The sequence below is a fragment of the Pseudoalteromonas sp. HM-SA03 genome (genome assembly GCF_002289345.1).
GTDB lineage: Bacteria > Pseudomonadota > Gammaproteobacteria > Enterobacterales > Alteromonadaceae > Pseudoalteromonas.
Genome location: NZ_NSDG01000025.1, coordinates 1 through 57,671 on the forward strand (window position 1 = coordinate 1; position 57,671 = coordinate 57,671).

General features: G+C 42.1%; 53 protein-coding genes and 4 tRNA genes (1 of these 57 running past the window's edge). 24 read left to right on the forward strand and 33 right to left on the reverse strand.

The features are described 5' to 3' along the window. Nucleotides 1-95 precede the first annotated feature (95 nt). Both CKO50_RS04750 and CKO50_RS04755 read right to left on the reverse strand, forming a co-directional pair. A tRNA-Ser gene (locus tag CKO50_RS04750) sits at nucleotides 96-186 on the reverse strand. A gap of 42 nt (nucleotides 187-228) precedes the next feature. After that, a tRNA-Ser gene (locus CKO50_RS04755) sits at nucleotides 229-319 on the reverse strand. Between the two features lie 297 nt (nucleotides 320-616). Between CKO50_RS04755 and CKO50_RS04760 the strand changes: the two genes are divergently transcribed. From CKO50_RS04760 to CKO50_RS04780, 5 genes are read left to right on the forward strand one after another with little or no spacing between them, the layout of a single operon-like run. After that, a complete protein-coding gene (locus tag CKO50_RS04760) occupies nucleotides 617-1,282 on the forward strand; it encodes a Bax inhibitor-1/YccA family protein (protein ID WP_010604622.1) in 666 nt (221 codons plus the stop codon). A gap of 55 nt (nucleotides 1,283-1,337) precedes the next feature. Further along, entirely contained in the window at nucleotides 1,338-1,691 is a 354-nt protein-coding gene (tusD, locus tag CKO50_RS04765; protein ID WP_095727230.1) for a sulfurtransferase complex subunit TusD, read from the forward strand. Further along, nucleotides 1,688-2,047 carry a DsrE family protein gene (locus CKO50_RS04770; protein ID WP_095727231.1) on the forward strand — a complete coding sequence of 120 codons (360 nt, stop codon included), beginning with the start codon at nucleotides 1,688-1,690 and terminating at the stop codon, nucleotides 2,045-2,047. Before tusD ends, CKO50_RS04770 begins: the two co-directional genes overlap by 4 nt. Next, complete coding sequence (locus tag CKO50_RS04775; RefSeq protein WP_095727232.1) at nucleotides 2,044-2,298, forward strand: DsrH/TusB family sulfur metabolism protein; 255 nt, start codon at nucleotides 2,044-2,046, stop codon at nucleotides 2,296-2,298. The genes CKO50_RS04770 and CKO50_RS04775 overlap by 4 nt, the downstream gene beginning before the upstream one ends. A 5-nt stretch (nucleotides 2,299-2,303) precedes the next feature. After that, a complete protein-coding gene (locus CKO50_RS04780) occupies nucleotides 2,304-2,633 on the forward strand; it encodes a TusE/DsrC/DsvC family sulfur relay protein (protein WP_045989037.1) in 330 nt (109 codons plus the stop codon). A 52-nt stretch (nucleotides 2,634-2,685) separates the two neighbouring features. Here the strand turns inward: CKO50_RS04780 and CKO50_RS04785 are convergent, their stop codons facing one another. Together CKO50_RS04785 and CKO50_RS04790 are read right to left on the reverse strand one after the other, a co-directional pair. After that, nucleotides 2,686-3,915 (reverse strand): amidohydrolase family protein, encoded by a 1,230-nt coding sequence (locus CKO50_RS04785; RefSeq protein ID WP_095727233.1) that lies wholly within the window; start codon nucleotides 3,913-3,915, stop codon nucleotides 2,686-2,688. A 12-nt stretch (nucleotides 3,916-3,927) separates the two neighbouring features. After that, nucleotides 3,928-5,310 carry an amidohydrolase gene (locus tag CKO50_RS04790; protein ID WP_010604616.1) on the reverse strand — a complete coding sequence of 461 codons (1,383 nt, stop codon included), beginning with the start codon at nucleotides 5,308-5,310 and terminating at the stop codon, nucleotides 3,928-3,930. 452 nt (nucleotides 5,311-5,762) lie between these two features. Here CKO50_RS04790 and CKO50_RS04795 point away from each other — a divergent pair, with 452 nt between their 5' ends. Then, nucleotides 5,763-6,107 (forward strand): DUF3718 domain-containing protein, encoded by a 345-nt coding sequence (locus CKO50_RS04795; protein ID WP_095727234.1) that lies wholly within the window; start codon nucleotides 5,763-5,765, stop codon nucleotides 6,105-6,107. Between the two features lie 71 nt (nucleotides 6,108-6,178). On the opposite strand, the gene CKO50_RS04800 is transcribed toward CKO50_RS04795, so the two are convergent. After that, nucleotides 6,179-6,871: a DUF445 domain-containing protein gene (locus tag CKO50_RS04800; RefSeq protein WP_095727235.1), complete on the reverse strand. Its 693-nt coding sequence runs from the start codon at nucleotides 6,869-6,871 to the stop codon at nucleotides 6,179-6,181. Between the two features lie 125 nt (nucleotides 6,872-6,996). On the opposite strand from CKO50_RS04800, the gene CKO50_RS04805 reads away from it, so the two are divergent. Next, the gene (locus CKO50_RS04805) at nucleotides 6,997-7,851 is read left to right on the forward strand and encodes a fructosamine kinase family protein (protein WP_095727236.1); all 855 of its coding nucleotides are present in this window, start codon (nucleotides 6,997-6,999) and stop codon (nucleotides 7,849-7,851) included. A 70-nt stretch (nucleotides 7,852-7,921) separates the two neighbouring features. After that, nucleotides 7,922-8,125, forward strand: coding sequence for a CPXCG motif-containing cysteine-rich protein (locus CKO50_RS04810; RefSeq protein WP_010604612.1), 204 nt, complete (start codon nucleotides 7,922-7,924; stop codon nucleotides 8,123-8,125). Between the two features lie 125 nt (nucleotides 8,126-8,250). Here CKO50_RS04810 and CKO50_RS04815 read toward each other — a convergent pair whose 3' ends face one another. Beyond that, complete coding sequence (locus tag CKO50_RS04815; protein ID WP_095727237.1) at nucleotides 8,251-8,892, reverse strand: riboflavin synthase subunit alpha; 642 nt, start codon at nucleotides 8,890-8,892, stop codon at nucleotides 8,251-8,253. A 175-nt stretch (nucleotides 8,893-9,067) separates the two neighbouring features. Between CKO50_RS04815 and CKO50_RS04820 the strand changes: the two genes are divergently transcribed. From CKO50_RS04820 to opgC (CKO50_RS04845), 6 genes are all read left to right on the forward strand, one after another. Then, nucleotides 9,068-10,426, forward strand: a complete 1,359-nt coding sequence (locus CKO50_RS04820; RefSeq protein ID WP_095727238.1) for an MATE family efflux transporter — start codon at nucleotides 9,068-9,070, stop codon at nucleotides 10,424-10,426. Next, nucleotides 10,401-11,396: a DUF3080 family protein gene (locus tag CKO50_RS04825; protein WP_095727239.1), complete on the forward strand. Its 996-nt coding sequence runs from the start codon at nucleotides 10,401-10,403 to the stop codon at nucleotides 11,394-11,396. Before CKO50_RS04820 ends, CKO50_RS04825 begins: the two co-directional genes overlap by 26 nt. A 124-nt stretch (nucleotides 11,397-11,520) precedes the next feature. Beyond that, nucleotides 11,521-11,597, forward strand: a tRNA-Val gene (locus CKO50_RS04830). A gap of 11 nt (nucleotides 11,598-11,608) precedes the next feature. Continuing rightward, nucleotides 11,609-11,685 (forward strand) — tRNA-Val (locus tag CKO50_RS04835). 181 nt (nucleotides 11,686-11,866) lie between these two features. Beyond that, the gene (gene opgC, locus CKO50_RS25050) at nucleotides 11,867-12,178 is read left to right on the forward strand and encodes an OpgC domain-containing protein (RefSeq protein WP_095727240.1); all 312 of its coding nucleotides are present in this window, start codon (nucleotides 11,867-11,869) and stop codon (nucleotides 12,176-12,178) included. After that, complete coding sequence (gene opgC / locus CKO50_RS04845) at nucleotides 12,102-12,956, forward strand: OpgC domain-containing protein (RefSeq protein WP_095727241.1); 855 nt, start codon at nucleotides 12,102-12,104, stop codon at nucleotides 12,954-12,956. Before opgC (CKO50_RS25050) ends, opgC (CKO50_RS04845) begins: the two co-directional genes overlap by 77 nt. A gap of 21 nt (nucleotides 12,957-12,977) precedes the next feature. Here opgC (CKO50_RS04845) and CKO50_RS24460 read toward each other — a convergent pair whose 3' ends face one another. Beyond that, the gene (locus CKO50_RS24460) at nucleotides 12,978-13,232 is read right to left on the reverse strand and encodes a GNAT family N-acetyltransferase (protein ID WP_255229432.1); all 255 of its coding nucleotides are present in this window, start codon (nucleotides 13,230-13,232) and stop codon (nucleotides 12,978-12,980) included. Nucleotides 13,233-13,250: 18 nt separating this feature from the next. On the opposite strand from CKO50_RS24460, the gene CKO50_RS24465 reads away from it, so the two are divergent. Next, a complete protein-coding gene (locus tag CKO50_RS24465) occupies nucleotides 13,251-13,421 on the forward strand; it encodes a hypothetical protein (protein WP_255229429.1) in 171 nt (56 codons plus the stop codon). 27 nt (nucleotides 13,422-13,448) lie between these two features. Here CKO50_RS24465 and CKO50_RS04855 read toward each other — a convergent pair whose 3' ends face one another. Both CKO50_RS04855 and CKO50_RS04860 read right to left on the reverse strand, forming a co-directional pair. Continuing rightward, nucleotides 13,449-14,441, reverse strand: coding sequence for an NAD(P)H-quinone oxidoreductase (locus tag CKO50_RS04855; protein WP_095727242.1), 993 nt, complete (start codon nucleotides 14,439-14,441; stop codon nucleotides 13,449-13,451). Beyond that, the gene (locus CKO50_RS04860; protein ID WP_095727243.1) at nucleotides 14,423-14,812 is read right to left on the reverse strand and encodes a hypothetical protein; all 390 of its coding nucleotides are present in this window, start codon (nucleotides 14,810-14,812) and stop codon (nucleotides 14,423-14,425) included. Before CKO50_RS04860 ends, CKO50_RS04855 begins: the two co-directional genes overlap by 19 nt. A 134-nt stretch (nucleotides 14,813-14,946) precedes the next feature. Here CKO50_RS04860 and CKO50_RS04865 point away from each other — a divergent pair, with 134 nt between their 5' ends. Further along, nucleotides 14,947-15,243: a hypothetical protein gene (locus CKO50_RS04865; protein WP_255229430.1), complete on the forward strand. Its 297-nt coding sequence runs from the start codon at nucleotides 14,947-14,949 to the stop codon at nucleotides 15,241-15,243. Between the two features lie 844 nt (nucleotides 15,244-16,087). On the opposite strand, the gene CKO50_RS04875 is transcribed toward CKO50_RS04865, so the two are convergent. The 5 genes from CKO50_RS04875 to CKO50_RS04895 all read right to left on the reverse strand — a co-directional run bounded on the left by CKO50_RS04875 (nucleotide 16,088) and on the right by CKO50_RS04895 (nucleotide 25,354). Further along, nucleotides 16,088-18,769: an ATP-binding protein gene (locus CKO50_RS04875; protein ID WP_095727244.1), complete on the reverse strand. Its 2,682-nt coding sequence runs from the start codon at nucleotides 18,767-18,769 to the stop codon at nucleotides 16,088-16,090. Nucleotides 18,770-18,873: 104 nt separating this feature from the next. Further along, on the reverse strand, nucleotides 18,874-21,114 hold the full coding sequence (locus tag CKO50_RS04880; RefSeq protein ID WP_095727245.1) for a TonB-dependent receptor: 2,241 nt from the start codon (nucleotides 21,112-21,114) through the stop codon (nucleotides 18,874-18,876). Nucleotides 21,115-21,364: 250 nt separating this feature from the next. Then, entirely contained in the window at nucleotides 21,365-23,605 is a 2,241-nt protein-coding gene (locus tag CKO50_RS04885; protein WP_095727246.1) for an NAD(P)-binding protein, read from the reverse strand. Nucleotides 23,606-23,719: 114 nt separating this feature from the next. Beyond that, nucleotides 23,720-24,697, reverse strand: coding sequence for an acetoacetate decarboxylase (locus CKO50_RS04890; RefSeq protein WP_095727247.1), 978 nt, complete (start codon nucleotides 24,695-24,697; stop codon nucleotides 23,720-23,722). A 69-nt stretch (nucleotides 24,698-24,766) separates the two neighbouring features. After that, nucleotides 24,767-25,354: a dienelactone hydrolase family protein gene (locus CKO50_RS04895; RefSeq protein ID WP_095727248.1), complete on the reverse strand. Its 588-nt coding sequence runs from the start codon at nucleotides 25,352-25,354 to the stop codon at nucleotides 24,767-24,769. A 284-nt stretch (nucleotides 25,355-25,638) separates the two neighbouring features. Here CKO50_RS04895 and CKO50_RS04900 point away from each other — a divergent pair, with 284 nt between their 5' ends. Next, nucleotides 25,639-26,469 (forward strand): transporter substrate-binding domain-containing protein, encoded by an 831-nt coding sequence (locus CKO50_RS04900; protein ID WP_095727249.1) that lies wholly within the window; start codon nucleotides 25,639-25,641, stop codon nucleotides 26,467-26,469. A 606-nt stretch (nucleotides 26,470-27,075) separates the two neighbouring features. Here CKO50_RS04900 and CKO50_RS04910 read toward each other — a convergent pair. The 4 genes from CKO50_RS04910 to CKO50_RS04925 form a co-directional block, all read right to left on the reverse strand. Continuing rightward, nucleotides 27,076-27,648 carry a YceI family protein gene (locus CKO50_RS04910; RefSeq protein WP_095727251.1) on the reverse strand — a complete coding sequence of 191 codons (573 nt, stop codon included), beginning with the start codon at nucleotides 27,646-27,648 and terminating at the stop codon, nucleotides 27,076-27,078. 3 nt (nucleotides 27,649-27,651) lie between these two features. Beyond that, entirely contained in the window at nucleotides 27,652-28,227 is a 576-nt protein-coding gene (locus CKO50_RS04915) for a cytochrome b (protein ID WP_095727252.1), read from the reverse strand. Nucleotides 28,228-28,380: 153 nt separating this feature from the next. Continuing rightward, a complete protein-coding gene (ccoG, locus tag CKO50_RS04920) occupies nucleotides 28,381-29,763 on the reverse strand; it encodes a cytochrome c oxidase accessory protein CcoG (protein WP_095727253.1) in 1,383 nt (460 codons plus the stop codon). Nucleotides 29,764-29,904: 141 nt separating this feature from the next. Further along, a complete protein-coding gene (locus tag CKO50_RS04925; protein ID WP_095727254.1) occupies nucleotides 29,905-31,332 on the reverse strand; it encodes a sigma-54-dependent Fis family transcriptional regulator in 1,428 nt (475 codons plus the stop codon). Between the two features lie 155 nt (nucleotides 31,333-31,487). Between CKO50_RS04925 and rsmF the strand changes: the two genes are divergently transcribed. Continuing rightward, nucleotides 31,488-32,927, forward strand: coding sequence for a 16S rRNA (cytosine(1407)-C(5))-methyltransferase RsmF (rsmF, locus tag CKO50_RS04930; protein ID WP_095727255.1), 1,440 nt, complete (start codon nucleotides 31,488-31,490; stop codon nucleotides 32,925-32,927). A 261-nt stretch (nucleotides 32,928-33,188) separates the two neighbouring features. On the opposite strand, the gene CKO50_RS04935 is transcribed toward rsmF, so the two are convergent. Next, on the reverse strand, nucleotides 33,189-33,437 hold the full coding sequence (locus tag CKO50_RS04935) for a YkgJ family cysteine cluster protein (protein ID WP_010371625.1): 249 nt from the start codon (nucleotides 33,435-33,437) through the stop codon (nucleotides 33,189-33,191). A 236-nt stretch (nucleotides 33,438-33,673) separates the two neighbouring features. Between CKO50_RS04935 and CKO50_RS04940 the strand changes: the two genes are divergently transcribed. Together CKO50_RS04940 and CKO50_RS04945 are read left to right on the forward strand one after the other, a co-directional pair. After that, nucleotides 33,674-34,849 (forward strand): efflux RND transporter periplasmic adaptor subunit, encoded by a 1,176-nt coding sequence (locus CKO50_RS04940; RefSeq protein ID WP_095727256.1) that lies wholly within the window; start codon nucleotides 33,674-33,676, stop codon nucleotides 34,847-34,849. A 5-nt stretch (nucleotides 34,850-34,854) separates the two neighbouring features. Then, on the forward strand, nucleotides 34,855-38,025 hold the full coding sequence (locus tag CKO50_RS04945; RefSeq protein WP_095727257.1) for an efflux RND transporter permease subunit: 3,171 nt from the start codon (nucleotides 34,855-34,857) through the stop codon (nucleotides 38,023-38,025). A gap of 67 nt (nucleotides 38,026-38,092) precedes the next feature. Here CKO50_RS04945 and CKO50_RS04950 read toward each other — a convergent pair whose 3' ends face one another. Continuing rightward, the gene (locus tag CKO50_RS04950) at nucleotides 38,093-39,307 is read right to left on the reverse strand and encodes a pyridoxal phosphate-dependent aminotransferase (protein ID WP_095727258.1); all 1,215 of its coding nucleotides are present in this window, start codon (nucleotides 39,305-39,307) and stop codon (nucleotides 38,093-38,095) included. 187 nt (nucleotides 39,308-39,494) lie between these two features. Continuing rightward, complete coding sequence (locus CKO50_RS04955) at nucleotides 39,495-39,839, reverse strand: Hpt domain-containing protein (protein WP_039495682.1); 345 nt, start codon at nucleotides 39,837-39,839, stop codon at nucleotides 39,495-39,497. Nucleotides 39,840-39,958: 119 nt separating this feature from the next. On the opposite strand from CKO50_RS04955, the gene CKO50_RS04960 reads away from it, so the two are divergent. Continuing rightward, entirely contained in the window at nucleotides 39,959-40,549 is a 591-nt protein-coding gene (locus tag CKO50_RS04960; protein ID WP_095727259.1) for a tRNA-uridine aminocarboxypropyltransferase, read from the forward strand. Between the two features lie 9 nt (nucleotides 40,550-40,558). Continuing rightward, a complete protein-coding gene (locus tag CKO50_RS04965; protein WP_095727260.1) occupies nucleotides 40,559-41,347 on the forward strand; it encodes a CLCA_X family protein in 789 nt (262 codons plus the stop codon). Here CKO50_RS04965 and CKO50_RS04970 read toward each other — a convergent pair. The 3 genes from CKO50_RS04970 to apbC form a co-directional block, all read right to left on the reverse strand. Further along, nucleotides 41,307-43,772: an EAL domain-containing protein gene (locus CKO50_RS04970; protein ID WP_095727261.1), complete on the reverse strand. Its 2,466-nt coding sequence runs from the start codon at nucleotides 43,770-43,772 to the stop codon at nucleotides 41,307-41,309. The two genes, CKO50_RS04965 and CKO50_RS04970, sit on opposite strands and share 41 nt — an antisense overlap. 459 nt (nucleotides 43,773-44,231) lie before the next feature. After that, complete coding sequence (dcd, locus tag CKO50_RS04975) at nucleotides 44,232-44,816, reverse strand: dCTP deaminase (RefSeq protein ID WP_010371648.1); 585 nt, start codon at nucleotides 44,814-44,816, stop codon at nucleotides 44,232-44,234. A gap of 2 nt (nucleotides 44,817-44,818) precedes the next feature. Continuing rightward, entirely contained in the window at nucleotides 44,819-45,925 is a 1,107-nt protein-coding gene (gene apbC, locus CKO50_RS04980; protein WP_095727262.1) for an iron-sulfur cluster carrier protein ApbC, read from the reverse strand. Between the two features lie 202 nt (nucleotides 45,926-46,127). Here apbC and metG point away from each other — a divergent pair, with 202 nt between their 5' ends. Beyond that, nucleotides 46,128-48,164, forward strand: coding sequence for a methionine--tRNA ligase (gene metG, locus CKO50_RS04985; protein WP_095727263.1), 2,037 nt, complete (start codon nucleotides 46,128-46,130; stop codon nucleotides 48,162-48,164). 56 nt (nucleotides 48,165-48,220) lie between these two features. On the opposite strand, the gene CKO50_RS04990 is transcribed toward metG, so the two are convergent. The 8 genes from CKO50_RS04990 to CKO50_RS05025 all read right to left on the reverse strand — a co-directional run bounded on the left by CKO50_RS04990 (nucleotide 48,221) and on the right by CKO50_RS05025 (nucleotide 55,882). Beyond that, nucleotides 48,221-48,844 carry a LysE family translocator gene (locus CKO50_RS04990; RefSeq protein WP_095727264.1) on the reverse strand — a complete coding sequence of 208 codons (624 nt, stop codon included), beginning with the start codon at nucleotides 48,842-48,844 and terminating at the stop codon, nucleotides 48,221-48,223. Nucleotides 48,845-48,936: 92 nt separating this feature from the next. After that, nucleotides 48,937-49,737: an AraC family transcriptional regulator gene (locus CKO50_RS04995; RefSeq protein ID WP_095727265.1), complete on the reverse strand. Its 801-nt coding sequence runs from the start codon at nucleotides 49,735-49,737 to the stop codon at nucleotides 48,937-48,939. Nucleotides 49,738-49,786: 49 nt separating this feature from the next. Next, nucleotides 49,787-50,413: a LysE family translocator gene (locus tag CKO50_RS05000; protein ID WP_095727266.1), complete on the reverse strand. Its 627-nt coding sequence runs from the start codon at nucleotides 50,411-50,413 to the stop codon at nucleotides 49,787-49,789. Between the two features lie 62 nt (nucleotides 50,414-50,475). Continuing rightward, nucleotides 50,476-51,618, reverse strand: a complete 1,143-nt coding sequence (locus CKO50_RS05005) for an ABC transporter permease (protein ID WP_095727267.1) — start codon at nucleotides 51,616-51,618, stop codon at nucleotides 50,476-50,478. Beyond that, nucleotides 51,602-52,534 (reverse strand): ABC transporter ATP-binding protein, encoded by a 933-nt coding sequence (locus CKO50_RS05010; RefSeq protein WP_095727268.1) that lies wholly within the window; start codon nucleotides 52,532-52,534, stop codon nucleotides 51,602-51,604. The genes CKO50_RS05005 and CKO50_RS05010 overlap by 17 nt, the downstream gene beginning before the upstream one ends. Then, nucleotides 52,527-53,477, reverse strand: a complete 951-nt coding sequence (locus tag CKO50_RS05015) for an HlyD family secretion protein (protein ID WP_095727269.1) — start codon at nucleotides 53,475-53,477, stop codon at nucleotides 52,527-52,529. The genes CKO50_RS05010 and CKO50_RS05015 overlap by 8 nt, the downstream gene beginning before the upstream one ends. Further along, on the reverse strand, nucleotides 53,474-54,121 hold the full coding sequence (locus CKO50_RS05020; RefSeq protein ID WP_095727270.1) for a TetR/AcrR family transcriptional regulator: 648 nt from the start codon (nucleotides 54,119-54,121) through the stop codon (nucleotides 53,474-53,476). Before CKO50_RS05020 ends, CKO50_RS05015 begins: the two co-directional genes overlap by 4 nt. Nucleotides 54,122-54,577: 456 nt before the next feature. Beyond that, complete coding sequence (locus CKO50_RS05025) at nucleotides 54,578-55,882, reverse strand: NAD(P)/FAD-dependent oxidoreductase (RefSeq protein ID WP_095727271.1); 1,305 nt, start codon at nucleotides 55,880-55,882, stop codon at nucleotides 54,578-54,580. Between the two features lie 398 nt (nucleotides 55,883-56,280). Between CKO50_RS05025 and CKO50_RS05030 the strand changes: the two genes are divergently transcribed. Beyond that, nucleotides 56,281-56,544 carry a RebB family R body protein gene (locus CKO50_RS05030; protein ID WP_095727272.1) on the forward strand — a complete coding sequence of 88 codons (264 nt, stop codon included), beginning with the start codon at nucleotides 56,281-56,283 and terminating at the stop codon, nucleotides 56,542-56,544. A gap of 192 nt (nucleotides 56,545-56,736) precedes the next feature. On the opposite strand, the gene CKO50_RS05035 is transcribed toward CKO50_RS05030, so the two are convergent. Beyond that, nucleotides 56,737-57,671, reverse strand: partial view of an amidohydrolase family protein gene (locus CKO50_RS05035; protein WP_095727273.1) — the 3' portion only. 331 nt of this gene lie beyond the right edge of the window; 935 of the gene's 1,266 nt are visible here — the last part of the coding sequence; its start codon lies beyond the right edge, outside the window — the gene reads right to left on this strand; it ends in the stop codon at nucleotides 56,737-56,739.

The following is a 57,671-nucleotide window of genomic DNA, read 5'->3' on the forward strand; positions in this document are numbered from 1 at the left end:
TCTCTAAACTCACTACGCTTATTAGATCAAAGGGCTAGATCTGTGTCCAGCCCTTTTTCAACAGTCTGAGCCCTCAAATATGAGGGCTTTAAATGTGGCGGAGAGATAGGGATTTGAACCCTAGATACGCTATTAACGTATGCCGGTTTTCAAGACCGGTGCTTTCAACCACTCAGCCATCTCTCCAAAACCTATGATCCACGCTTAATAGCACGAATCTAAAATAAGTGGCGGAGAGATAGGGATTTGAACCCTAGATACGCTATTAACGTATGCCGGTTTTCAAGACCGGTGCTTTCAACCACTCAGCCATCTCTCCGCAGCGGGGCGAATAATAGAGAATCCCTATGCGCTTGTGAAGCTTTTTTTTCAATTATTTGATCGTTTGCGTAAAATTTGGCTCAATCGTCTAAGAACCAGTCAAAATTATGCGTATTTTAGATATTTCAGCGAACTTTTGAAAATATTCAAAGTCTTACGTATTGAGTAACTATTACCGTAGAGACCCAATTAACGACAGATATTGATCCAGAAATCATTGCCCCAACATATAACAATTGATACTCTTATCTTAGTTATTTTTGGGATCAGCATGTTTTATTAAGGAGCTTGAATCATGGCATTCAATCATTCATACAACACTGCAAAACCTGTCATGTCGACAATGGAAACAAACAAAGTGTTGAAAAACACTTACTTCCTGTTGGCAATGACATTAGCGTTTAGTGCAGTAACAGCCGCAATTTCAATGACAATGGCATTACCAGCATTTACCGGTATTGTTTGTTCATTAGTTGCATTTGGTTTGCTTTTTGTTATCGGTAAAAAAGCAAACTCATCTTCTGCTATCGGTCTTGTATTCCTATTTACTGGTATTTTAGGCTTCGGCCTTGGGCCTATGCTTAATCACTATGCTGCACTACCAAATGGTGGCATGTTGATAGCACAAGCACTTGGCACAACAGCGTTAATTTTCTTCGGTTTATCAGCTTATGCACTAACTACGAAAAAAGACTTCTCATTTATGGGTGGCTTTTTAACGGTTGGTTTAATCGTGGTTATTATCTCAAGCCTAGTAAACTTGTTCATTGGATCTAGCATCGCGTTTATGGCAATTAACGCGGCAGTCGTGTTATTAATGTCTGGCTTTATCCTTTATGATACAAGCCGAATTATCAACGGCGGCGAGACAAACTACGTGCTTGCAACTGTGAGCTTGTATTTAAGTATTTATAACTTATTTACCAGTATCCTTGCCCTTTTAGGCGCATCGGATGACTAACTCAGAATTTCTGATAAAATAAGCCCCATTACGGGGCTTTTTTTATGAGTAAAATTTGAGTCAAATAGCCATATCAGTTCACTTTGGCGTAGCTGCACAGTCAAAGTTAACTTTACTAGAACGGTATGTCGATGCCGCTATTAAAAGTGACCATCAAATCGCGTGTATCTTTCTATACCAAGATGGTGTTTATCACGCCAGTCAAAATATCGTACACGCTTCCGACGAATTGCAGGTCAACGCACTTTGGCAACGCATCAAAGATAAAGGGATCCCCCTGTTGTTGTGTGTCACCGCTGCGGAAAAACGCGGCGTTAGCATCGAAGACGTTAGCCCTTTCACCGTTGCTGGCCTTGCGGAGTTTGCCATGATCTCGAGTAAGTCTGATAAGTGGGTGCAGTTTAAATGAGTAAAAACGTGTTAATTATTTCTCAAACCAGTCCTTTTGACCAAAATAGTCTGAAAGAAGCACTCGATGTCGCACTAATCTATGCAGCGATTGATCAACAAGTAAGTTGGCTTTTTACCGGTTCTGCTGTGCTATCGCTCCAGAAAACCCTCAATGCGCCCACACTGGGTTTAAAAGACATGTTTAAGCAATTAAAAACTCTGGAAATTTATGATGTCGAGCGGGTTTATGCCTGCCAGTCAGCGATGGATGAGTTTAACGTATCGCCACACTCCCTTGCTGTTGATACTGAAGTCAAAAATCAGCATGAAATCCTTGCGTTAATCAAACAACATGACTTTGTGGTGACACTATGAGCACGCTACATATTATTTCTAGTATCGAAGCATGCGATCAGCTGCAGTTTGTATCCCATCAAGACACTATTTTATTATGTAATGATGGCTGCTTTGGGCAAACGCGTATCTCAGCCGGGGATGCAAATGTGGTGATGCTGCAAACTTGCGCCAGTGCCAGAGGCATTGTCCCAGAGGCCGGAGTAGAGCTTATCTCTGACAAAGATTGGGTTGAGCTGACCATTACGATGAACAATTCAATTACTTGGTAATCATCATGCTAGAATTTAACAACCAAACTATCGAGACAGATAAACAAGGCTATTTGCTAGACCATACTCAATGGACTAAAGATTTAGCACCACTTCTAGCCGCAGAAGAAAATATTGAGCTTTCAGATGCACATTGGGAAGTCATTGAGTTTGTGAGAAATTTTTATCTCGAATACAACACCAGCCCCGCGATCCGCATGCTGGTAAAGGCAATGGCTAAAGCACTAGGCGAGGATAAAGGCAATAGCATCTATTTGTATAAGTTATTTCCAAAAGGTCCAGCCAAACAAGCAACAAAAATAGCGGGGTTGCCAAAACCCGCCAAGTGTATTTAGGACGGGACAACCGAACTAAAAAAGGCCTCAAATGAGGCCCTGTATAAAAACATTACTTCGTATACGCTCTTGGCATATCAGAATCTGTCGTATATCTGTCTCTTAGTTTATCGTGACGTGATTCAGTAGACACTTCCTCACCATTGATCCAGATTTTATCGATTGTGGTGCTAAATTCGAAAGGATCCGCACTCCACATTACGATGTCTGCACGTTTACCAGCTTCAATCACACCGCCATCAATGCCCAGTGCTTTCGCAGGGTTAGCGGTAACTGCCTTGAGTGCGCCTTCATGACTCATGCCATTTGCTACAGCAATACCCGCATCAAAGCGTAGCTGGTAGACGTTATGACTACCGTCACCACCAATTGACAGGATGACATTGACACCCGCTTTTTCAAGCTTACCTGCGTTATCTAGACTTGCATGCATTGAGTCAAAGCTAGCTGGTAGGTTTGATACCGCACTCAAAATAACAGGTACTTTCGCCTCGGCTAATTGCTCAGCGACCACTACCGCATCATCTGCGCCCTGAATCATCAGATCTAAACCAAACTTTTCTTTTAGCTTAATCGCTTCAAGAATATCAGACGCTCTTGAAAGCGTTGCAATCACAGGCATATCACCCGCAAGCACTTGAGTTAACACTTGTTCTTCTGAACTCGGTTTTCCCTCATCTTTTTTGTCTTTCTTAGCAAGCTTTTCTTGCTGTGCGTCAAGCTTTTTAACAACGTTATCTAACGCTTTTGCACGAGACCCTTTGCTTTTGGCCCCCAGATGAATAATTAACGCTGTTTGCTTGTCAGTCACACTGTTAAACTCGCCAGATAAGTCAACAACAAAACCAAGCCCTGCAAACTCACTTTTACCGCCCCAAGGTGCGACAAAGTTTTGCGTTATACCGCCTTTTCTTGCATAGGCAATTAAGCTACTACGTGGATTAAATGCGGTGCTTGCGTCAAAATCTACTCCGGCATCGTCATCACCAGCATCACGAGAAGCAGCAACCGCACCAACTTCAACTAAGCCAAGTTGGTTCATTGAGCCGATAAAACCTGGAGTGACAACCTTACCGCTGGCGTCAATCGTTACATCAGCAGTCACATTATCTGGGTTAATCGCTTTTATTTTACCGTTTTCGATAACTAGGGTCGCACCTTCAAGTACGCCAGCATCTGTCGCGGTATGGATCGTTGCATTAGTAATTGCGGTAACATTGGCAAAAGCAACTGAGTGAGCTAGCAATGCGCTAGTGATCATGGTTAGTTTCATGGTTTTCATCTCATCAACTCCTTACTTTTGACCTAACATAAAATCACTAACCGCTTGATATTTTTCATCGTGACGATCATAGACTTTACCACCATCTACAAAGACCTGCTCTGCACGAGAGTACACGCTAAACGGATTGGTGTTCCAAATTACTACATCGGCTTGTTTGCCTTGCTCAAGCGATCCAGTTTTATCCTGAATGCCTAACGATTTAGCTGCGTTCGAGGTGATCCACTTAATTGCATGCTGCTCGTTGATGTTAAAGCCAGACTGGTTAGCCGTGTTCATCACTTTTGCGGCTTCATGATTTAAGCGTTGGATTGTGGTATCTGAATCAGAATGGACAATTGCACATGAGTTTTTCACTGCATCAACAATTGCAACGTTTTCCTGAACCATATCATACGCCTCCATCTTAAAGCCCCACCAATCTGGCCAAAGCGCTGCACAGTTACCGTTTTCACCTAATAGATCTGCAATCTTATATGCTTCAATGCCGTGGTGGAACGTCCCTGCGTGATAACCAAACTCTTTAGACAAGTCGATCATCATTGCCATTTCTTCTGCTTTGTAACAATGGTTATGGATCAAGATTTCACCATCTAGCACACCACGAAGCGTATCGAACTTGATATCACGTTTCGGTGCATCCGGATTCAATCCAGCAGCATATTCGGCTTCGTACTGTTCCCAAGCGCGCTTATATTCACCAGCTTCAATCCAAGCTTCACGGTATCCTGCCATGTTACCCATACGAGTATAAGGGGCTACACCTTTAGAGCCGTATACACGCTTTGGATTCTCACCACATGCCATCTTTAACCCATATGGCGCATCTGGGAATTTCATTGCCTGCATTGTTGGTGCCGGCACATTCTTTAAGGTAACACCACGACCACCAAATAGGTTTGCAGAGCCAGGTAAGATTTGTAGCGTGGTGATCCCCCCTTCTCTAGCTCGGTTAAAGCCTGGATCTTGCGGCCATACAGAATGCTCAACCCATACTTGAGAAGTATTAGGGTTAATCATTTCATTGCCATCACTGTGCGATTCTACACTTGGGCTGGGGTAAGCTCCTAAGTGAGAGTGCACATCGATAATGCCAGGTGTTACCCATTTGCCTTCAGCATCAATGGTAATATCTGCCGTGACAGATAGGTCTTTACCAACTTGCTTGATTTTACCATCAACAATAAATACATCACCTTGTTCTATTTTTTCACCCGTTCCGGTTAAAACGGTAGCATTAGTGATTAGGGTGGACTGAGAAGGTACAGGCTTGTAGGTACTTGGGTATGGGTTTTTCTCTATGGTAACTTTTTCTTTTTGTGGGCCGTTATCCTGACAGCCCATCAAAGCTGCGGCAATGCCAGCTACGACTATGGAGGGAGCAAATTTATACATTTTTTGTCATCTCTATTGTTTTTTTTGACTTTAACTCATACCATCGCACTTTACGCAATTATGAGTTTTAGTCACAAGTAATTACGACGAACGTCCAGATATTATAACGCATGTTGTCAGCAGTGAGTAATTTAGAAAAGCCTTAGTTGCCACAACGGAATGTAAATTAGCGTCAATATTGACACGTTTTGACACATCACGAAGCATAAGTAACAAAGAGGAAGTAAATCTAAAAACGAAGTGTTAAATTATCGATAATAGTATTTTATAGTGAAAAAAGTTTTTGCTATTTGTATCTTTAGAAAAAGAATAACTTAATACTTTACAGATAGATAGAAATCTGGCACACATTTGACATACTCTATTACATTCGGAATTACTTGATTTACAGCATTCTGCGGCAACTTTAGTAATACTAAGAACGTGTCCTAGAGATAGCCAAGGAGCTAACCATGAAATTGTTCAATTTAGTATGTGCAACCTCGCTTCTAATCGCAGGTACCGCATCTGCGGCAGATTTTGTTGCTGCAGATAATAGTAGAGCGACCAAAGTTTGTATGTCGGTAGTCAAAGACAATAAGATTCACTTGTTCCACACCATTAAAGAGCACCACCTAAAAAAACGTGTTGTAGAAGAAAAACTCCACTGCAATGATATGCCTGTCGGCAAATTTGCAGCAACCTACGGATTTAATAAAGCTGCGGATTTCCTCGGTGTAGACAGTAATGTAGAAACCAGTATTAAAGACATCGCTAAACTAGATAAAAAGACCATTTTTGTCTCAGGATCTAAGTAGTGATGTCAACATGTTTGTAAACAAAAAAGCAAGGCGTAGCAATCCCTAGCTGCGCCTTTTTCTCAGTTCAGCTACACAACTGTAGTCAATAACCCAAATAGACCCCCAAAGACGCCTCCCCACACAACTAACCAACCTAAGTGAGTCTTAATCATGTTTTGTACGATCTCCTTAACCATTTTCGGCGTTAGCTCATTGAGTCGCTCATCCACCGCTTTTTCAATAGTTTGATGTAAATCATCGCCAAGTAGACCGTTACTGAGCGATTCACTAATTGCAACATCAAACTCAGGCTGTTCACCGAGCTCAACTATTGCTAATCGCATTTTTTCAATAAATGGTTCTCGCAGCGGTTGTACAGCTTCAGTTCCACCAAACATCTGCAGCATCGCGCCAAATTGAGACGCTTCAATGACACTTAACAAACGGTCGAACGCAGGATTTAAATCGACTTTATTAGCGATCGGTGCCAAGTCAAACTTTGGATGCTCCTTGTCGAGAAACTTTTCTAGTTTTTCTTTACTAAAGAACTCGCTCAAGATGAGCTCTCTAATCGACGCTTTAAACGATTCGAACTTAAGCGTAATAATTCCTGAACCATAGAGGAAAGGCACTTTCTCAAATAACATATGTACCGCTAACCAATTCGTCAGTGCGCCAGATAATGCAAACAATCCAACCGAAAACAAAACGTCGTTTTCTAGTACGAAGCCAGTACCTGTTAGCAGTATTGCGAATGAATTGGTGATGATATTTTTATTCAATGTACTTCCCTTGGATAAAATGACAGACACGATATTTTATTTTTTTTAGAAAAAGGCCTCAAGTATTTGTGATCTTGAGAATTTCAACCATATTTTAGAGTAAGTGAATATGTTGGATCTAACTTATGTGGAACAAAGTCAACCAACAAATCTCTGAATCTCTCCATGGCGCTTTTGAGTTTTCGTCGAAGCAAACCTTAAAGAGTTATGGGTCTAAAAAGCTTTATAAGATTGCAGACGATACCCATCAGTTTTTGGTCAAAGTAGCTCCAATTCAGGCTTTAGAGCGATTTGAATGCGAAGCATCTAATCGTGAAAAGCTTATTCGCGACTCTGATTTTCTTGTGGCTGATACAATAGCCCTAGGTACGAGTGTTGAGTTCTGTTTTATTGTGCTGGAATGGTTAGAACTTGATCATCGCAATGAAAACTGGTTTGAGTGCGGTCAAAGTCTTGCTAAAATGCACCAACGTCATGAACAGGAAATGTACGGCCTAGAAGAAGACAATTACATTCACGAGCTGCCGCAACCAAATCAATGGCACAAAAAATGGGAAGTTTTTTTTGCTGAGGAAAGAATTGGTTGGCAACTGCAGCTGCTTGCTGAAAAAGGGATTATCCTCACTGATATTGACACATTTGTGGAACAACTTAAGCCACTCCTTCCTCACCAAGTTCAACCGTCTCTGGTTCATGGTAATTTTTGGCATGGTAACATTGGTTTTAGCCATCAAAAACCCGTGCTATTTTCCCCTGCTTGCTATTATGGTGATAGAGAAGTTGATATTGCGATGGCTTCGTTATTCGCTCCGCTACCAGATGACTTCTATCATGGTTACGAGTCTATCTATCCTCTCGCAGAAAATGCGGCTGAGCGTTTAGACATTTATCGCTTATATCCTCTTTTGGTGCAAGCAAACTTGTTTGCTGGCAAGTACATACGGGACGCGGCAGAACAAGTGCAAGCCCTGCTCAAATAACTGCCATATTTTCGTCACAATGCGCTATAGTTAAAAGGTATTTAGTTTGGCCAATTCAGGTGGAGGGCCAATGAAAAACCTATATCAACAACGTATTGAATGTCCGCATTGTGGACATCATATTTTTGTCAATCTTGATACGAGTGAAGGCGATCAGGACTACTACGAAGACTGTGCGGCTTGTTGCAATCCAATACACCTAAATATGCACTTAGACCAACTGCACAATAAGCTTGAACTTAGGGTTGATAGCGACGACGAACAAGTATTTTAGTCGAAGCTGAAATACTACAGATGATGGGCAGCTCATTTGCGAGCTGCTTATCAAGTTGACACAACCTTAGTCAGCAATTTTTGTAGCCTAATAGTGTGCGAAAAGGGTTGTTCTCGGGCAAGGCACTAGCTATGCTTCAATAAAGTTTGCTTCTTCATGTAGTTTTCAACGGTATTAATAATCGTGTAGGTTTGTTGGTCAACTTCAATATTCACGCTATCTCCCGCTTGCATCGTACCCAAGTTTGTAAGCGCTAGCGTTTCAGGTATTAGGTGTAACCAAAAGCCGGTATGGTCAAGCTCTCCCACTGTCAGACTCGCACCGTTTACCGCGATAAAGCCTTTGTACATCACATACTTATGCCACGCTTCTGGCAAGGCCACATGCATCCTACAGTTACCCTCGTTGCGACGTATTTCACTGATCTTCGCGCTTGTTTGAATATGGCCTGAAATTATATGTCCGCCGAGTTCCGTCCCAAACGTCATCGAGCGCTCAAAGTTTACCTGCGACCCTCTTTGTACTTCACCTAGATTAGTGAGTCTCAATGTTTCATCAATCACATCAAAACAAACTTGCCCTACCACATCATTTTCTGGTTGTTCGAAATGTACCACCGTTAGGCAACATCCGTTAATTGCTATGCTCGCCCCCAAGGTCAGCTTATCGAGGTATTCAGCACCAACAGAAATAACTAATTTTAAAGTATTGTCGACCTGCTTTGCTGACACCACCGTTGCTTTTGTTTGAACTATTCCTGTAAACATATCTACCCTCTTAACTTATCCTTGAGATTGTAGCGAAATTGCACTAAGAGATGTACTTAATTTGTATTGAATATTCAACTCGATAAAAATAGTTGCGACTGCTAGCCGCAAAATTTTGCTAAAAACAAAGCACTAAAATAAACTAACGTTTTTACGCCTTAAGTAGTATCTCACCATGAATTTTTCAACTTGGGAAGCCAGACGCTTGCTTCAGCTTGCGATCCCCGTTTTTCTCGCTCAAGTTACTTTAGTTTTAATGACCGTCGTTGATACGATGATGGCAGGTCAAGTCAGTGCTGAGGACTTGGCTGCTCTTTCTATTGCTACAGGTGTTTGGAACCCTTTGATTTTTAGTTTGCAAGGGATCTTACTTGCACTTACGAGTATTGTTGCCCATTGCCATGGTGCTAATGACACCGCAGGGATCAAACGATTTTTCCAGCAAAGCTTGTATCTGGCCTTAGCGCTTTTTACCGTGGGTTTGGTTTTAGCGAACTTTACTTCTATGGTTTTTTCAAATATTGGGGCAAGTGAGAATGTCCAGACCCTTGCTCAAGGCTATATTGATTTTGTGAAATGGGGTCTATTAGGCTTTTTGGCCTTTACGGTATACCGCAATGTTACCGAAGGGGTCGGGCAAACAAAGCCTGCTTTTTACATCAGTATTGTTGGTCTTAGTATCAATATCGTTGCTAATTATATTTTCATCTATGGTAAATTTGGCGCGCCAGCACTTGGTAGTGCGGGCTGTGGCCTCGCTACATCCATCGTACTTTGGTCAATGGCAATTGCACAGTGGGTGTATAGCTTAAAGAGTAAACACATAGATGGAAAGGCATTGATTAGTGGTTTTACCAAACCAAGTCTATCTATGATGAAATACGTTGCGGCACTTGGCTTCCCAATTGCTCTGGCAACTTTCTTTGAAGTTACACTATTTGCTTGTATTCCATTATTTATTGCTGATTTGGGGCCTATCTCCGTATCCGGTCACCAAATTGCAGCCAGCGTCACTACAATGCTGTTTATGATGCCATTAAGTTTGTCAATGGCTATTGCAATACGGATCGGCAATCTAACTGGACAAGGAGCCTTAGACCAACTCAAACTTTCAGTGAATACCGCGTTTCTTTTGGCCACCTTAATTGCACTATTTGTCGCACTCATTACGTATATAGGAAGAGATCAGATTGTTTGGCTCTATACAAACAATACCGAAGTAGCCGCTCTTGCAACCAGCATTATGGTGCTGGCTTGTTTGTATCAATTACCCGATGCATTACAAGTCTCGGCAAATGGTGTGTTAAGGGGACTCAAATATACTAAACCAATATCTTGGGTTACCTTTGTATCATATTGGCTAATTGGCTTTTCGTTAGGCTATGTATTAGCAAAGACCGATTTAATCACGCCTGCGATGGGTCCTCAAGGCTTCTGGATTGGTATTATTATTGGCTTGAGTACGGCGGCAGTATTATTGGTTACATGCGTAAACAAACGGGTGAAATTTGAGATTAGTCAAGCGAATAGCTAGCACGCTATTACTTTTTACATTGGCCGGCTGCAGCAAGCAGCCGAGCGATATTGCTGTTGAATATCAACAACGTTTGGCGAGCGCAACTGACATAGAGGTGGTACACACAGCGCCACTTTACAATCCGGAGGTACAAAAAGTACCATTGCCTACAAGTGAGCTAACTATCTCTATGTTAGACATCACGACCGCTGGACACTGCAAAGTAACAAACCTCATCGCTGCGCACAATAATCAATTAGGGAAAGTAAGTTACCCAAGCGAGCGCTTGAAATACAACATCTTATTTATTCAGCAAGCGCCTCACTGCATTCATCACCCAAACACAAGCGACGAGTTGAAACAAACATTCACCCAAGCAATACAGGAAAAGAAACAACAGCTTCCACGTTACTTTCTTCACATGATGACATTTGAAAGAGAGTTGGCAAGTTTGAGCTTGTTAATCGCTGAAGAAGTGCCACTAGAGTTGCCAGCAGCCCACAGCAACATGCTAGAGGCAGTTAACGAGCTCGCAGAGCTGGCAATACACTTAGACACGCCAGAAAATCTCAACCCAGTCACACTCACACCCGCTTTAAAAGTGCTTTCTCAGCGATTTATCTCATCTTTGGTGACGAGCGTCCGTAAGCAGACTCAACTGAATAATGCCACTACACGCCAATTACAACAACTTAGGCTGAGAGATGATATTTGCAAAAGTGGCGGAAACAAAAAGCAGGCTAAGATCATAAGCAATATCTTCAACAAGTATTATTTATCCGTTCTTCAGCCTTATCAGGCGGTGCTCTCTCTTTCTATGGAAGAGTTGATCTCAGCCTGGCAACCCATCCACCTACTGTATCAAAATAACAACGTTGTCGATCCGCTCATGCTTCAACAGCACTTGGATAATCTTAAAGATTCTGCGAAAGCACACGTAAAATGGTGGCAAAAATTTTACCAGCTGTGTGAAATCCCTCCAGTATGAACAAAAAAAAGGCAAACAATCAAAAAATTACTGAAAGCCGCTTGATCCGTTAGCTGAGTCACTATATATTACAACGCGTTGACAGGCACAGACCTGATAAAATTTAATAAGAAAATGTTATTGTACGACCGTAGCTCAGTTGGTTAGAGCACTACCTTGACATGGTAGGGGTCGGTGGTTCGAATCCACTCGGTCGTACCAAATCTTATAATACAACCGTAGCTCAGTTGGTTAGAGCACTACCTTGACATGGTAGGGGTCGGTGGTTCGAATCCACTCGGTTGTACCACTACTAGTTTTAATTCAAATTAAAAAAGCACTACCTACTCTCTATAACCCGCGCCAAGGGTCAATAATAAAGATAGTACTTTCTCCACTATAATCAGCTCTATATTAAATTATTTCATTAGCATGATAAGTAAAAAAGGTACAGAGTAATGGATTAACTTTCAGGCTTTGGGGTAGGAACAGTGAAAAGGAATTTAGCATACGATGGCCTACGTGGTTGGCTGCTAATTATTATTGCCTGTAACCATTTATATGGTCACTTCGTCCCTCAACTCACTAGAGCACCTTTAGGTTTTGTAACAGCAGCCGAAGGTTTCGTATTCTTGTCTGGATTTGTCGCATATATTGTCTACGGAAGGTTGAGCAATAATAAAACACAGCTTCAACGCAAAGTACGGCGGCGCTGTTTAACCATATATGGATTTCATATTACAGCCATTACCATCAGTTTCATANTTTCCGTTTTATATCCAACAATGGACTGGTTTTTTTAATGCAGCAAATTGGTTCAACAATCCCTTTCAAAGTTATATTTCGGCTATTTTATTGCTTGAACACCCTGGTTATCATGACATACTTATCTTATATCTTGTGCCAATGATATTTCTGCCTTTTGCAATACTTGCTATAAATCGTGGCCAACTTTGGTTAGTCGCAACTTCTTCTGTCCTTATATGGCTTTTATCGCAACACGTCACAATTCAGCCTTTAGCTGGTCCATTTAACGTTATATTTTCCGATATCACAATCAATGTGAGCTACTTTGACCCTTTAGCGTGGCAAATATACTTTTATATGGGTTTTATTCTAAGCTACCTAAAACACCATAAAGGCTATTCTTTTGATTTTCCCATTGCCGTACGGATATGCTTGCTCACATGTATCACCGCTCTGTTTATTACTAAACATTGGTTTCCAGCACTGATGGAGCCGTATCTATTGGGAAGTAGTAACGCCTCGGTAGTTTATCAATTGAGTTTATTATTAGCCGTTTACCTGTTTATGTTACTAAACCGACATATACCGGGGCTCTTTACGCTGAAGTACCCCGTATTTTTAGGGCAACATGCGTTACCCGTATTTGCTTTCCATACCGTAGTCATTTATTTTCTGCAGCCTTGGAGCCAGGCTTACACAACGCAAACTTGGTATTGGGATTTACTCATCTGCATATTTTTCATTGGGTTACTTGCGATACCTGCAAAACTTGACCAACTATGGCGTTCCAGCAACCGAAGAAACCAACTTGGAGCACAGAGCAAGGCAGCGTAAATGCGTAGTGTTTGGGAAGATTCAGTCTTTATCCACTGTAAACATCTTTGTCATTCCTTGACTCCCAGGGGATACTAAGCGGTAACCCAGTTTTTCATAAAAAGCGGGCTCACCTGCAATCATTGAAACATAAGAGCCCGGCAAAACATTTTCTGCTATGTAACCATCAATATATTCCATTACTGTACGCCCTAATCCCTGCCCTTGATAAAGTGGATTGACAGCAACATCGACGACCTCAAAATTACAACCTCCGTCTCCAACCACACGGCCCATTGCCACAAGTTGTTCATCATGTCTAATAACAACTCCAATGATGAATTAGACAACCCACGTGCCGCTGCTTCTAAAGATTTTGCAGATGATCCCGCGACTATTCGCAAATCACAATATTCCCCTGGGCAAGGTACTTTCTCTTCAATTTTGAAAGTCAAAATGTTCACTCCTCAAATCACTAAGAAGTGATAGAACAACAACTGTATAAATACACAGTCAACTAACTCTAACTATCACCTTCCCGAGGTTCTGGTTGTGTTCGAGAATATCGTGGGCTTGCTCAATTTCCTCCCAATATAACTCCTTATATATTGGTATCTTCATCGCCGGATCCGATAAGTGTGGACCAAATTCATTCAGAAAATCTTTCACTAATTCCGTTTTATATTCCAAAGAGCGATTTCTTAACGTGCTCCCATGCAAGTTGAACCTTTTTGCGAGTAACTTGGCAAAGTCTAGCTCTGTATATCTTCCGCCTAGCACTGCGAGCATCACACAGTGACAATCCATTGCTGCAGCTCTTAGGTTCGCTCTGAGGTATTCACCGCCTACTGGATCAAGAATGACATTTGCTTTCAAACCAAGCTTTTTCATTTCTTCAGCAAAATCACAGTCTAAATAATTAATAGTATGATCTGCACCCAGAGATTTAGCATACTCGGCCTTTTCCTTGCTACTTTGGGTGGTAATGACCGTTGCACCTAGCCTTTTTGCAATCCTTATGGCAGCACTGCCAACACCCGAAGCACCGCCATGGCAAAGTAAAACCCCATTAGAATTTAGCTGCCCAGTTCGCACAATCGCATCATAGGCCGTAAGATATATTTCTGCTACGCCTGCCGCATAGCTCAATGACAAACCTTCGGTTAACGGCATGAGTAATTCACTTTGTGCAACCACATACTCAGCATAGCCGCCGCCAGAGGTTAAACAGAACACTTGGTCACCAAGTAAATGTTCAAGCTCAGAAGACGCCACTTGAACTATCGTTCCAGACACTTCCAAACCTAATATCCCGCTATCGCCTTCAGGCGCAGGATACTTCCCTTGTTTTTGCAAAATGTCTGCTCTATTAACCCCAAACGCATGTACTTTGATTAGCACTTGCTTTGCACTCAATGTTGGTGTTTCGGTGTACTGGATTTGAAGCTGAGAAGACGCGTGACTGATATAACGCATCTTCTTTGGGATCACTGAACTTTTTTCCATACTTCCTTCTCGACGAACTTACCATCTTCATACAGTTCATGATGCCATAAATTACCATCAACCTTGTAGCTGAATGACATCGTTCGACCAAGTAAGGAAGTAACATTTCCATATTCATAGGTTTCGATAAATCTATTTCCCTCTATTTTGTAGCTCCCCCCACCAGCGTATTTAAACTTTCCTTCGCTTTGCGTAATGTAACTGTGGTGAGCCTCAGTAATTAACTTTATCGACGTCAAGCTCGGCGCTTGCGCTGATACAATGCCATCTGCGGTGGCATATTTTCCCTCAACAAATTCCCAAGTACCTAAAAGTGGGTTTGCCAAAGCAATTGGACTCAATAACAATAAACTAAGTACGGTGACTTTCATCTTATTTCCCTTTAACGTTGTTTTATTCAGTTTTACACAATCACCCAATCAGGTCAGTTGAGATAATCTCAACATCAAGAATGAAATGATGCGTTCTCAGGTCTATTTATGAAGTAACCATTGTAGAGAAAATAGTGAAATTATTAATGTTCATACTGTTGTTCGACTTAACTGCATCCACTCAGGCAACCGAAATTGAAATCGACTATAAGAGCTGGATAAGTAGCAGTGATAGACAACATGTGGAAACTTGGCTAGAACACGGTAAAGCAACAGAGCGTTCCTTGGGAGTATTACAACAATTTACACTTCCATTTATCATTGAACCGAGCTATTCGCATCTGAGCCTGTGCCGTGGGCCACGGTTCAACGTGGCAAACCCGATGCTGTTCTACTCCAAATCAAACGATTTACCTCAAGCCGAGTGTTGATTAAAGATTGGACCTTGTACCATGAAATAGCTCACCTTTATCACCCGTTGCTTGACCACTCAGATTTTTGGCTTGCAGAGGGGCTTGCTACCTATTTAACCTGATCTGCGGATAATTAATGCCTTTCTAGCAGCCAGTTTTAGCGCTAACTGCGTTGAATTCACTTCCAATAGCCAGCTATTGGAAGTGAATTCGCCTTGCCTACAGGATGTAGGTACCTTAGCGAGAGCAGGACGCGGAAGCGGTGTTTTCCCTAAAACTCACTGGCTAAACAAGGAAAAAAGTTAAGTTGTGCTTTAGCAACAATGAGTTGGAACATTCCTTATCCAAACCTCAGGTTATTTACAAAATGTCATTATGCTAGAGAACGGTATTTTTAATGTTGGGTGTTTCGTACAAGATTAATCTCAGGGCTCAGCCGAGGCGCAAGAAATACCCTAATGAATAAAGGGACGCTTAAAAGAGTGAGCGAACAAATATGGTCATTAAATACGCAGAAAATAGTCTATTGGAGTGGGGTTGCATTCTTTATAGAAGCAGAAATTGCACTACAGGATATGGGCAATAAGAATACTATCAGAACGCTTATTTCCTCGTTTCAGCAGTGCTGTAAAAGCAGTGTAATATCGGGAGACCGTAACAGTGGACGTTTATTTATTGCGAGCCTAGATAAACTATCCAAAACGACCATATTTTCCAATCGATATGCTAACTATACAGTAGAGGGATTTCCCTGGTCTAAGTAAAGCTCATATCTGTAGCTTGCAGCCATTAAGATAAAATGTTTAATAGAATCCTTGAACGACCACCCTATCTGTTATAAATATTAATATGTCATAGAAAACTAAGCTTGCTTGGTTTGCTGCTTTTCTGACTCAATAGCGGTTGTCATTGCGCCAAGTAACTCAGTTAACTGTACTTCAGCACACTCTAGTTGTTTATTCTTCAACTTAACGTCCAACTCGTTTGCAATTTTATGAATATCAATGCAATCAAACATCGCAGCAGTGCCTTTTATCGCGTGAACTGTTTTTGCTAACGCATCGTAATCCTGATACTTAGCTTGATTCTTGATCTGAATCATTTGCTCATGCAGCCCAGAAATATACTGTTGTTTTAACTGATAAAACTCAGCTTCCGGCAGATAAACTTCCTCATCTACTTGGATATCCAAATAATAGGCTATTTTTTGACTGAATACGACTCTATCAATAGGTTTTGCAAGATGATCACTAAATCCAAGCTTTAAATAACGCTCAATTTCATGCTGCATGGTGTTGGCAGTTAATGCAATCACAGGCGTGCTACATCCCGTTGCCTGAATAAAGCTAAATGCCTGCTCACCATCCATTACCGGCATTTGGATATCCATTAATATCAAATCGAAATCATCATCTAGTACCGCCTGTACTGCTAGCTGACCATTTTCAACCGCCGTCACTGATAAGCCCATCCGCTCTAAAATACGCTTAATAAGCTTACTATTGTCTGTGTTATCTTCAGCTAATAACACCTCACCTTTAAGCTCTTGATTTATTTCATCAGGTATTGTGCCTTGTTCACGAATATCGCCAATCTGAGCGAGACTTTGCACCCACTGTGTTTTCTCGGTGGTATATAAGCCAACAGTAAGAGTAAAGGCGGTACCCGAGCCTACTTCACTTTCTACCGAAATATCACCATCTAATTTTCTTGCTAAGCTTTTGGAAATATTTAGCCCAAGTCCTGTCCCACCATATTTTCTTGATGTGGAAGAGTCAGCTTGATAAAACGCGCTAAATAATTCTTTTTGCTCATCCGCTGTCATTCCTATCCCTGTATCTCGTACCGTGATCATAAGGCGCTCGTTTTGACACGCCACATCAATCGAGATCTTACCAACCGTCGTGAACTTCATTGCGTTAGATGTGAGATTTAGTAATATCTGCCGCAATCGAGTGGGATCAGTAACCACAGAATCAGGCAGTGGAAAGTGATAATTCAATGCAAACTCAAGCCCTTTATCTCTAATTTGCTTACCCAATAGCGAATCGACATGCGCAATCGCTTGAAAAAGGTTTGACTCCACCAACTCGACTTCTAGTTTATTAGCCTCAATTTTAGACATATCCAAAATGTCATTAATTAGTCCAAGTACATGACGCGAGTTTTGTAAAATAACGGAGATGGCGTGATTACGCTCATGTGGCTTAATATCTCCGAGCATAATACCATCGGCATAACCAATAATTGACGTCATTGGTGTTCTTATTTCATGGCTCATGTTCGCCAAAAATCGACTTTTTGCCTCACTAGCATCTCTAAGCTCTGAGGCCACCTGCTCTAACTCATAAGTACGTTTTAACACCTTTGCCTCAAGGTTTTTATTGAGTTCGATATTTTCTTCACTGGTAATTCTAAATTTGTCCGCAACCGCGAAAGCCAACAGTAACGCATCAAGCGCAGTACCTATTAAACCGTAAAGATATAAGTTACTCGAAGATTCAGGTAGCAAACTCAGGTTAGTTAGATTGCCCACCATATTGGGGATCGCCATTGCAATATATGCCATCACAAAATAGCGAGCTGGCTTAAAGCCCTCAACCCAGCGCTTAATACCGACAAATAGTCCGAAACAGAGCGCTAACCCAGTTACTAATGTTGCCCAAATAAAGCCAAAACCTGGGAAAAGAATACAAAACGGTAGTCCAAGCGCCGCTATCACTCCGAGCCAGATAGAAATCGACACATAGTTTGGATGAACATCCTTGAGTTTTAAAAGGTGGATATAAAATAACGCGTTGGTTAACGGCGCAAGCGCAAAACCTAACCAATGTAAGTTTGCAGAGTAAAATCCAAATAACTCGTCGGGAATATGAAAGAAATGGCTCCACGCAAATACCCACACACAAGTGAATAATGCGTAATAAAAATGAGTGATATCTTTAGAGCCGATGTAGATCAATAAGTTATATAGCCCAAGAACAATGCCGACACCAAAACAAAGCGTCATGATAAGGTTTTCATAAACCACTTCCTGCTGAAAGTCTCTCAGAGGCTCAATAGTCAATTTTACCGGGGTGTAAAAGAAATCACTCTCGAAAAGCGTAACGATATAATAATCTTGGTTCGGTTCTAACGTGACTTGATTACCATAATGAAATGCAAATTCATTTTCGACTTTCCCCCCGGAAAATACTCGCTGGACCGCTTTTGGTGTATATATCCTGGACTCGACTTTACTTAAAACCGTATTGTATGGATAAAGCACAAATTCATTTAACGGTGTTTCGTTTCTGATTTTAGTCACCAAGAAATAACGACCAGAAAACAGCGATCTCTTTTTCAGTGGCTCACGTATTGACTCCCACGCTATCAAGTCATTCCAATTCTGGGGAAACCTTGTATTGGAATTAGCCTCATAAGCCTTTCCGACATGATGTAAATTTTGATATTGCCAAGGCTGCGTTAATTTCAACACAGTCTGATCTGCGTATGCGGAACTAGAAAACAGAATTATGCTGAAAATGATCAGTAGTAAACGCATTCTAGCCAGTTACCTTAGTAAAGTTACCTGTGGTTCGGTATTTTATCTGCAAGTTTTCTACCCTCAAGTCAGGTGACTTATCTCTATATAGTGCTCAAACAAAATCAAAAGCGATATGTTACATCCATGCCAATCCTTCTTCCCTCACCTTTAAAGTCTTCCAACATTCCCAAAAAGCTACTTAGGTCAAATTTAAGATGACTATACTCTTTATCTAGAAGGTTTTTACCCCAAATGCCTAACTGCCAGTTTCTATACTCCACCTGTAGATTGGCATTCCAAAGCATATAGCTGGGCTGCTTAGCATAGGGAGATTCGTTTTGGTCGAAGTAATATTCACTTTGATAATCAAATCCTAGTCTACTCTTTACGCTCACTTTATCCCAATTAAACTGATAATTGACCCGGCCAGAGATATTCCACTTTGATGTAAACGGTAGGCGATTATCCGTCAATACAACACCCACTGGATCAATAAACTCTTCAAAGTTTGCTTCGGGTATATAACCAACATCTAATCCTAGATGAGTCTGCTCCGATAGATACCAAGTGTTTTCTATTTCAGCACCATAGATTTTTGACTTACCCACATTTTTAAGTAACTGATAAGGCGGTGCCCCAGATACTTCAGATGCTTGATTCATAAATACCTGCTGGTCTTTATAATCATAGTAAAAAGCAGCCAAATTTGTACCAAATTTTAAATCTTTAAATAACAGCTTAGCACCCACTTCATGGGCAATGAGCTCCTCTGGGCCATAACTGGCTTGCGTTGCCACTGCTTTTGACACTAAAAAGCCGCCGTTATAGCCGCCGNCCCCATTAGACAAACTGTAATAGAGACTCTTATCCGGTTCAATTTTATGGATAACTGACAACTTTCCAGACAAATTACTATCGGACTCTTTTCCCTCAATATCATAGGCAGAAACTAAAATACCAGCGAGGTTATCTCCAAACGGCACATTGAGATACGAGAATGAGTCATAATTCACATCTTCATCGCTATATCTTACTCCTACGAGTACATCTGTATGCTCACTAACTTCATATTCATATTCATATTGACCAAATAAGGCCATTGATTTTACTTTAATATCATTATCATAGAAAAAGGTCGCCGCACTTGCTCCATTAGGAGTTCCCCTAAAATCACGTAATAAGTCATTAAAATTATCTTGATAAATACGCTCTTCTAGTTGAAATAAACCTACCGTTAGAAAGCTAGTCTCCATGCTTTGCTCAAACCTAAGCTCATTCACCAGCTTTTCATTTTTAAGCCCTAACTCACCTTCACATAATGACAATGGACTTCCATCACAATTAAATCCATGTATCCTATCTAAGCGATTGAAAGCCCCAAGATAAATAAGTTGAGACCGGTCACCCAGTGCATACGCGACCTCTGTTGTAACCCCTTTGCTTATACTGTGATGTTTTTGATAATTATTGACCCGTACAGCCCAAAAATCGTCACTGCCAATATTAAAGCCAAGCGCATCAACGCAGTTGCTAGTGCCCGCTTGGGCTGGAGAACATAATGAACCATCCAAAGGGTTTGAGAATAATCCGATATTCCCGACTGGCTGAACCAATCCATTCCAATGACCGTAATCTAATTTCACAAAAACACTGAACTTATCAAACTCGCCAAAATAACTTAGTCGAACATCATTTTGCTCCATATACGCCTCAGGAGCATCAGGCTGTAAATTATACGTTGTGTACTCATAGTTATTGTGGCTAGCTGCAAGTCGCACCGCGCTATTTTGATCTAGGCTATAATTGAGCGTCGCACGCGCTCTTGATAATGAATCAGAACCACCCCCTACGCTAACAGAAGCAAAATTACCATCTATTGGGCGCGCCGTGCGTACTAAAATTGCTCCCCCAGTGGTATTTCTGCCAAAAAGCGTACCTTGTGGGCCTTTTAACACTTCAACTTGTTCAATATCAAATAGATTGATAATTTGATTATTCGCAGATCCAACTGATATACCATCTAAATACACTCCAACCGGAGAAGTGTTTGCTGTATTGTAATCGACTAACCCAACCCCCCGAATGCTGACCGCTGGGGGTGTACCTTCAGCTGCATTTTGACTAATTTTTACATTCGCGACTAAACTACCCAGTTCGGTTGTATCTTTCAGCGCGGCCTCAGTGATGGCTTGTCCGGATATGGGTTTAATAGCGATAGCAACATCATTGATAGATTGCTTTCTTTTTTGGGCGTAGACCTCAATGACTTCGATTTCTTCTTCGACTTGTGCTGATGCTTCCATCGAGACTACTAAGAGTAATGTTAGTGTTATCGTATTTAACAGCACATTTGGATGTGGCATAGTTTGAATCCCGAGCTATATCATGCAATTGCACTATCAGTATAGCTGAATTAAAAAGACCCCCAAACAAATGAACCCGATTACCTTTTTAAGGTTCAAGTTATCGTTCATAATACATACAAATTATACCAAGGTGGGATTTGAGCCCTGCAAATTGCAGGGCGTAGAATATAGGTTAAGCTAATACAGTTGTACAACTAACGGTTCAAAAATCAAGCGTTCGTTTAGCACCTAAAGAGTAATAACTCGGTTATTTAAACGGCTCAAACCCTGATTCTCCACTAATGCTTTGAGGATATCCGGTGATAGCTCTACTCGTTTGCATGCCAGCCATCACAGCAGCTTCAACACAACCTGCATTGACACCGGTTTTAATCCAATCTCCGGTAATGTAGAGGTTATTGAACAAACTGCCGTCAGTGGGCAATCGAAATTGACTACTATCAACAACGCTTAATACATAGCGTTCACTGGGGTCGACATTCACCCTCCAATACTGATTGTTGAACCTAACTTCACCTTCATTATTATCAACATCAAACAATACATTCCAATCAAAGTCGTTACCATGATAAGCCTCTGGCCACAGTGGCTGCATCTGTAATCTAAGTTTTCGCAATGCGTTTTCTTTTACCTGAGCTTTCATACGTTCAGGAAACTCATGATCGCTCTGCGGTGGATAATCTGCGCAGGTAAAAGCACTACAAAAGTAGGCAATATTATTTGGCTGTGTATTTGGCCAATCTTCAACCTCAATTAAATTAGACATCGCGGCCCAAGTGTCAAAAGGTTGAGAAAATGCGCTTAATATTGGTGGCTCATTACTACCAGAAGGATCGTGAAAACCCAGTTCACTGTCAGTTTTAGTAAGCCACAACTGTAATGCTTGAGTCGCAACAGTTTTGACCTTTTCAGCTTGCAACTTTAAGCTGTTATCTTTAGCCAATAATTGCTGACAAAGTGGCTCAAGACTTGCCACTGAGATCCCAAAAATCACTAAATCGAAGTCAGTACCTTTATTTAGTGTTTTTCTCGGTAACCTCTGTCCAAATGCTTGTTGGTAAACCGCTTCCCAATTAGACCAGTAAGACTCTAGGTTAATCTCATGTTCTTTAAGTAGTGCCACTTGCTGCGGGTCAATTTGTTGCCACAGTGGCGAGCTTGGCCAACATGGCAAATCTTTGACTAATTCCAGAGGCTCGTAACTTTGCGTCTCTTTTAGTTTAACCTGTTGAATTAATTGAATGCTATCAACATAATGACCATCATCATCCTGTGCACAGTGTAACGATTCAACCTGATGAAAAAACGCAAACTTAACGCCTCGGTGTTTGAGCAGCTCATAGATAGGAGAGAAAATAATATCTCCCATCCCCGCTTGCATTTTCCACATCACACCACCGCGATAACACAGCATAATCCGAAGCATGGCCAAAGCCGCAACGCCAGCTTCGACATTTGGTTTTTTAAAATCCCCGTCTTCATAGCCAAAAACGAGGTCATAAAAGCCGCGGACAGGGGCAGAGTCCACAGATAGCGATTCATTTGCGCCATTGCGCTTTAGCCACTGTTTAAAATCGTATCGATCTAGATAACCAAACCCTCGTGAATAGACTTTGTCACGGAGCATGCCAATGGTCATCGCAACACCTAAATCTATGCATATATATAGACGTCTAATGACAGGGTTGTCATCAATTAAGTCGTTTACTTCAGACTGCAACCAACGCCTAATTTTTCGAACCATATACCAAACAACTAAGTGATCTTTCTTATTTTCTAAACGATGATCAGCTTCACGTACCGTTAGAAAATTACTAAGTTGCGTTATTAACAGCTTTGGTGTGGATACGACCTCTTGGACATGGTTTTCTGCGTCATCAAATAGAGCTCTAGCCTTTTCTTCTACACTATCAAAAAAGCTTTTAACTTCCTGTCCCAAGTGAGCAAGCAGCGTTTTGTCTCTTTCTTTTTTAGTTTTGAGTTGTGTGGATTTGTGGGTTTTCTCAACTTCGCATTCCAAATCATCAACCCACTTGTGTAGCCAAGCCGCAAGTAATTTTAAAATCTGCCAAAAATGTAAATCGAGTGTGCCATCTGCTGGATTACCTGGGATCTCAGGGAAATCTACTGACCAAGTTTGCCATTGCTGATCAATATATTCTTGCAACACCACCAAACTATGTGGTTTTAGCGCTTGTTGCCAAGTGTGAATGGGGATATAACTCGAGCGTTCAAGCTTATTATAAACGATCTCTATTGCCCTAAAAGAATTGACATAGGCACCAAACCAAACGTGAAGACCGTGCTCCTCTATACGTTCGCCGTATTCAGCATTACGACCACTGGCCCCTTTGCCTCCCAGGCGCCAGCCTTGCTGATAAACGGTAATATCATAGCGCTCTTGCCAATCGTCTTGTTCAGTCATGTATACCGCAGCAGTCATTGCCGAAACACCGCCGCCAAGTATTGCTACTTTTTGTTTGCTCATAAATCTTCCTTTTTCTAACGTGTTGACGAGCAACACCTAAAGCCACATAGAAAGACAACTAAACATGCAAATATCGCTTTAGTAAAAAATCGTGTTTTTTATGCCACCAGTACACTAACGATGGAGGTTAGCCATACTCTGAGCACTGGAAACAATTTCTTCCACTCCTGCCTGATCGAAGTCCATTTTCACAAAGTAAGGTAGTTTGACCTCGCTTTTGCCTATTGGAATGCCAAACATTTTATCCAGTGGAAACGCATCCATTCGTTGTAGATTCAGGCTTAAGTCATCTTTGATAAAGCCAATTTTGTGGATTTTCTTCACCTCTGAAGGGGAATGCACCACTGCCGAATATACAGACTTCTCGGCACGACCATCTGGAAACTGCTTAAATAATATTTGATCCATTTGCGGATGGGTAAACCCTGATAAGAACTGCTTAAGAAATTGGCTATCGACGTTTAAATCAGACACCGAATCTTTGAAAAGCTCAGCAATTTCTTCACCCACTTCCAACACTTCTTTTAGCCATGACTCCCCGTCATCCTCAGGTTCAATGGATAACAATTCATGCCATGCCATTTTGACGTTGGGATCAAATTCCTTAAAGGTCTCCAGAGAGAGGGAAAAGCTCAGTGGGTCACCAAAGTTATCAGGCATTTCGTAGCGACATAAATATTTGTTGTAGCCCCATATTTCTCGACCATTTATCAGTGCGTTAATGTTGTTGACCGAGATAAATGCTGGATACCAATATAGATGTTCTGCCTTTAACGTTTCGAGATTGACTTGCAGAATAGGCAACCAGATGATGACATCGGTTTCTTGCATATATCCATAGTTACTAAATGGCGGCACTTTTGACGCGATATTTTCAATATCTGTAAATGTCAATAAGCACCAATCGGTTAGGGCCCTGAATACAAATTCACTACTAGAAACCGAATTAAGCGTTTTATCAACATAGGTTTGGATTGTTGATTTTTTTCCTTTGACAAAAAAGCCATACATTTGTGCATTTAGCATTCTGCATGGAGGTTTGGCGATCGGATTACTATAAAAATGTTGATAATCAGGCAACTCGGGATACATCTTTCACTCCTTAAAGTATGATAAGTTAGTGTTTAGTGTAGTTCGCTCAAGCCGCTTTTGCGTATGTTGTTATGAAAACTCCGCTTCTCGTTGCACAACCTCGATATAGTTACGCGACTCTCGCTGGCAAAAATACTGATAATGCGAGTATGCGTACTCATCATAGTTACCCGAAAGCTTGTTCATAAAACCGTGTAAATACCGCGTTCGGATACAATCCAGCCCTTTTTTATCTTTTAACTGTTCAATAACGGGCTCAACGTCAAAATGAGATTCAACTTGAGCAAAGAAGATAGACACATCACAGCTGGGCTTAATATTTAGATGATTACGTATTTGACTGGGATAAAATGCAATAAGCTGCTCAACAGAGCGAGATGCACCTTGTCCAGACAATGCAACCCATGCAGCAGCTCCACCTGCACTAAAGCCAATAATAAGTTTTGGTTTGTATTCAGAAATCGCTGCTGATACTTTGTCAGCATATAAACGGTGACCACACTGAACCAAAAACAGCTCATAACAATCCGATTCTGAGACACTGTTTGGTTCTTCTATAAATGGTGAAAGCACCTGTACGTCACTTCCAAGCGATTTAGCAAAACGATCAATATGATCCGTATAACCGAAAATATCGGTAACGATTAATATAGCCATCGGTTTTCCTTATTAATAATTTATAGTTATTGGCTTGTATGACTTTCCTTGCCATGCGGCCTTATCTGCTTATATTTGGATTAACGCGCTGCAATCAAGCTCTTTATTCAATCGCTTAACTGAGCTTTAATTAGCACGCTTTTACCCAGAACTAAAACCTCTTTTAAAACTAGCATACCGCCAACCTCTGTAAACATTAAATACAAATTAAATAAACATTAATTTAATCATCAATATCGCCAACAATGCTAAGCTTATTGTAAGTTCAGCAAGAGTGACCCAATTTGATCAAAATCATCTTACTCCTCTTCATTGCTTTTCAATCCAGTTTTGTATTTGCAAAACAAATAACTTGGATTGCTATAGACTTCGCGCCTTATTATATCCTTTCTGACGATTTGGAAGGGCAAGGACGAGACGAGTTATTGATAAAACTTATTCATCAACAGATGCCCGACTACACATTCAATTATAAAGTGTTCCCCGCATCGAGGGCGATACATGAGCTCTCTAATTTCAACAACCAATATTGTATGATCTCCCTCTATAAAACAGCCGAACGACAAAGACATATCGCTTTTAGTGATGAGTATTCCACCATCGGATTGTCAACCTCTGCCGCACTAAGGAAAGATGTCGCAAAGTCACTAGGCATTACCAATAGCGCAATAGATTTGGAAAAGCTCGTAACTGAGCATGGACTAACCGTAGGTGTGGCGGCAAACCGGTCGTTTGGTCATGAAATTGATGCGTTATTGGCGAGTTTACCTACCAAGCAAGTCCTTGTAAGACCAGGAAGGGATACATTAGAGAGTTTGACTATCATGCTACTCAAAAAAAGAGTCGACGTGATACTCGGATACCCAAGTGAGCACCACTACCACAAATTACATGTAGATAAGCAGGATGAATTGACACAAGTCAGATTGAGTATCGCCTCGCAGATAACTGCTGGATATGCAGGCTGTAATAACAATGCAATTGGTAAAGAACAGATAACTGTAATTAGCGAAGCATTAAAGCAAGCACATAAAAACGAGCAGTTTAGACTGGCTATGTCTCGTTGGTTACCAGAGCAATTTCAGCCACAGCTAGCTAGTATTTTTAAAAACTAACTTTGTAAAACTAGGGCCTGTTGAACTTTGCTGTTTGATTTTTGTTCTTCTGAGTGTGTTTTGGTCGCGACGCTCGACTTGCCGCCTAGTAATCTAGGCAAAAGTTGAGCAACAATGAACAAAGCGCACTCAGGTGAACCCAAAGGACAGCGCTTGATTGGTATTTCTACTGTGTTATCGCCTGACTCACATAGAATAACTATGCTACGCAGGCTCTGCCTTGTACAAATACCAATCAAACTGCTGCAAAAACAAACTTGAAAGGTAAATAGGCCCTAATATTGCGCTTGAAAAGTGGACTCCTACTAGAATATAAAGCGCAGCACCACGTATTTAACCTGAGGTTTGGATAAGGAATGTCCCAACTCATTGTTGCTAAAGCACAACTTAGTTTTTTCTTTGTCTAGCCAGAGAGTTTTAGGGAAAACACCGCTTCCGCGTCCTGCTCTCGCTAAGGTACCTACATCCTGTAGGCAAGGCGAATTTACGCACCAATAGCTGGCTATTGGAAGTGAATTCAACGCAGTTAGCGCTAAAACTGGCTGCTAGAAAGGCATTGATTATCCGCAGCTCAGGTTATTTAGTAACACGTGGTGCTAGTAGCGCTTACTTACGAATACCTTCTAAGTGCAAACCGATGGTAACGTGCGTTGACGCCGGCCCTAGATCATAGTCGATGTCATAATCAGCAAGTTTTAACTGGGTTTCTCCTTCAAAGCCAACTCGGTATCCACCCCATGGATCTTTACCTTCACCCACTTTTTGAACATCAAACTCGATATGCTTTGTTACCCCATTGAGTGTGAAGCTTCCTTTCACCTTCGCATTTGTATCATCGCTAAAAGTAATCGAGTTACTCTTAAAAGTCGCTTTAGGATTTGCTTTAACGTTTAAGAAATCATTACCGCGCAAATGCTTATCACGCTCTGCATGATTCGAGTCAATAGAAGCAGTATCGATCACTACATTGATTTTTGATGCATTTGGATTTTTTGCATCATAGCTGAAGTCTCCTTCAAAGCTATTAAATCGACCATGCAACCAGCTGTATCCTAAATGTTTGATTTTAAAGTTTACAAAGGCATGCGCACCCTTAGTATCAATTACATAATCCGCAGCATTTACTCCAGCCGATAAGGTCATAGCCGCCATGCTTACTGCAATAATTGTCTTTTTCATGTTTTAATCCTCAACTTTTGTAGCATTTGGTACCTTGAGCATTCGAACTAAGGTACGATCTTTATTTATAAAGTGGTGTTTGAGCGCTCCCACAATGTGTAGCGCCACTAATCCAATGAGTCCCCAAGCAGTGTATAAATGCACAGTGCCTGCAATATCACTTTGTTCTTCAAACAGCTCCCCTACACCAGGAACAGAAAACCAGTTAAACACCTCTATAGCTCTACCATCCGAGGTGGAGATTAAGTAACCTGTGACAAACAGCCCAAACAAACCTAAATACAAAACGACGTGAACGACATGTGCTATTGTGTTTTGCAATTTGTCCATGGGAGTTACTTCACTTTCGGGGTTCACACTAGGATTGGCAACCTTCCAAATCAGTCTCAGTACTATCAAAGCTGCTAGCAGCATTCCTATGCTTTTGTGAATATGTAATCCATCACGGTAGAAAGGATCGTAATAACTGAGTTCGACCATGTACAACCCAAGACCAAACATGCCAAATACCACAAGCGCACTAACCCAATGAAAGATGATGGCTAACAAACCATAGTTTTGTGATGTATTTTTAAACATAATATTCAGCTAATAAAACTCATTCTCAATAAGAGTAAGCTTATATGCTAAAAGTTCAGAGAGAAAGCCATAAATTTAGCGTTAGATTGTGCATATATGCACACAAAAAAGGCGCTTCATAATACAAGCGCCTTGAGTCGGGGGGAGTGTAAACTAATTTTTATAGAAGTAGCTGTCCTTCGTGATGCTAATCTTGGCATCTTGTTGCGACTCTATAGTGAATTGGATTGGAGTCCGTTTACCTTTTAGCTCATAGCCATCAGCAGTCACCGTTACAGGGATTAATGCCATGTCGCCGCCAGCGATATGCGTCGTGATTGGGGCTGTTAGTTTCGCATCTGGTAGTCCCTTTAAGCTCACGGTGTAAGTTAAATCATGTTGCGTTTTGTTAATTACACTTAAGGTATATGGGTTCTCGACTAAACCCTCATAATTAACGCGATAAAGCGCATTACGGTCGCGAATGACAGAGGCTTCTATAGGCGTACGATTGAATGCCCAAATCACCATAGTGACTACTATCAATACGGTAATTGCACCATAGCCCACTATTTTTAACCTAAATGGGTTGGACTTTTTACCCGCTTGCTCGTGCTCACTTTGATATTTAATCAAGCCTGGCTGATAGCCGAATTTATTCATCGTTTCGTTACACGCATCAATACATAAACCACAGTTAATGCATTCATATTGAAGACCATTCCGAATATCAATACCAGCAGGGCACACTTCAACACATAAATTACAGTCTACACAGTCACCGAGCCCCAGCTGTTTTGGATCTGCTTTGCGTTTGCGACGGCCTCTATTTTCACCACGTTCACTATCATAGGTGACGACTAATGTGTCTTTGTCAAACATGACCGATTGAAAACGAGAGTATGGACATGCCACAGTACACATTTTTTCTCGCAAAAAGCCCGCATTTCCATAGGTGCAAAGTGCGAATAAAAATACCCAGAAGGAAGTGAGGCCAGTCCACTCGAGCGTAAACATATCGAAATACAGTTCTTTTGCAGGAATAAAATAGGCCATAAATGACGTGGCAGTAAACACTGAAATTATCAACCAAATAGCATGTTTTGCCGTTTTCTTAGCAACTTTTTTACTATTCCAGTCTGATTTGTCTAACTTTATTCTTTGGTTGCGAGTCCCCTCCACTCGGTGCTCAACCCAAGTGAACATCAGCATCCAAATCGTTTGCGGGCAAGTATAGCCACACCAAACGCGACCCAACCAAGTCGTGACAAAAAATAGAGCAAAGGCACCTACCATAAAAATCCAAGCTAAAATCATAAAGTCTTGAGGGAGAAAAGTGGCACCAAATATCCTAAATTGCTGTTTACCAAAATCAAGCAAGATGGCCTGCTGCCCGTTGTACGGGATCCAAGGAATGAGAACGAAAGTTAACATTAAAAACCAGCCAAGGTTTCTTCTTATTTTTTGGAAAAAACCTTTTTGCTCTCTGACGTAAATAGGCCCTTCTTGTTTGTAAGGCTTAATGATCATGTCTTCTTCTTTGATATCAAACTTCATGTTATTTGCTACATTGATAATACACGAGTTTGATATTGCAACTTTCAGACCAATCTGAAAGTTTATAAATAATTGATTTTTATGAAATTTATTTTCATAACATTTTAAATATCGCGAAATATCACGCATAGACGCGAAATATCACGAAAGTTTAGCGATTTTTAGTTTTTTCATTTTCGACCTCAGCGTACTTTCGGGTAGTCCTAACTTATCAGCCGCACCGTTGCTGCCAGCGATCTTCCAATTACTTATTTCTAGCACTCTTAATATGTGCTCAGCTTCCGCTTGCGCTAAAGTCAGTTCACCGCTTTCAGATTTATGCTTCTCAGTAGCGTTAAGTGCTTGAGATAAGTCAAGTAAGCGACCTTTAGATAATATCGCTTCGCGCTCCAACACGTTTTGGAGTTCTCGAATATTACCAGGCCAATCATAACGCTGTAGCGCATGAATAGCCTTTTTTGAGATCCCCCGAAGTTGCTTACCCAGCTTTTTGTTGAGCTGCACGATGAGGTTGTTGGCCAATACTGGTATGTCCTCTATACGTTCTCGCAGTGCAGGCACTCGAATAGGAAAAACGTTTAAACGGTAATATAAATCCATTCTAAACTCCCCTTCCTCGACCATTTTCCATAAATCTCTGTTGGTCGCCGCGACTATCCGTATATCTACTTGAATCGACTTACTTCCCCCTACACGCTCAAACTCTCGCTCTTGTAACACACGTAATAACTTGCTTTGCGCTTCTGGCGGTAACTCTCCAATTTCATCTAAAAATATTGTCCCTTTATCTGCCAGTTCAAAACGCCCTTTACGTCTTTCATTCGCTCCAGTAAATGCACCTTTTTCATGTCCAAACAATTCAGATTCAATCAAGGTTGGTGAAAAAGCCGCGCAATTTACTTTAACGAAAGGTTGCGATGAACGCTCACTAAGGCGGTGCAGATTTCTGGCAACAAGCTCTTTACCCGTGCCGTTTTCCCCTAAAACCAATACCGTACTGTCGGTCTGACTAACCAGTTCAAGCTGCGCCAACATGGCCTGAAATATTGCGCTGCTGCCCACCAAACCCGAGTCTTGCCAATTTTCATTTAATGTCTCTAGCAGATAGGCATTTTCATCTTTGAGTTGCTCAGTAAGTACTTGAACTTTATTCAACGCTTCTCTCAGAGCATTTTCAGTTTTGTGTTGTTGCGACACATCGCGAAATATCGCGACTGCACCGATAATTTGCTGATCTTTAAAGATTGGTGTTGAGGTATATTCTACAGGGAAACAACTCCCATCCTTCCGCCAGAACACCTCATTGATTACCTGTCGTGTTTTACCATCAAACATTGTTTTGTAGATGTTACATTCATCAGCAGGATAATCACTCCCATCTGCATGACTATGGTGATGGTACTGATGTATTTTTTTCCCCAAAAGCTCATCACTTTGCCACCCAGTCATACGCTCCGCGGCAGGGTTTACAAAAACAGCGTTACCGGAAAGGTCAAAACCATAGATCCCCTCTCCAACCGCATTCAATAATAATTTAGGGTCCGCCAAAAAGTGTTTGATAATAGACATAGCAATCCTCGCGATATTTCGCGATCAATTATATAACCATAGCCTCTTACTGTCAGCCACGAGTTTTGCTTAATAATTATCATCGCCACAACAAACATGCATTTTTTACTCATGAAAGTGTAAAATGAAATAAAGCTTTCAAATTGAGTAACTGCGTGGACAAATCAACTTATATTCCCAGCGTGTTTCTGGACGACATAAAAACCTACTTGCCAGACCATCTTAACATCGAAGACTTTATAGATAAGTGCCAGTCTCCTTTACGCCGAGCAGTCAGAGTCAATACCCTAAAAATGTCTATCACGGAATTCTTAACCTACTGCGAAAAAAGTGATTGGCAGGCAGAACCGATCCCTTGGTGTGAGGAAGGGTTTTGGATATCAAGAAGTGAACAAGAAGAAGCTAATCTTACTATCGGCAACACAGATATCCATTTAAGTGGCTGCATCTATGTCCAAGAAGCTAGTTCCATGTTGCCACCCACGGCACTGAAATCGACTATCAGCAGTGATGATATTAATTTGGATATGGCGTCAGCACCAGGTTCGAAAACTTCGCAGCTCGCAGCTTATATGGATGGGCGTGGCGTACTAATCGCTAATGAGCTATCTTCATCTCGACTCAAAGCCCTTGCAGCAAATATGAAACGTATGGGCATACGCAATGTTGCGTTGTCTCACTTTGACGGCTGTATCTTTGGCGATTATATGCATGAATGTTTTGATAACATCTTGCTTGATGCACCATGCTCAGGAGAAGGCACTGTTAGAAAGGACCCAAATGCCCTTAAAAACTGGTCAATTGAGTCTAATGTTGAAATTGCACAAGTGCAGAAGCAACTGATAGACAGCGCATTTCAAGCCTTAAAGCCAGGCGGTACCTTAGTGTATTCAACTTGTACGTTAACACCTCTGGAAAATCAGCAAGTATGCCAACACCTCATTGATAATTACCCCCAAGCAGTAGCCATCGAAAACCTATCGACTTTATTCGAGGGTGCTGAAAAAGCTACAACGTCCGAAGGATACTTGCATGTGTGGCCTCAGCTATATGATAGCGAGGGGTTTTTCATTGCTCGATTTAAAAAGTTAAGCACGGTTGAAGTTAAGAACCCAAAACAGAAAAAAGGCGCTTTCCCTTTTGAAGTACTAGACAAGAAAACCACTCAACTATTGTTATCCGTACTAAAGAAACAGTTTGGTATTGCCCAACTTGACGGTAAGTTGATGCAGCGCGATAAAGAGGTGTGGCTATTTCCTGACAACTTTGAAGCAATCCAAGATAAGATCAAATATTCCCGCATAGGGATTTTAATCGGTACTACCCATAAAAACGGGGTAAGATTAGAGCATGAGTTTGCCACTACTTTCGGTCACTTAGCGTCTAAAAACACTTTAGCACTAACAAAAGAGCAAGCAAAAGATTACTTTAATGGCAAGGATATACGCCTAGATGAAGTTACCAAACTAACTGGAGAGGTGATCCTCACGCTATGTGGCAGTGCCATCGGGTTAGGAAAATGGCAAAAGAATAAAGTTAAAAACAGTTTGCCTCGGGATTTAATTAAAGACGGCCTGTTGATAACTTGGGTATAACCTGAATATACCCTTTTGATATTTTTAAGACCAATTATGAATATAAAGAACAACTCTTTGTTTTATATAAACTTAATAAATCATTCATTTATTTGTAAAAAGAATGAAAGGTTAACTAAACTTAACAGTACTTTCTACTTCTCCCTACAGTCTTAGAAGGTGTTTTTAGTTAGCGCACGGCTCAATCTTGAGCCTTTCCCTAGGCCCAGAACTTAGCAGGTAAGTTTCTGGGCGTTTTTTTATCAGTTAACCAGAGGCTAGTTAGGTCAACATTTCGAGTTCTGTGATGATCTGCATCGCGGCTTCATTACTGTCACCGCACACATCTTCCATGGCCTTAAATTGCAAACACACCTGTGGACGCTCTGGCTGGTTAAACAGTTTACACAGATTATTTTCATCTAGTTGAATACACCGCTCCCCCGCAGGTTTACCATTTGGCATACCCGGAATGGGTGTTGAAATACTTGGTGCTATACAACAAGCGCCACAACCAAGCCTACAATCCATTCTGTTTCTCGCAATTTTGACAATAAGTGGTGTATTTTATCGAAAAATCGACTACACGTAAAAGCATCAATCGCTATTAAGAGTGTAACGATAAATATAGGTACGCAAAGCTTTGTTACATATTCCTGTAGGATTTAAACATCTCGACATAACTATTCGCGTATTCTTAAGCTTATCGATGATCTAGAGCCGTTAATCTGGGTCATTAAAAATCATTCAACAGGAAGGATTTTAACGTGGCTAGTAAAAAACAAATAATTCTACCAATTGCCGTTCTTGCGGTGGGAATTGCAGCGGCAGTTGCTATGTCTGCAATGAAACAACCTCCAGAAGAGAAGAAAGAAGAAATAGTGCATCCTCTCGTACAGGTTCAACCTATTCATATTGACCAAGTTAGGCTTAACGTATCGTCATACGGTATCGTGATGCCAAAATACAGTACTGAGCTTGTTGCTCAGGTCAGTGGTCAAGTCATTTCATTGTCTGACAAGTTTGTCAAAGGTGGCTTTGTCAAAGAAGGTGACGTGCTTGCTCGCATCGACCCGAATGACTATGAAGCGTCGCTGATTGAAGCCGAAGCGGCTTTAGCACAAGCGAGCTCAGCGCTAGAAATAGAACAAGCTCAGGTACAAGTAGCAAAAGCAGAATGGCAAAGGATTAAAGCAAACGCTAACGAAAAGATACCTTCCGAGCTCTATTTAAGAAAACCTCAGCTCGCTGAAAAGTTAGCAAGCTTTAAAGCGGCGCAGGCTGCGGTGAAAAGAGCGAACCGAAATTTGGAGCGTACTTACATCAAAGCGCCTTACGATGCGATTATAGAATCTCGCTCCGTAAGCCTCGGTAGTGTAGTCAATCCCGGTAATGGCTTTGGTAAACTCAATGCGACATCTGTTGCGGAAGTACGCCTCCCTGTTGCCGATAATGAATTGAAATACTTACCGCAACAAGGTGTTGGCACCGATGTCGTGATCACAGCAGAAGTCGCTGGTCAACCGATGAGTTGGAAAGGTGAAATAGTCCGCAGTGAAGGCGTTATCGATAACAAAAGTCGCATGACCTACCTTGTTGCTCAAGTCGAACAGCCTTATCACAACGACATGAAACCACTACGTTTTGGCGCTTATATCAACGCAGATATTCAAGGTTTGTTAGTGCAAAATGCCACTATGCTTCCTCATCACTTAGTGAAAGAAGGTCGCGTTGCAACATTGGATGACGATAACAAGCTGAGCTACAAAAAGGTCAATATTATTAGAGAGTACAATGGCAAGGTCGTCGTTGATAACGGCGTTGAGTCAGGCCAACAGATCATTACTTCAGCACTGGACTATCCTTCTGAAGGGATGCAACTTCGTACAAACGACACTCCTTCGCAAAGCGCTAACACGCAACTGGCACTCAAAGAGGAGTAAAGTTTATGCATAGTCAAAGCACAGAAAAAGGCTTAATTGCTTGGTTTGCACGTAACCCAGTCGCAGCAAACTTATTGATGATATTTATTATTGTGGGCGGCTTGCTTACCGCGTTTTCGATCCGTAAGCAAATGTTTCCGCAATACATAAGTAACTGGATAAGTGTTCAAGCAGTGTATCCGGGCGCGGCACCTCAAGAAGTCGAGGAAGGGATCACGATTAAGATTGAGGAATCCATGGAAGGTCTAGAAGGGATCAAGCGCTTGATCACCTACTCTAACCGTGGTAATTCGCAAACTTGGATAGAAGTAGACGAGCAGTACAACACTAAAGAAGTACTCGACGAAATAAAAATGCAAGTAGACTCCGTCTCAACTTTCCCATCAGGGATGGAGCGTCCTATTGTACGTCACGAAAAAGAAAACCAAGAAGTAATGTGGTTGTCACTCAATGGCGACTTAAGTCCCCATGATCTTAAAGAGCTTGGTAATCGCATTCATGAAGAAATGCTGTCGTTACCCGGCGTTAACCTTGTGCGTTTTGATGGTGGCCTGGACTACGAAATTTCTGTTGAGATAAGCCCAGATAAAATGCGCGAGTACGACCTAAGTTTTAGAGCGATTTCGGATGCAGTAAAGAGCTTCTCAGCGAATATGTCTGCCGGTCAAATTCGCTCCGAAAATGGCTATATTTCAATGCGAGTTGAAAACCAAGCCTATCGCGGTGATGAATTTAGAAAACTCCCCTTGCTAACACTACCTGACGGCGCACAGGTTAGCTTAGGCGATGTCGCCACCATTAACGATGGCTTTGAAGAAGGACTGCAATACTCTAAATACAATGGTAAGAACTCACTGGTTTATGAAGTTAGCGCGTCAAAAGACCAAGACATCACCAAAGTTGCAGATATCATTAAGAACTATCTTGAGGCAAAGAAAGGTTCACTACCACAAGGCGTAGAACTTGAACCTTTTATTGACTTGACCTATTACCTCAATGGCCGCCTTAACATGATGCTAGAAAATATGGCGTTAGGTGGCGTATTAGTTATGCTAATGCTTGCTCTATTTTTACGTGTACGTTTAGCATTTTGGGTCATGATGGGGTTGCCAGTTAGTTTCTTAGGTGCGTTTTTAATGATGCCAATGGGTTATTTAGACGTAACGATTAACTTAGCCTCACTGTTTGCCTTTATTTTGGTGCTGGGGATTGTCGTTGATGACGCGATAGTCGTCGGTGAATCCGCCCATGCTGAAATAGAAAAACATGGTCATAGCCTCGATAATGTCGTTCGTGGCGTAAAACGTGTTGCTATCCCTGCCACTTTTGGTGTGCTGACTACTGTTGCAGCTTTCTTACCGCAAACATTAGCAACCGGTCCAACGGCGGCATTTTCTAAAGCAATTGGTGGCGTGATAATTCTGTGCCTATTATTCTCTTTGGTTGAATCTAAACTGGTTTTACCTGCGCATCTAGCCGCGATGAAAGACAAACCAAGCAACCCTAAAAATCCGTTCCACCGCCTCAGGGAAAAAATGGATAGCGGCCTTCAATCTTTCATTGAAAACACCTACCGCCCATTCATTGTCCGCTGTATTCACTACCGTTATACCGTTATCGCTGGCTTTTTAACCATTTTAATTGTCAGCGCCGGGATGTTTGCTGGTGGCTTAGTGAAGTTCGTTGCTAACCCAAAAATCCCCCATGATTTTCCACGTATCTCGATTGATATGAACTTATCCTCGTCAGAAAACGCGACGCTTGAGTCAATTCAAAAAATCGAGCAAATGGTACTGAATGTCGACAAAGAAATTGAGGCTGAGTATGGCAAGAAAATGATCCGTGATTACATGGTGAATATGAACGGCCGCACAAGCGCAAATATTATGGTGATCTTGGTTGAACCAGATGCACGCCCAATCGATACCTTTGCACTCAGCGCCCGATGGCGTGATGCAATGCCTGCACTGCCTGGTGTTAAGTCGCTAAACATTCAAGATAGTATTATGAATGGTGGCCGTGATGACGGAGACATTAGCTTTAGGTTAGAAGGTAAACACAAAGAAGAGCTTCGCGAAGTCGCGCAGAAACTAAAGGACAAGCTAGCAACTATCGAAGGGGTTGGTGATATCAACGACTCCATGCAATCAGCAACCGATGAAGTGCAGCTTGAGCTGAAACCTTTGGCGTACAGCCTTGGACTGACGTTGGCGGATGTTGCATCCCAAGTAAACTTCAGTTATTACGGCCTTGAGGCACAGCGTATTTTACGTGATGGTGAGGAGATCAAAGTAATGATCCGTTACCCAAAAGAACACCGTGATGCCATTAGTGATATTCAGGATGTGCGTATTTTAACGCCTCAAGGTGCAGAAGTGCCCTTGGTAGAAGTAGCGGATGTAAAATTGGTCGACGGTGTTAACCGAATTCGCCGCGAAAACGCCAAACGCACTATTAATGTTTGGGCATCAGTTGATACAGAAATCGCACAACCATTTGAGATAGCAAAACAGGTTCGTGACGAGTACCTTCCTAGTCTATTAAAGAATTATCCTAGCGTTCAAAGTGCAGTGGCAGGTCGCGTACAAGAAGAAATGGAGAGTGTTGCTGAGCAAATTCGTGACTTTGCCCTATCATTAATGATTATCTTCGCACTACTGGCAATTCCGCTGCGTTCTTATTCTCAGCCTGTCATCATCATGTCTGTGATCCCATTTGGTGTAGTCGGCGCGGTATTCGGTCATATGATATTGGGAATGACAATGAGTAGCTTGTCTTTCTTTGGCATTATTGCCGTGGCGGGGGTTGTGGTGAACGACTCTTTGGTTATGGTGGATTTTGTCAATAAAGCACGCGAAGAAGGCATCGATTTAAAAGCCGCAGCCGTCGAGGCAGGATGCAAACGCTTTAGAGCAATCTTGCTCACTTCGTTGACCACCTTTATCGGACTTGTACCAATCATTATGGAAACGAGCCTACAAGCTAAAATTGTTATTCCAATGGCAGTTTCGCTTGCATTTGGTGTGTTGTTTGCCACGGTGATCACCCTAGTACTTATCCCTTGTCAATATGTGGCACTTGAAGATCTTAAACGCGTTGGCCGCAAATGGTTTAAAGGTAAAGGCTCGGCTGATAGCCAACAAACAACACCAGAGCTAAATTCTAATACTCACTAAGTAACAAATTACTAGCCCACAAAAAAGCTCGGAAACTTCCGAGCTTTTTTATTTTTTAATACAGATGTTACTGACTGTAATGCGCAAAAAAGCGCTTTACTCTATCCATTGCAGGCTGTAAATCATCTTTATGTGGTAAAAACACTAATCTAAAATGATCCGCACTAGGCCAGTTAAATGCACGTCCGTGGACAAGTAGAATTTTCTCTTCTTTGAGCAAATCGAGCACCATACGCTCATCATTCTTAATATTAAACCGCTTCACGTCGACTTTTGGAAACGCATAAAGCGCGCCCTTTGGCTTTACACAGCTTATCCCTTCGATATCGTTTAAACCTTTAAACGCAATATCACGCTGCTCATACAAACGCCCACCTGGTTCAATGAGTTGGTCGATGGATTGTATGCCTCCAAGCGCTTGTTGAATGGCAAACTGTGCAGGAACATTGGCGCATAATCGCATAGACGCAAGCATTTCTAAGCCTGTAATCAAATCCTGCATCACTGAATGCTTACCACTGATCACCATCCAGCCCATGCGGATCCCGGCCGCACGATAGGTTTTTGCTAAGCCGTTAAAAGTGATAACTGGGATATCATCACAAAGGCTCGCGATTGAAAAATGCTCCGCACCGTCATATAGAATCTTTTCGTAGATCTCATCACTCAGTATTAATAGCTTGTGTTCTCTGGCAACGTCAATTAAAGCCTCGAGCAATGCTTTGTCATATACAGCACCGGTCGGATTATTTGGGTTGATCAACACCAATGCCTTTGTACGACTCGTGATTTTACGCTTGATATCTTCGATATCTGGAAACCAGTCTTGCTCTTCATCACAAAGATAATGCACTGGATTACCGCCTGATAATTTAACAGCGGCAGTCCATAACGGATAATCCGGTGCGGGGATCAACACTTCGTCACCATCATTGAGTAAGGCTTGTGCGGTCATTTGAATCAATTCACTGACACCATTGCCAATGAAAATGTTATCGACACTAATATTGGGAAAGCTTTTTTGCTGATAATATTGATAGACGGCAACTCGAGCAGAATACAATCCTTTTGAGTCACAATACCCCTGTGCAGAATATAAGTTTTTTATGATGTCTCGGTGCATATCTTCTGGCATATCAAAGCCAAACGCCGCCGGATTGCCAATATTTAATTTGAGGACTTTCATGCCCTCGTCTTCCATTTTTCTTGCTTGATCCAATACTGGACCACGAATATCGTAACTCACCCCGTTGAGCTTATTACTTTTTGTTATTTGTAGCATCTATAACCCCCTCATTTTGCTCAAGCATATATCACAATGCCGTCTAAATTCTATGCTTGTGATAACTTTTTATGCTTCAAAAAAACAACATACAAAATGAAGCGCTTGGAGTGGGATGTATCAGCCTAATGTTAATAAAAAAGGCCGTATAAACGACCTCATTTCCGCTCTTTGGCCTATGCTGGATTTAAGACTGTGCACTCACCCACTGCTGTAGTTTCGCTTTTGAGCCTGCAACTTGCGCTGCAAGCTTCTCAATAGAGTCGTCAACAATATCTTGCTCCCCTTGCATGAGGGCATGCTCAATCGTTTTTGCTAAATCGCTCAAACTAGCAGCCCCAAACTGAGCAGCGTTAGATTTCAAACTGTGAGCATGACGAATAGCAGCTTCTTGATCCTGATTCAAGTTCAGCATCAACTCCGACTCTAACCGCTCGAATTCAGAGCAACAAAAATGAACCGTATCTTCGAATTGCTCGCCCAATAACATTTGCATGTTCTCTAGGGCACCTTCATCTATTACGATGCTCATAATTTTCCTTAAATTAAATATTCTATTACTTATGCTAGCCAAATCTGGTTTCTTGTGCAAAGTAAATGCGGGCAAGATATGGTAAAATGTGATTTATATTAAGAAACACCTCATCAAACATGAAACGTAATACCTGTCCAGTCTGTCAGTTTCCCACAAAAACTTGCGTATGCCCCTATGTTAGCAACGTGATATCAAATTCAACTCAAGTTATTATCATGCAGCATCCGAGCGAAGTAAAAGTCGCTAAAAATACCGCAAAGCTCCTCGCGTTGCAGTTAGACAGATTTGCGTTGTATGTTGGAGAAAATACCACCGACTTTGAAGAGTTGATTAACTTCTGCAGCTTAAATCATGTCGCACTGCTCTACCCAAACAGTCATTCCAAGACCTTAACTACAGGATATAACCACGCTCAAAAGCTCGATGCCATCATCTTATTGGACGGTACTTGGAAGAAAGCCACAAAGCTTTATAACCTCAACCCATGGCTAAGCCAGTTACCCAGTTTTCAGTTCGATTCGGTAAATGCGAGTGAATATACTATCCGTAAATCTAAACATGAATACAGTTTATCAACCCTTGAAGCGGCAGCGCAATTTCTCGAGATTGTAGATCAATGCGAAACTTCAGATCTCTACAAACTTCAAGCCGGCATGGTGAAAGAACAGATGAAGCGAATGCCTGATGATGTTAAGGCTCGGTATTAAAGGAAGAAAATGCCAAGCTCGAGACTACAGCGCGGATACACTCGCCGAGGACCCGATTATCGATTCGGCGATCAAGTTGATTTCAGTGAAATCAAACAGACCTTTGGCTTTAAAACCATGACCATTGGTCATTGGGTTACGCCCGAAGAAACCCGTTTATCCGCCAATTTCATTTATGATGCCCTCGCAGATCTAGCCCAAATATTGCAGGTACCACCAGAAGTCATTGGCCTTCGGGGAACACTTAATTTTGCTTTTGGCACAGGCGGTCAACAAGGTGTTCAAGCGCATTACGCAGCAAATACGAGAACACTCGCCTTGGCAAAAAATGCCGGTGGTGGCGCACTTGCCCACGAGTGGTGGCATGCATTTGATCACTATATTTGCCAGCATTTAATAACTCAGCCAAAAAAGCCTTTTGCATCATCAGCTTGGTTACTTTCTACCGAAACCGTATTACACCCTCTGAACACTGCTTTAGCAACGTTTTTTGCGCATACCTTTTTAGATGAACAACATCAAAAACCAAATCGGTATTTTCATACCGCCAAGATTGCCGATAGCGCAAACAAACAAATATATTACGCACTACCTGAGGAGCTAACAGCTCGGATGTTCGAGGCCATTATTGCCTACCACAGCGATATATCAAATTCATTTTTGGCCGCGGGAATTAAAGGTTCAGAACAAGAAAAACTGGGGATTTACCCAACATGTGAACATAGAGAACGATGCGCTGAGCCCATTTTTCACTACTTCAGCGAACTAGGAAAGATTTTATATCGCCGGCATAAGTGACTTTACTTAGCCAACTCTTAAATTCCGTGAACGGTAACGGACGTGAAATAAAATAGCCCTGTACAAAGTCGCAGCCATAGGCCTGCAAACGAATGTAGCTATTGATATCCTCAACCCCTTCTGCCACCACCCTTGATCCTAAACTGTGCGCCATATCACACGTCGCTTTACATATTGTTTGGTTGCTCTTAGATGTCTCGATATCCATAACAAAACTTTTATCAATTTTAAGTTCATCAAATCCAAGTTTACTCAAGTATGCAAGTGACGAATATCCAGTACCAAAATCGTCTATCGCCACTTTTACGCCAATAGAACGATAATCATCTAACACCCCTTTAAGCTCTGCTTCTTTTCCTATCGTTACAGATTCCGTGATCTCTATCATTATTTGAGAAGGTGCGAGCGATAATTCATTAATAAGCGTAATAAGCTGTACAGACAGCTCTCTTCTACTCAAGTCACGACCAGATACGTTGATTGAAATAACGTGCTCAGGCAATAACTTGGTTATCTCAGCTTGATAATGAAGTGCATGCTCAATCACCCATTCTGTGATCTCGTAAATTTGCCCTGAAGACTCCGCAATTGGAATAAATTCATCAGGAGGTATGTAACCAAGTTCAGGGTGAAGCCAGCGCAGTAGCACTTCCGAGCCAAATACCCTGCCAGTCCTGAGATCTACCTGCGGCTGAAAGAATAAACTGAACTGTTCATGTTCTATCGCACTTTTAAGAAACGAGGTGAGCTTTAATTGTCGCTCAGTCGAAATAGAGTTTTCAACATCAAATAGATGCCAACGTTGACCATTGTGTGACTTAGTATTAAGAGCCTGTAGAGCGCGCTGGATAAGCTTCTCAGTGGATTTTGCATGCATTGGATAATTCGCCACCCCAACCTCTAAACTATCGACAATCTGCGTGTCTTTATACCCAACCCCTTCTTCGAATACAGCAGATAAAATACATACATATTGCTCAACTTGACTGACCTCAATTTTACCATCAAGCACGATGGCAAACACTTGATCTTCTAGGCGGTAAATAGGTGTGTTTCCTTTATTTGCAACGGCAGCGCTACCATAAGTATTGATCTGCTCAGTGACCTCTTTGAATAACTTGTTGATGTGCTGATTCGCAAAAGTTAAGCCAAAACTCAGTCTTATTGATGGCAGGATCAGTGGTTTAAAAAGCAACAATGTATGCGCTTTATTTTGCTCCTCAAGCTTAGCAAGCGAACCAAACAGGGCAAATTTATTGGGCAGTGCCGTCTCTTTATCAAACTCAGCGTAATGAATATACATACGCCGCTTTTCCGCATCGTGCCAAACCACAAACAGTAGTAAGAGCATTAAATGTAGGCTGATCAACACATGATTTGCGATTGATATTTGCTCACTTGGCTGTATTAATTGACTCCCAGCAAAACCAATTAATACCGCCACCATGGGAGACCAAATTGCGCAGCAAAAATAGACTTCTTTACGACTGTCTTTATCTTGGCTTACCAAAATCATCGTACTTAATACAATTGCACCAATAACCATTATGGACTGAAGTGCAAAAGGTAAATTCACTTTCGCAAATGCCACAACGACACCGCTTAGTAAATAGATATAAGCGGTCGTCTTGATGGTTAGCTTAACCTTTCTATCAAGCCTATCTCTAGTAAGGAAATGATGAAAAAACAAAAGGCTGAAACCAAGTGCAAAACACACAAAGCTGCCACTGTAATGTAAAAAATGAATGCTATTTTGGTAGCTGAAAAAAATATCAGCGAGTCCTTTATGGGTGACGTATAGGCAGGCTAATGACAGCAAATAGCCTCCAACCGAAAGCAGGCTTGCGCGTTTCGAAATAATACCAGTACTGAGCATGAAAATACTCAATAAAAACATCACCCCTAGAAATAACCCAGTTAAAAATAGGTGAGCATTGGTATCTTCTATATAAACTTCATAAGGTTCAATACTCACCCTAGACAAAGAAACATAGGGTGATTGAACTTTAACAATTATCGGCTCAATCTGACTATTTGCATCAATCACCAAATGGGGTGAAAAATGGGATAACGATGTATGATTATTACTTTCGGGGATCTGAACTAATTTTCCAATAAGATCTGTAGTAAAAAACTCAACACTGCCCATGGATGGACGTGCGACAGTTAGTACTTGGTCTGACAGACCGTCGCGAACAAGGTTTGTGATTCGAAGCCAAACCGCAACGCCCTTTGGAATAATTACCGTTTCTTGCGATACACTAAACTGGGCTTCGGAAAAGTCACCATAGCTTACTGAAATTAAAGGTCTTGCTTCTATCGTTTCTGTGGCCAGCTGCGCTTCAGCAGTAGCCAACATCGCAAAGATGCAACACACAATTATCGTAAACATCAGTGTGACATACCTAGCAGCGCTAAGCCACATACCCATTCTCCTTGAGTCACTTTGACGGTGATTTATCAGCCTATTTGTTATGCAAAGAACCAAGCGTTAACGTTCAAGAAAACCATCAACCCGAAAGCATTGGCGATGAGGCTTTCTTTGCAAATCAGTAGGCAACGTCATTCGCGCACTAATACCTATTTCACTTTGTCTACTGCAGTCATTCGCATGACGCTTTCGCCGACAACATAAAAAACGCATTTTAATAAGTATGGTTTGGATCAAAGCAAATGCAAAAATATTATTGAATTTAAATCGTTATGGTTATTTGATGGGAAATCAAAAATGTAAAGATGGCATGCCGTTATAGGGGTTAAATATTTAATTATAAGATTGGAACAACAACTTGTTCTCCAGCCACTATTATTCCAAGCATAAGCGTCAGATTTGTTTGTAATAGGCCAACTATTTACACACAAATCCTCTCGCCTACCTTTTCAATTAACTGTCGTCACTAATACGCGAAGCAACCGCACTATTTTGATCCTTATATTTGGCGTCTTTACGCTCGTTATAAGGGAACTGCGCTGCACTTGTCATCGTTTCAAAGCTCATCGCACCTATTTTCATGTTTGGCCTAAGTGCCAAAGGCAACTTACCTGAGTTATAGAACTCTAATACAATGTTTCCAGACCAACCGGGATCAATACGATGCGCAGTAACGTGAACCATTAAACCTAGCCTTGCCAGCGACGAGCGGCCATCTAACCAACCAACAAGGTCGGCAGGTAGGGTTACCTTTTCATACGTCATTGCCAGCGCAAGTTCGCCAGGGTGCAAGAAAAATGCTTGGCCATCTTCTAACACAATTTCGTCACTCATGATGGATTCCATCGCGGCATTGATCTGATCTTTAGGACCACTGAGATCAACGTAAGGCGCGGCATGGTCCTGAAACACTCTAAACTTGTTACCCAGTCTTAAATCCACGGTAACACCTGAAATCATATCTGGCTTAGGTGTAGGTTCGATGATTATGCGTTGTTGTTCAATCGCTTCTCGAATATGGGTATCCGATAATCTCATTCTTAGTCTTCCGTCATCACAATCTCAACACCCGATGTTGAGTCTGATTGGTAATATAACATACTGGCAACCAGTTGGGCACAATCAACATAATGATCCGCTATACCATGATTGTCAGTCTTACTTTCTGAATTAGGCTCACGGACTGTGGCAATGATATCTTCGCCCTGCTCCGTTGCTGTTCTGATCTGTTCGTTAAGCGGTACTTCCGCAAGCAAAGGTACACCATAGCGACTCGCCAACGTAGTGCCACCGGAGTGACCAAAAATATGGTTACGGCTACCACACTGCCCACAGTTGAAGTAACTCATATTTTCGACCAAACCTAAAATGGGGAGCTGTACTTTTTCAAACATCGCGATACCCTTCTGTGCATCTGCTAGCGCCAAGGTCTGCGGTGTAGTGACAATCACCGCACCACTGGCTGGCACTTTTTGCGTCATGGTCAGTTGGATATCTCCTGTGCCTGGCGGCATATCAACAATCAGATAATCCAGCTCACCCCAATCCGTTTCATTTAACAACTGAGTAAGCGCTTGAGAAGCCATTGGTCCTCGCCAAACAGTGGCGTCCTCTGCTGGGACCAAAAAGCCGATAGACATGGCTTTAATACCCGACTTTTCAATTGGTAGTAAGGTTTTATCATCTTTCGCCTGAGGTTTTTCATCCTCAAGAGCCAGTAAACTAGGTAGCGAAGGGCCATAAATATCAGCATCTAGCACACCGACTTTCGCGCCTTGAGCACGTAGCGCATACGCCAAATTAATCGCAGTGGTAGACTTACCCACCCCGCCCTTACCCGAGGCAACAAGAATAATATGTTTAATGGCTTTAAATTTTGGTCTGCCGACGACTACGACGACTTTCGATGTCACCTCAATTGGCTTACCTAAGTGTTGCTGCAGATAACTGGCAATTTCTTGATCACATTGAATAGCAAACGGGAAATTAATATGTACTTGGATTTGCGTTTTTGACTCTTGCGTTTTGATGACCCAATTGGCATCAATACCTACTGGTAATGTCGCACTACGATAGCCATTTAAAAGCTCAATGATTGCCTGTTTGGTGTTTTTTCCCTTGGCAAACCATTTTTCCAGTCCAAACATACAAATTAAACTCCTCTGGGTGATGAAAATAGCCACGGAATTATGTAACATTCAACTCATTAAAACCAGTCAATTCGCGGTTCATGGTCTGAACGAAGGTGAGTCACTAAGCACACTTGTCCATACAAGTGTTAACTCGGTGAATAATCAACCAATTCAACACCATCAATTAGAAAGATCGCGCTAAATTCATGGAATCGTTATGACGAAGAGAAAAATTCTCATTACCAGTGCATTACCATACGCAAATGGCCCCACTCACTTAGGCCACTTGCTGGAATATATTCAAACCGATATTTGGGCTCGCTTCCAAAAGTTACAAGGCCATGAAGCCTATTATGTATGTGCAGACGATGCGCACGGCACGCCAATCATGCTAAATGCACAGAAGCAAGGTATCACACCTGAAGAAATGGTTAAGCAGGTAAGTATTGAGCGTCAGCGTGACTTTGCAGACTTCAATATCGAGTTTGATAACTATCACAGCACACATAGTAACGAAAACCGTGAACTAAGCGAGCTTATCTACACTCGTTTAGACGAAAAGGGCTATATCAAAAAGCGCACGATTTCACAGTTATTTGACCCAGAGAAAGGCATTTTCCTACCAGATCGTTTTGTTACTGGTACTTGCCCGACTTGTAAGTCTGAAGATCAAAATGGCGATAGCTGTGATGCCTGCGGTGCAACCTACAGCCCAACAGAGTTGATTGAGCCAAAATCTGTGATGTCTGGTGCGACACCTATCTTGAAAGATTCAGAGCATTACTTCTTTGACTTACCAGCATTCGAAGACATGCTAAAAACATGGCTACGCTCAGGTAGTCTGCAATCTGAAATGGCGAACAAGCTAGACGAATGGTTTGCAGACGGCTTGCAGCAGTGGGATATCAGCCGTGACGCCCCCTATTTTGGTTTTGAAATCCCAGGCGCGCCTGGCAAATATTTCTATGTTTGGTTGGATGCACCAATCGGTTACATGGCAAGCTTCAAAAACCTTTGCGAGAAACAAGGCCTAAACTTTGACGAGTTTTGGGGTGAAGGCTCTGACGCCGAGCTTTATCACTTTATCGGTAAAGACATCATCTACTTCCACAGCCTATTTTGGCCTGCAATGCTTGATGGCGCTAATTTCCGTAAACCAAATAACGTATTCGCTCACGGTTTTGTCACCGTAAATGGCGCTAAGATGTCTAAGTCAAAAGGCACTTTTGTAAAGGCTCGTACCTACCTTGAACACTTAGATCCTGAATATTTACGTTATTACTACGCGGCTAAACTAAACAGCGGCGTTACGGATTTAGACCTCAACTTAGAAGATTTCGCGGCACGCGTAAACTCAGACTTAGTGGGCAAAGTGGTAAACATCGCGAGTCGCTGCGCAGGCTTTATTACTAAGAAATTTGACGGCAAGCTAAGCGGCTCTGTTATGGACGAAGCGCTACTAACTAGCTTTGTTGCTGCAAAGGATTCAATCGCGACACATTTTGAAAACCGCGAATACAGCCGCGCAGTGCGTGAGATCATGACCCTTGCTGACAAAGCAAACCAGTTTATTGATGCCGAAGCGCCTTGGGTACTTGCAAAGAATGAAGAGACGCTTGAGCGTGCACATCAAGTGTGCTCTATGGGTCTTAACCTATTCCGCGTACTACTTACTTATTTAAAGCCTATCCTTCCTGGTATGGCGAAAAATGTAGAAGCTTTCTTGAACACTGAGCTAAGTTGGGAAAGCGTTGACAACGCCCTTGTTAATCATGAAATCAATAAGTTCAAGGCACTAATGCAACGTGTTGAACTTGATAAAGTGAATGCGATGATCGAGTCATCTAAAGAAAGTCTTGAAAAGAAAGTGGGTGGTCAATCTGTAGCAGCAGATCCGAATAGCCCGCTTGCCAAAGAGCCAATCGCTGCGGAAATCGAATTCGATGATTTTGCCAAAGTTGATCTGCGTGTCGCAAGAATTGCCAACGCAGAGCATGTTGAAGGTGCAGATAAACTGCTTAAACTTACGCTTGATTTAGGTGGTGAAACGCGCCAGGTGTTTGCTGGCATTAAGTCTGCTTATTCACCTGAAGATCTTATTGGCAAGTTAACCGTAATGGTTGCAAACCTAAAACCTCGCAAGATGCGTTTTGGTATGTCAGAAGGCATGGTGTTAGCTGCAGGCCCTGGTGGTAAAGAAATTTACATCTTGAACCCAGACGAAGGTTCACAGCCTGGCATGCGAGTGATGTAATCATCCTATTACTTGTATACAAATAAAGGCTTCGATTTAGAAGCCTTTAGTTTTGCTCAGATCAAACCTTCGCGCCAAATTTCATTATCGAAAATTAACCAAGCCGCGACCAGATACAAACAGCCGCCGTAAAACCGATTCAACCATTTATTATAATTTGGGTTATTCGACACTCGTGCCAACAAGTCGCCAGCTTTAATCCACACCAAATGCACCGAAATGTTGAGTATCGCAAGCCATAACACCAGAATTAAATTGCCCAACGCGCCGAAGGTATCATTTGCTTGCTCACTAAAAAGCGTAAACATAATAAAGACTAATACCCATCCTTTGCTATTCAAGATTTGCAGCAACGCCCCATCTATAAAACCTAATTTTTTGCTATCATTTGCTGAGATGTTCTTAGTCGCGGCAAAAAACTTCGTTGCCAGATATATAAGGTATATTGCACCTATCAATTGCATAATATTCAAAGCCATGGGGTGAGACTCAACGACTTTGCCAAGACTATACCCCACCAGCAGCGACTTTAGAATATACACAACGTCAACTCCGGCCAAGAGTCCTAATGATCGCCTCACTCCGACATTGGCACCTGATGCAGCAAATACGATATTTGCAGGTCCTGGACTAAAAACTAACGGGAACATGGCACTAAACCAAATGATAAACAAACTCATGGTTGAAACTTCTCCTTTGTGAAAGCACACAAAGTACAGAAATCGCAAGGCATGTTCTTGTACAAAATTGAAATAAGCCAAAAGCCTAGATATCAGCACCTGTAATTAGACGGTGATACCCCATATGCCCGCTTAAAGTTGCGACTAAAATGGCTTTGATCATAAAAGCCACAGGTTAGCGCCGTGTCTACACACGTCATGCCCTTAGCAAGCAGCAGCTTGGCCTTTTGGATTTTAATTTGCAGGAGGAATTGGTGTGGAGTCAGGCCAAATGCAGAATTAAAACCTTTAATTAATTGAAACCGAGTGCTGTCCGTTAAACACTCTAAGTCATTGAGTGAAATGTTCTCTTGCCAGTTATCAAAAAGATAATCTCTTGCACGAAACACGCTGTGAGTATCAATAAAAGCAGTGTTTTCAGGGTTTGTCACTGAGCCATACTGAGTAAACACCTTTTCTAAAGTCATCAGCAACAACGACTCTTTTGTCAGTGTGAAACTGGCTTGCTCCATGGCTTGATGAAGCTGCAATAAACCTAAAAATAGACGATTATCATCAATGATGGTGCGATTAACAACAGGCGCTAAGTACACACTCATATTATCAAAAAGTCGCTGTAGAAATGCGAGATCAAAATAAAACATTCGATAGCGCCATCCGCTTGGCACACCTGGGAATCCGGTGTGCACTTCAGAAGGGTTGATAGCAACAACGTGATGTTTAGGCACTATTAACTTTTGCCCGCCATAGAGAATACCTTCAGCACCTTCTTCTATCACGCCAATGGCCAATTCGTCATGCCAATGTTTGGCAAACTCAAACTTAGTATATTGCGCTGATAAAAGCTCGACACCCTCAACAGACTTGTCTTTCCAGATTTTAGACTTTTCCACGTGTAACTCTACTACTTAGGATTACCTTTTTTAGTCACCTTTGATTACTCTACTTCTCGCTCGCGATAACTTTTCCAGCTAATCCCAGCAGCAATACGCCCGAGATACCTTCAAGAGCACGAGAGTACCGCTTAGCATTAGGACGATTGAATAGCCAGCTTCCGGCTACCGCGTAAATCAAGTTACAAAGTGTCGCCAAGGCACTAAACAACATGCCGAGCGTTAAAATTTGCAGCGAAGTGGAATGTGCTGAAAGGTCAACAAATTGTGGTAAAAAGGATAAGAAAAACAAAGCCACTTTAGGGTTTAAAACACTTACCAATACCCCCTGCATAAAGACATTACCTGTTGCAACCTCGGTTTGTTTTAACTGCAGTTGACTATCGCCACGCCACATCGATAATAACGACTGAATCCCTAAAAAAACTAGGTAAGCAGCGCCAAGCCACTTCACCACACTAAACGCAAAGGCTGAGCTTAAAATAATTGCTGATAATCCTAAACAAGCGGCAATTGTATGAACGAAATAACCGGTGCCTAAACCCAGCGCAGCCTTTAGTCCTGCTGACATTTTGCCTTTCATTGTGTTAGACACAATATAGATCACATCGGGACCAGGGATGAGGTTAATCGCGAGACACGCCACCGCAAATACGGCGAGAGATTGCAAGTCCATCAAAATTTTCCTTTTAAAACAACACTTCACTGTAAACTATCAGTACCTGAATATTTACACAACTAATCTAATCGCTTTTTAAAGCGCATCGTCGCAATCATAAAGCCAATCACACTAAAAGCGACCAAACAGAGTAAATCAAAATACAAATCGCTAAAGTGCGCGCCTCGAAGTACCACAGCTCGGATCGACCGTACGTAATGTGTGGCAGGTAAGATCTCTGCAAGGTATTGCGCCGCTCTTGGCATCGCGGCAAATGGGAACATAAATCCTGATAGCAATATCGCAGGCAGTAACACAAAAACCGTCATTTGCATTGCTTGTAATTGGTTCTTGGCTTTGGTGGAGATCAACAGTCCTAAGGTAAGGCTCGCGGTGATAAACAACAACGTCACGATAAGTAAACTTGGCATATCAAAATTGAGCGGTACATCAAATAGCCAATGTCCTAAAAATAGTATTATCGCCATTTGAATAAAGCCTACAAGAATGTAAGGTAGAATTTTACCTAACATCAGTTCGGTTGGCCGAACCGGTGTGGTGATAAGAAATTCCATATTACCCTGCTCACGCTCTCTAACCAGCGCTGAGGAGGTAAATAGGATCATCGTCATCGTTAATATAATAGCAATCAAACCGGGAATAATATTAACCGACGAACGTTTCTCTGGGTTAAAGTAATTTTGCAGCGCAAAAGCTGGGTCTGGCAGTGCAGACATAGGTAACCTTTTGATGCTAATTGGCAACTTGCTGAGTCCTGCCACGGCACCACTCAATAGCGGATCGGAACCATCAATCAACCACTGTGCAACGCTATGTTGCGCAGTACTATTACCCACTTTATAGCCACTTAGTTGATAATCACGATTGAGCTGCCGACGCACAAAATCAGCAGGAATAACCAACACGGTATTCACCTTTGCTCTGGTAATGGCCTGCTCAGCCGCCGCAATTGAATCGTAATAGCCGATAAAGTCAACAACTTGAGTGTTGGCTGCGGTTTGGATCAACTGTCTGGATTGATAAGTCTGACTAAAATCTACAATACCTGCGGAAACATGTCTCACATCAGTATTAATTGCATAACCAAATAGCAACAGCTGCGCCAATGGCAACATCACAATCATCGCAAAGGTAATACGGTCGCGTGCCAGCTGCATAAACTCTTTACTGACGATGGCATTTAACCTACGCAAGCTCAGCATAGCCCCTCCCTGTGCTCGTTACAAACACATCCTCGAGGTTAGTGCGAGTGAAATCCACTTCATAACCACCTCCAGATTCAGCTCGCAATAATGCCAGAGGTTGTGATTCTTTTTTGTTTATCAATACCCTAAGGCGAGCACCTATTTGGGAGACGGAAATCACACTGGGTAATGAAGCTAAACGTGTTTTTAATGCCGCAACGTCGTCACCCACAACTTCGCACACAGAAACCCTTAACTGTTCCATCAGCGCGATGGGACTATCATCCGCACGCTTTACACCTTGCTCTAAGATAGCAAGGCGGTGACAACGCTCTGCCTCGTCCATATAATGGGTAGACACTAAAATGGTCGTGCCCTGCGCACTTAAACTAAATAACTGCTCCCAAAATGCACGACGATTTTCCGGGTCAACCGCTGACGTCGGCTCATCTAAAAAGAGCAACTCTGGTTTATGAATAACAGCGGCGGCAAGCGCTAGGCGTTGTTTTTGTCCACCACTCAATGCACCGGACTGCACCGATTTTTTATCTTCTAATTGGTATTCCTGTAGCAGCTCAGCCACTCTACGCTTAACATCATTGCGTGATAAACCATAAATTTTCGCCACAAACTCGAGATTCTCCAGCACACTTAGCGACTCGTATAGGGAGAATTTTTGTGTCATGTAGCCTAGTCGATTACGCAAGCTTTCACCATGTGCCTGCACATCCTTTCCCATAATACTGATATGACCTGTGGTTGGTGTTAACAGTCCAGTCAACATCCGGATTGTGGTTGATTTTCCACAGCCATTTGGCCCCAGAAAACCGTAAATTTCGCCCTGTTTTACGGTAAGGTCTAGGTCTGAAACCGCCCAATAGTCGTTAAACTGCTTACCCAAACCTTCACTTTGGATCACGATTTCCTTAGTCATTTTGCAGCTCCACCCATACCGGCGTGCCTGAAGGGACAGTCACTTTATCAGTGAACACCACTTCCACCACATACATTAAACGTGCTCTTTCCTTTTGTGAAAGTGCAAAATAAGGCGTGAAGCTCGCGCTTTGGCTAATGTAGCTGACGGTGCCCTGTAGACTTTTATCACTGCCATCGAAATGCACGTTTAGCACACTTCCCAAAGAGACTTTAGCAAGCTGGGTTTGCGGCAGATAAAGCCGTGCGAATGTTTTGTCGTCAGCAGCCAGCAAAATAATCGGTGCGCCTTTAATGGGACGCTCACCAACAAGCCAAGGTAAATCTTCGACAATGCCGGAAGTGGGTGCTTTAAGGGTAAGATCAGCGAGCTGTTTGTTGGCGATAATTAGCTGTGTTTGTGCTTCTGCAATTGCGATTTTTGCTTGTTCGATTGTCTCCTCTCTCGTGCCATTTTCAAGCTCTTTCAAACGCGCTTGAGCCTCTTGCAAAATACCAAGTGCCGACTCGACATTGGCAAAGGCGGCATCGACCCTATCTTGAGAGGTCAACTTGTCTTTGATTAACTGCCTCTGTCGAACAAGTTGCCGCTGAGCTTCTTCCCAAGCGGCCTGTGCTGCATGCACCCTTGCTTTGGCTTGTTTGACTTGCTCAACTCTGGTGCCAGAGAGTAACAATCTATATTGCGCTTGCAAGCGCGCGATTTGCTGTTCAATAGCATTAACCTGTTGTTGCTGCACTACGTCATCGATTTTTGCCAGTGGCTGTCCTTTTACCACTTTATCGCCGCGCTCGACCAGCAACTCAATTAATAACTCTCCGGTTGGGCTGCTGATCTGCACCTGCGGTCGTTCAATAATGCCGAAGATTTTACGCACAGGTTTAGAGCAACCAACCAAAAGCGTCAATAACACAAAACTAATGATGTAAAACGGTGCTTTCATGATGTTTTCCGTTCAATATGCTGGGATAGAAACACGTTAAAAATAGCTTGCTGATGTTTGCCAAGGGAGCGCCACTGCTCAGTATCCGAGTTTTTGATACCAAGTAGCGGCTGCATCACAGGTGGCACCAAAAAAGGAAATGCCGACAAGCCAAGACAGGTTAAAAGTAACCATTCAGCTCGAATGGGCTCTGCAGGCGAAAGCGTTTGAAAGGTCGAATTTAAAGTACTGACACCGTTCTCTACATGCTCAAAGAAAATCTTTTTTATGATTTCATGCTCTTTAGAGTGCATATCATGTAGTGCCATAAAAATGATCTTAGGTAGCGTTGGGTATTGGCTCATCACCTGAAAGTAACGCTCTATAAACTGAGTTAAAATGAGCGGTGAGAGTTCGCGTAACTGTGATTTTTTAATCCCTTCAAGCAAGCTCAGTAGAGGTGCCGCAACTTCGCGAAATACCGCTTCAAACAGCCCTGCTTTATCGCCGAAGTAGTACTTAATCAAAGCAATATTTACCTCTGCAAGGTCCGCAATTGCTCTGGTCGTGACTCGATTATATCCGCGGTTAATAAACAAACATTTACCAGCGGTGATGAGCTTTTCTCTCGGGGTAACAGCGGCTTCCGTTAGCTTATTTGTCATGTTTCAACTCCATTAATCACTTGATTAATATACTAGGACAAATGTTCAAGCTTCACGACAGCTTTCGTTAATCAAAAAAGAGGAAATGATTAATCACTAATCTACATCAAGCTTTCATTGGTTATCTGCCCTTTCTGTGGACAGGCACACAAATTGAGTAACTTATGGCGTGATTACAAGGCCGTTATCGTGGATAGTCACTTAATAGTTGATATTCAAATAGCAAAGCCAACAAAGCAAAAAGCCGAATTTCATCGGCTTTTGAAATGCTAAAAATTGCTTAACTTAGCCAGAGAGTTTTGTGGATAACTCTGCTCTCGTGCCTTGCTATCACGCTGGTACCTACATCCTTTAGGCAAGGCGTATTTACGCACCAATAGCTGGAAGCGATTTCAACGCAGCTAGCGCTAAAACTGGCTGCTAGAAAGACATTAATTATCTGAAGTTCAGGTTAACTTAGTGCAGCTTCATTTTTGGCCGCACCACTCTAAGCACCTTTTCGCTTATCCATAGTGCAAAGGTTTTTGCGATACCATGGATTGCGCGCTGATGCATTCTATACAATGAGATGTACATAAATCGCGCTATCTTGCCTTCAATAAAAAAGCTATTGCTGGTTAGGTTTCCCATTAAACTACCGACAGTGCTGTAACGAGATAAATTCACTAAAGAGCCGTGGTCGCTATAGATAAACTCTTGTAAAGGTTGATTTTTTAATGCTGCGATTAGATTTTTCTCTACACATTGCGCCATTTGATGGGCGGACTGAGCACGCGGCGGCACTTGAGTACCATCCGCTTGGGTAAATGCGCAGCAATCACCGATGACATAAATATGCTCATCTACACTGCTTTGTAAGTATTGATTTACCTTAATTTGATTATTGCGAGTAAGCTCGAACAACCCAATCTCTTTAATAAAGTCTGGTGCTTTTACCCCCGCAGCCCACACCTTGATGTCAGCCTTTAGCTGTTCATCTTCTTTAGTAATAAAACTGTCTTCAGTTGCCTGCTTTACCTGGGTGCCTTCTCGTACCGTGACACCTAGCTTCACGAGCTCCCGTTTAGCTGAATTGGCAATACGCTCAGGGAGTGCTGGTAATATTCGAGGACCTGCTTCTATTAAATCAATACGAAGGCGTTTGGCAGTCATTTTATTCAGCCCGTACATTTTCAACATGTCTGATACATGATACAGCTCGGCAGACAGCTCAACGCCAGTAGCGCCACCACCAACAATGCCAATGGTTAACGAGTGCTTTGGATCATCGTCTTGGTGTAAGCGTGTAAAGTTATCGAGGAGTGCATGCTGAAATCGCTCAGCTTGCTGATTTGAATCGAGAAAGAAGCAATGCTCCTTGACCCCCGGCGTATTAAAATCATTGCTAATACTACCAATGGCCAGCACTAAATAGTCATAGCTGACTTGTCGCTCTGGGAGGATACGATGACCGAGTTCGTCTTTTAGCTCGCTCAGCGTGATGGTGTTATTGTTTGAGTCTACGTGGCTAAAACTGCCGAGCTGAAACTGATAATAATGCTTTGCTGCATGAGCAGAATAAACCACTCCATCTAAGTCAGCGTCTATAGACCCTGTCGCGACTTCATGAAGCAACGGTTTCCAAATATGACTACGATTTTTATCAATTAATAAGATTTCTGCTTGGCGTTTTTTCCCGAGTTTATGTCCTAATTGTGTTGCCAGTTCTAAGCCACCAGCACCACCACCGACTATCACAATTTTAGGAAGTTGCGTATTCATCATATTGCCCTTAAAAGTATAATACTTAAGTACTCTAGGGTCTTAAAAAAGCACTTAGGTATTTCAAATCCATCATGAAATACCTTGTCTGGCAACGCCTACTATTGTGCGCCTTTTTAGTTCATTTGTCAGCGGATAACGTCAAAATTATTCAACAGTTTTCCCAAGTCCAAGGGCGCTCAGAGCCAACAAATGCGGTTCGCATAACAGTGAAGATGCCCCCTGCTGGCCAAATTTACATTCAGTTTTAGATAATTGTTGTACTAACCATTATGATTGAATGCACTTTCCAATATAGAGACTAGACTGAATGTAAGCATACTCTGAGCCGAGAATAGTACCTCCGCATTCCACAGGGTTATGTGTCTTTTTGTATTAGCTATTTAAAGGAGATAAACATGGCATTTCCAACTGCAGTAAATAGTCAAGTTACCGATTCAGTGTCTCAAACAAACACTAAAGTGCTTGGAGACTCACCAGCATTAGCAACGAGTAAGCTCATGCTTGCCGTGAGCCAAGCATTGTCAAACGCTGCACATAACGCTATCAATGCGCAACAAAATAACAATGTCACTGCTCAAGCGGCTTTGACGCAGGGAGTGAATACCCTAATGAATATGGATACCGCAGCATCAATGGATGTTATAAAAATTTACAGATAGTAAGAAATACCCTATTCCCCGAGTCAATGTAAATAACATACAAAGTAAGGTAAAACTATGGGCTGTGCAGGAAAGCTTCCTTATAACCTCTAAGGCAGCCTAGCATGCTAGAGTGAGGCTAAAAAAGAATTCCAACCAGCTTCTCATAGCGTCTACGCAGAACTTAGGACAAGTTCTGCGCTAGTCTCTAGATTATTGCTTTTCTATTTGGCCGTCTTTCATCACAAAGGTGACGTTTTCCATTACACTAATGTCTTTTAGTGGGTTGCCTTTAACCGCAATAATATCAGCAAGTTTCCCCGCCTCAAGCGAGCCTAATTGTGTGTTTTGCTTGAGTAACGTCGCCGAATTAATAGTGGCAGCCTGTAAGGCTTGTAGTTCAGTCATGCCAAATTTCACCATGCGGCTAAACTGCTTACCATTGTCACCGTGAGGATAAACGCCAGCGTCAGAGCCAAACACCATATTCACGCCTGCTTTTACCGCTTTTGTAAAACTAGCACGCTGAGTTGCACCGACCTTACGTTCTTTATCCAAGCTTTCAGGCAAAATACCTGCCTTCTCGCCCTCGCCAAGGATATATTCCGTATTGTAGATATCCATAGAGAAATACGTGCCTTTGTCTTTGGCTAGCTGAATGGCTTCATCATCAACAAAACTTACATGCTCTACTGAGTTCACACCTGCTTTAATTGCAGACTTGATACCATCCGTGCCGTGCGCGTGGGCAGCAACCGTTAAACCGCGTAAGTGCGCTTCGGTCACAATCGCCGTCATTTCCTCTTGAGAATATTGCTGAGCCCCCACTTTAGTGCCTTTAGATAGTACGCCACCCGTTGCACAGAACTTGATTAAGTTAGCGCCATATTTAATATTTTCACGTACCTTTTGCCTTACTGCCCAAGGACCATCAGCCACCCCTTCTGAAAATACTTTGTGCTCATGGGTTAGGAGGTTGTTGTCACAATGGCCGCCAGTGATCCCAAGTGAAGGGCCTGCTGCGTTTACACGAGGGCCTGATACGTCACCATCAATGATGGCATCGCGCAGCGCGATGTCAGCATAGCCAGCAGCACCGAGGTTGCGAACAGACGTAAAGCCCGCACCTAGTGTGCGCTTGGCGTTTC

What these genes read in the sequence shown, in the direction of transcription:
- apbC (WP_095727262.1), bottom strand. Translation starts at nt 45,925, where the DNA reads ATGTTTGGACTGGAAAAATGGTTTGCCAAGGGAAAAAACACCAAACAG.
- CKO50_RS04890 (WP_095727247.1), bottom strand. Translation starts at nt 24,697, where the DNA reads ATGTATCCCGAGTTGCCTGATTATCAACATTTTTATAGTAATCCGATC.
- CKO50_RS04780 (WP_045989037.1), top strand. Translation starts at nt 2,304, where the DNA reads ATGCTAGAATTTAACAACCAAACTATCGAGACAGATAAACAAGGCTAT.
- CKO50_RS05010 (WP_095727268.1), bottom strand. Translation starts at nt 52,534, where the DNA reads ATGACTAAGGAAATCGTGATCCAAAGTGAAGGTTTGGGTAAGCAGTTT.
- CKO50_RS05030 (WP_095727272.1), top strand. Translation starts at nt 56,281, where the DNA reads ATGGCATTTCCAACTGCAGTAAATAGTCAAGTTACCGATTCAGTGTCT.
- CKO50_RS04775 (WP_095727232.1), top strand. Translation starts at nt 2,044, where the DNA reads ATGAGCACGCTACATATTATTTCTAGTATCGAAGCATGCGATCAGCTG.
- CKO50_RS05015 (WP_095727269.1), bottom strand. Translation starts at nt 53,477, where the DNA reads ATGAAAGCACCGTTTTACATCATTAGTTTTGTGTTATTGACGCTTTTG.
- CKO50_RS04875 (WP_095727244.1), bottom strand. Translation starts at nt 18,769, where the DNA reads ATGCGTTTACTACTGATCATTTTCAGCATAATTCTGTTTTCTAGTTCC.
- dcd (WP_010371648.1), bottom strand. Translation starts at nt 44,816, where the DNA reads ATGAGATTATCGGATACCCATATTCGAGAAGCGATTGAACAACAACGC.
- CKO50_RS04935 (WP_010371625.1), bottom strand. Translation starts at nt 33,437, where the DNA reads ATGGATTGTAGGCTTGGTTGTGGCGCTTGTTGTATAGCACCAAGTATT.
- CKO50_RS04820 (WP_095727238.1), top strand. Translation starts at nt 9,068, where the DNA reads ATGAATTTTTCAACTTGGGAAGCCAGACGCTTGCTTCAGCTTGCGATC.
- CKO50_RS05005 (WP_095727267.1), bottom strand. Translation starts at nt 51,618, where the DNA reads ATGCTGAGCTTGCGTAGGTTAAATGCCATCGTCAGTAAAGAGTTTATG.
- CKO50_RS04795 (WP_095727234.1), top strand. Translation starts at nt 5,763, where the DNA reads ATGAAATTGTTCAATTTAGTATGTGCAACCTCGCTTCTAATCGCAGGT.
- CKO50_RS05000 (WP_095727266.1), bottom strand. Translation starts at nt 50,413, where the DNA reads ATGGACTTGCAATCTCTCGCCGTATTTGCGGTGGCGTGTCTCGCGATT.
- CKO50_RS04810 (WP_010604612.1), top strand. Translation starts at nt 7,922, where the DNA reads ATGAAAAACCTATATCAACAACGTATTGAATGTCCGCATTGTGGACAT.
- CKO50_RS04770 (WP_095727231.1), top strand. Translation starts at nt 1,688, where the DNA reads ATGAGTAAAAACGTGTTAATTATTTCTCAAACCAGTCCTTTTGACCAA.
- CKO50_RS05025 (WP_095727271.1), bottom strand. Translation starts at nt 55,882, where the DNA reads ATGAATACGCAACTTCCTAAAATTGTGATAGTCGGTGGTGGTGCTGGT.
- CKO50_RS04815 (WP_095727237.1), bottom strand. Translation starts at nt 8,892, where the DNA reads ATGTTTACAGGAATAGTTCAAACAAAAGCAACGGTGGTGTCAGCAAAG.
- CKO50_RS04950 (WP_095727258.1), bottom strand. Translation starts at nt 39,307, where the DNA reads ATGCTACAAATAACAAAAAGTAATAAGCTCAACGGGGTGAGTTACGAT.
- CKO50_RS04990 (WP_095727264.1), bottom strand. Translation starts at nt 48,844, where the DNA reads ATGAGTTTGTTTATCATTTGGTTTAGTGCCATGTTCCCGTTAGTTTTT.
- CKO50_RS24465 (WP_255229429.1), top strand. Translation starts at nt 13,251, where the DNA reads ATGTCTAATAACAACTCCAATGATGAATTAGACAACCCACGTGCCGCT.
- CKO50_RS04960 (WP_095727259.1), top strand. Translation starts at nt 39,959, where the DNA reads ATGAAACGTAATACCTGTCCAGTCTGTCAGTTTCCCACAAAAACTTGC.
- CKO50_RS04970 (WP_095727261.1), bottom strand. Translation starts at nt 43,772, where the DNA reads ATGTGGCTTAGCGCTGCTAGGTATGTCACACTGATGTTTACGATAATT.
- CKO50_RS04895 (WP_095727248.1), bottom strand. Translation starts at nt 25,354, where the DNA reads ATGGCTATATTAATCGTTACCGATATTTTCGGTTATACGGATCATATT.
- CKO50_RS04785 (WP_095727233.1), bottom strand. Translation starts at nt 3,915, where the DNA reads ATGAAAACCATGAAACTAACCATGATCACTAGCGCATTGCTAGCTCAC.
- CKO50_RS05020 (WP_095727270.1), bottom strand. Translation starts at nt 54,121, where the DNA reads ATGACAAATAAGCTAACGGAAGCCGCTGTTACCCCGAGAGAAAAGCTC.
- CKO50_RS04965 (WP_095727260.1), top strand. Translation starts at nt 40,559, where the DNA reads ATGCCAAGCTCGAGACTACAGCGCGGATACACTCGCCGAGGACCCGAT.
- CKO50_RS04855 (WP_095727242.1), bottom strand. Translation starts at nt 14,441, where the DNA reads ATGGAAAAAAGTTCAGTGATCCCAAAGAAGATGCGTTATATCAGTCAC.
- CKO50_RS04805 (WP_095727236.1), top strand. Translation starts at nt 6,997, where the DNA reads ATGTGGAACAAAGTCAACCAACAAATCTCTGAATCTCTCCATGGCGCT.
- CKO50_RS04790 (WP_010604616.1), bottom strand. Translation starts at nt 5,310, where the DNA reads ATGTATAAATTTGCTCCCTCCATAGTCGTAGCTGGCATTGCCGCAGCT.
- CKO50_RS04860 (WP_095727243.1), bottom strand. Translation starts at nt 14,812, where the DNA reads ATGAAAGTCACCGTACTTAGTTTATTGTTATTGAGTCCAATTGCTTTG.
- metG (WP_095727263.1), top strand. Translation starts at nt 46,128, where the DNA reads ATGACGAAGAGAAAAATTCTCATTACCAGTGCATTACCATACGCAAAT.
- CKO50_RS04925 (WP_095727254.1), bottom strand. Translation starts at nt 31,332, where the DNA reads ATGTCTATTATCAAACACTTTTTGGCGGACCCTAAATTATTATTGAAT.
- CKO50_RS04885 (WP_095727246.1), bottom strand. Translation starts at nt 23,605, where the DNA reads ATGAGCAAACAAAAAGTAGCAATACTTGGCGGCGGTGTTTCGGCAATG.
- CKO50_RS04910 (WP_095727251.1), bottom strand. Translation starts at nt 27,648, where the DNA reads ATGAAAAAGACAATTATTGCAGTAAGCATGGCGGCTATGACCTTATCG.
- CKO50_RS04955 (WP_039495682.1), bottom strand. Translation starts at nt 39,839, where the DNA reads ATGAGCATCGTAATAGATGAAGGTGCCCTAGAGAACATGCAAATGTTA.
- CKO50_RS04760 (WP_010604622.1), top strand. Translation starts at nt 617, where the DNA reads ATGGCATTCAATCATTCATACAACACTGCAAAACCTGTCATGTCGACA.
- CKO50_RS04945 (WP_095727257.1), top strand. Translation starts at nt 34,855, where the DNA reads ATGCATAGTCAAAGCACAGAAAAAGGCTTAATTGCTTGGTTTGCACGT.
- ccoG (WP_095727253.1), bottom strand. Translation starts at nt 29,763, where the DNA reads ATGAAGTTTGATATCAAAGAAGAAGACATGATCATTAAGCCTTACAAA.
- CKO50_RS24460 (WP_255229432.1), bottom strand. Translation starts at nt 13,232, where the DNA reads ATGGGCCGTGTGGTTGGAGACGGAGGTTGTAATTTTGAGGTCGTCGAT.
- CKO50_RS04915 (WP_095727252.1), bottom strand. Translation starts at nt 28,227, where the DNA reads ATGTTTAAAAATACATCACAAAACTATGGTTTGTTAGCCATCATCTTT.